This window comes from Megasphaera hominis, assembly GCF_014269395.1.
Classification (GTDB): domain Bacteria; phylum Bacillota; class Negativicutes; order Veillonellales; family Megasphaeraceae; genus Megasphaera; species Megasphaera hominis.
Window position 1 is genome coordinate 1 of the sequence record NZ_JACOGK010000028.1, and the last position, 40,613, is coordinate 40,613.

General features: G+C 49.5%; 35 protein-coding genes, 1 tRNA gene and 2 other annotated features. Of the genes, 6 read left to right on the forward strand and 30 right to left on the reverse strand.

What is annotated here, in order from left to right; all coding sequences use genetic code 11:
• Window positions 1-149: 149 nt before the first annotated feature.
• The 5 genes from H8J70_RS09335 to thrS form a co-directional block, all read right to left on the reverse strand.
• On the reverse strand, window positions 150-1,052 hold the full coding sequence (locus H8J70_RS09335) for an NAD(P)-binding domain-containing protein (RefSeq protein ID WP_186503851.1): 903 nt from the start codon (window positions 1,050-1,052) through the stop codon (window positions 150-152).
• A gap of 5 nt (window positions 1,053-1,057) precedes the next feature.
• Window positions 1,058-1,852, reverse strand: coding sequence for a ribonuclease HII (locus H8J70_RS09340; protein ID WP_186503853.1), 795 nt, complete (start codon window positions 1,850-1,852; stop codon window positions 1,058-1,060).
• Window positions 1,853-2,719, reverse strand: coding sequence for a ribosome biogenesis GTPase YlqF (gene ylqF / locus H8J70_RS09345; protein WP_186503855.1), 867 nt, complete (start codon window positions 2,717-2,719; stop codon window positions 1,853-1,855).
• Between the two features lie 147 nt (window positions 2,720-2,866).
• Entirely contained in the window at window positions 2,867-4,309 is a 1,443-nt protein-coding gene (locus H8J70_RS09350) for a sodium:solute symporter family protein (protein WP_186503857.1), read from the reverse strand.
• Between the two features lie 120 nt (window positions 4,310-4,429).
• Window positions 4,430-4,644 (reverse strand) — a binding site (T-box leader).
• Between the two features lie 193 nt (window positions 4,645-4,837).
• A complete protein-coding gene (thrS, locus tag H8J70_RS09355; protein WP_186503858.1) occupies window positions 4,838-6,745 on the reverse strand; it encodes a threonine--tRNA ligase in 1,908 nt (635 codons plus the stop codon).
• A gap of 36 nt (window positions 6,746-6,781) precedes the next feature.
• Window positions 6,782-7,001 (reverse strand) — a binding site (T-box leader).
• Between the two features lie 392 nt (window positions 7,002-7,393).
• Here thrS and H8J70_RS09360 point away from each other — a divergent pair.
• Window positions 7,394-7,642, forward strand: a complete 249-nt coding sequence (locus tag H8J70_RS09360) for a helix-turn-helix domain-containing protein (RefSeq protein WP_186503859.1) — start codon at window positions 7,394-7,396, stop codon at window positions 7,640-7,642.
• 83 nt (window positions 7,643-7,725) lie between these two features.
• Here H8J70_RS09360 and H8J70_RS09365 read toward each other — a convergent pair whose 3' ends face one another.
• The 6 genes from H8J70_RS09365 to H8J70_RS09390 form a co-directional block, all read right to left on the reverse strand.
• Entirely contained in the window at window positions 7,726-8,733 is a 1,008-nt protein-coding gene (locus H8J70_RS09365) for an electron transfer flavoprotein subunit alpha/FixB family protein (protein WP_186503860.1), read from the reverse strand.
• 21 nt (window positions 8,734-8,754) lie between these two features.
• Complete coding sequence (locus H8J70_RS09370) at window positions 8,755-9,564, reverse strand: electron transfer flavoprotein subunit beta/FixA family protein (RefSeq protein ID WP_186503861.1); 810 nt, start codon at window positions 9,562-9,564, stop codon at window positions 8,755-8,757.
• Between the two features lie 70 nt (window positions 9,565-9,634).
• The gene (locus tag H8J70_RS09375; RefSeq protein ID WP_186503862.1) at window positions 9,635-10,780 is read right to left on the reverse strand and encodes an acyl-CoA dehydrogenase; all 1,146 of its coding nucleotides are present in this window, start codon (window positions 10,778-10,780) and stop codon (window positions 9,635-9,637) included.
• A gap of 377 nt (window positions 10,781-11,157) precedes the next feature.
• Window positions 11,158-11,766, reverse strand: coding sequence for an NUDIX hydrolase (locus tag H8J70_RS09380; RefSeq protein WP_186503863.1), 609 nt, complete (start codon window positions 11,764-11,766; stop codon window positions 11,158-11,160).
• Window positions 11,767-11,826: 60 nt separating this feature from the next.
• Window positions 11,827-14,313, reverse strand: a complete 2,487-nt coding sequence (leuS, locus tag H8J70_RS09385) for a leucine--tRNA ligase (protein WP_186503865.1) — start codon at window positions 14,311-14,313, stop codon at window positions 11,827-11,829.
• A gap of 74 nt (window positions 14,314-14,387) precedes the next feature.
• Window positions 14,388-15,956 (reverse strand): glycosyl hydrolase family 18 protein, encoded by a 1,569-nt coding sequence (locus H8J70_RS09390; RefSeq protein ID WP_186503868.1) that lies wholly within the window; start codon window positions 15,954-15,956, stop codon window positions 14,388-14,390.
• 135 nt (window positions 15,957-16,091) lie between these two features.
• Between H8J70_RS09390 and lgt the strand changes: the two genes are divergently transcribed.
• Entirely contained in the window at window positions 16,092-16,910 is an 819-nt protein-coding gene (lgt, locus tag H8J70_RS09395; protein WP_186503870.1) for a prolipoprotein diacylglyceryl transferase, read from the forward strand.
• Between the two features lie 74 nt (window positions 16,911-16,984).
• On the opposite strand, the gene sufU is transcribed toward lgt, so the two are convergent.
• The 13 genes from sufU to H8J70_RS09465 form a co-directional block, all read right to left on the reverse strand.
• Window positions 16,985-17,422 (reverse strand): Fe-S cluster assembly sulfur transfer protein SufU, encoded by a 438-nt coding sequence (sufU, locus tag H8J70_RS09400; protein WP_186503872.1) that lies wholly within the window; start codon window positions 17,420-17,422, stop codon window positions 16,985-16,987.
• 12 nt (window positions 17,423-17,434) lie between these two features.
• Complete coding sequence (locus tag H8J70_RS09405) at window positions 17,435-18,655, reverse strand: aminotransferase class V-fold PLP-dependent enzyme (protein ID WP_222433661.1); 1,221 nt, start codon at window positions 18,653-18,655, stop codon at window positions 17,435-17,437.
• Window positions 18,618-19,754: a SufB/SufD family protein gene (locus H8J70_RS09410; protein ID WP_186503874.1), complete on the reverse strand. Its 1,137-nt coding sequence runs from the start codon at window positions 19,752-19,754 to the stop codon at window positions 18,618-18,620. The genes H8J70_RS09405 and H8J70_RS09410 overlap by 38 nt, the downstream gene beginning before the upstream one ends.
• A gap of 15 nt (window positions 19,755-19,769) precedes the next feature.
• A complete protein-coding gene (gene sufB / locus H8J70_RS09415) occupies window positions 19,770-21,227 on the reverse strand; it encodes a Fe-S cluster assembly protein SufB (RefSeq protein WP_222433662.1) in 1,458 nt (485 codons plus the stop codon).
• 14 nt (window positions 21,228-21,241) lie between these two features.
• On the reverse strand, window positions 21,242-21,985 hold the full coding sequence (sufC, locus tag H8J70_RS09420; protein WP_186503875.1) for a Fe-S cluster assembly ATPase SufC: 744 nt from the start codon (window positions 21,983-21,985) through the stop codon (window positions 21,242-21,244).
• 337 nt (window positions 21,986-22,322) lie between these two features.
• Window positions 22,323-23,720: a thioether cross-link-forming SCIFF peptide maturase gene (scfB, locus tag H8J70_RS09430; protein WP_186503877.1), complete on the reverse strand. Its 1,398-nt coding sequence runs from the start codon at window positions 23,718-23,720 to the stop codon at window positions 22,323-22,325.
• A gap of 68 nt (window positions 23,721-23,788) precedes the next feature.
• Window positions 23,789-23,929, reverse strand: coding sequence for a six-cysteine ranthipeptide SCIFF (gene scfA / locus H8J70_RS09435; RefSeq protein ID WP_186503878.1), 141 nt, complete (start codon window positions 23,927-23,929; stop codon window positions 23,789-23,791).
• A gap of 62 nt (window positions 23,930-23,991) precedes the next feature.
• Window positions 23,992-24,387 carry a hypothetical protein gene (locus H8J70_RS09440; RefSeq protein ID WP_186503879.1) on the reverse strand — a complete coding sequence of 132 codons (396 nt, stop codon included), beginning with the start codon at window positions 24,385-24,387 and terminating at the stop codon, window positions 23,992-23,994.
• Between the two features lie 137 nt (window positions 24,388-24,524).
• Window positions 24,525-25,160 (reverse strand): endonuclease III, encoded by a 636-nt coding sequence (gene nth / locus H8J70_RS09445; protein WP_186503880.1) that lies wholly within the window; start codon window positions 25,158-25,160, stop codon window positions 24,525-24,527.
• The gene (larE, locus tag H8J70_RS09450) at window positions 25,161-25,991 is read right to left on the reverse strand and encodes an ATP-dependent sacrificial sulfur transferase LarE (protein WP_186503882.1); all 831 of its coding nucleotides are present in this window, start codon (window positions 25,989-25,991) and stop codon (window positions 25,161-25,163) included. It lies immediately after the preceding gene.
• A gap of 15 nt (window positions 25,992-26,006) precedes the next feature.
• Window positions 26,007-26,849, reverse strand: a complete 843-nt coding sequence (locus H8J70_RS09455; protein WP_186503884.1) for an ADP-ribosylglycohydrolase family protein — start codon at window positions 26,847-26,849, stop codon at window positions 26,007-26,009.
• Between the two features lie 105 nt (window positions 26,850-26,954).
• Window positions 26,955-28,166, reverse strand: a complete 1,212-nt coding sequence (locus tag H8J70_RS09460; protein ID WP_186503886.1) for a DUF819 family protein — start codon at window positions 28,164-28,166, stop codon at window positions 26,955-26,957.
• A 124-nt stretch (window positions 28,167-28,290) separates the two neighbouring features.
• The gene (locus H8J70_RS09465; RefSeq protein WP_186503888.1) at window positions 28,291-29,745 is read right to left on the reverse strand and encodes a nicotinate phosphoribosyltransferase; all 1,455 of its coding nucleotides are present in this window, start codon (window positions 29,743-29,745) and stop codon (window positions 28,291-28,293) included.
• Between the two features lie 228 nt (window positions 29,746-29,973).
• On the opposite strand from H8J70_RS09465, the gene H8J70_RS09470 reads away from it, so the two are divergent.
• From H8J70_RS09470 to H8J70_RS09480, 3 genes are all read left to right on the forward strand, one after another.
• Window positions 29,974-30,882 (forward strand): DMT family transporter, encoded by a 909-nt coding sequence (locus H8J70_RS09470; protein WP_186503890.1) that lies wholly within the window; start codon window positions 29,974-29,976, stop codon window positions 30,880-30,882.
• 66 nt (window positions 30,883-30,948) lie between these two features.
• Window positions 30,949-31,025 (forward strand) — tRNA-Val (locus H8J70_RS09475).
• A gap of 57 nt (window positions 31,026-31,082) precedes the next feature.
• Window positions 31,083-31,745: a YigZ family protein gene (locus H8J70_RS09480; protein WP_288201233.1), complete on the forward strand. Its 663-nt coding sequence runs from the start codon at window positions 31,083-31,085 to the stop codon at window positions 31,743-31,745.
• A gap of 70 nt (window positions 31,746-31,815) precedes the next feature.
• On the opposite strand, the gene H8J70_RS09485 is transcribed toward H8J70_RS09480, so the two are convergent.
• The 5 genes from H8J70_RS09485 to H8J70_RS09505 all read right to left on the reverse strand — a co-directional run bounded on the left by H8J70_RS09485 (window position 31,816) and on the right by H8J70_RS09505 (window position 38,198).
• The gene (locus H8J70_RS09485) at window positions 31,816-32,202 is read right to left on the reverse strand and encodes a RidA family protein (RefSeq protein ID WP_186503892.1); all 387 of its coding nucleotides are present in this window, start codon (window positions 32,200-32,202) and stop codon (window positions 31,816-31,818) included.
• A gap of 129 nt (window positions 32,203-32,331) precedes the next feature.
• Window positions 32,332-33,765, reverse strand: coding sequence for an amino acid permease (locus H8J70_RS09490; RefSeq protein ID WP_186503894.1), 1,434 nt, complete (start codon window positions 33,763-33,765; stop codon window positions 32,332-32,334).
• Window positions 33,766-33,820: 55 nt separating this feature from the next.
• A complete protein-coding gene (gene ilvA, locus H8J70_RS09495; protein WP_186503896.1) occupies window positions 33,821-35,035 on the reverse strand; it encodes a threonine ammonia-lyase in 1,215 nt (404 codons plus the stop codon).
• A gap of 535 nt (window positions 35,036-35,570) precedes the next feature.
• Entirely contained in the window at window positions 35,571-36,989 is a 1,419-nt protein-coding gene (locus H8J70_RS09500) for an alanine/glycine:cation symporter family protein (RefSeq protein WP_186503898.1), read from the reverse strand.
• Between the two features lie 258 nt (window positions 36,990-37,247).
• The gene (locus H8J70_RS09505; protein ID WP_186503900.1) at window positions 37,248-38,198 is read right to left on the reverse strand and encodes a bile acid:sodium symporter family protein; all 951 of its coding nucleotides are present in this window, start codon (window positions 38,196-38,198) and stop codon (window positions 37,248-37,250) included.
• 740 nt (window positions 38,199-38,938) lie between these two features.
• Here H8J70_RS09505 and H8J70_RS09510 point away from each other — a divergent pair.
• Entirely contained in the window at window positions 38,939-40,402 is a 1,464-nt protein-coding gene (locus H8J70_RS09510) for an amino acid permease (RefSeq protein ID WP_186503902.1), read from the forward strand.
• Between the two features lie 108 nt (window positions 40,403-40,510).
• Here H8J70_RS09510 and H8J70_RS09515 read toward each other — a convergent pair.
• Window positions 40,511-40,613, reverse strand: a 103-nt coding sequence (locus H8J70_RS09515) for an IS3 family transposase (protein ID WP_186503584.1), incomplete at its 5' end; no start/stop codon positions are given.

The following is a 40,613-nucleotide window of genomic DNA, read 5'->3' on the forward strand; positions in this document are numbered from 1 at the left end:
CTAGCACCGTATGTAGTTTTTCTTCTGCACAAACCTTAGTTCTATGCATATTAAATGCTCCCTTCCAAGTAGAGTGAGATTTTATTATTTCTCATGTCTACCTAGAAGGGAGCATATCACCTGCGGAACGGGCTCTTTTTTTGCGTGTGTTATAACGACGTTTTGACTTCCACACCGGAGATGGCTTCATAAAATTTCACGAAGCAGGCATTGTCTTCCCGGCCGTGACCGGCCTGCATGAGGCTGGCCGTCATCTGTTGTACCAAACCGGCCTGGGGCAATGACACATCCAGATTTTTCGCCGTTTCCATGGCATTATTAATGTCCTTCATCTGATTTTCCAAGAAGCCGCCAGGCGCGAAATCACGCGCATAGATACGCGGTGCCTTTTGTTCCAAAATGGCACTGCCAGCCAGGCCGCTGCGTACGGCTTCATAGACCTTCTTCGGGTCGGCGCCGGCCTTTTGTCCCAAAACCAAGGCTTCCGATACGGCGGCAATGTTTATAAAACAAATGATCTGATTGCAAAGCTTGGTCACCGAGCCGGCACCGTTCGGGCCCGTGACGACAGCCGTAGAACCCATAGCCTGAAAGACCGGGTCTGCCTGCCTGGCAACATCTTCATTACCGCCGATCATGAAGGCCAGCGTGCCCGCTATGGCACCAGGTTCACCACCACTTACGGGGGCATCGAGGAAGGAACAGCCCTTCGCTTTTGCTAAGGCGGCAAAGTGCTGCGATTCAGCCGGCGAGACGGAGCTGGAATCGATGAGGATCGTGCCCGGCGAGATATCGGCCAAGACGCCATCCGGACCGGTCAGTACCTGTTCCACAACGGAGCCATTGGGCAGCATCGTAATGACTACATCCTGATTGGCAGCCGTTTCCCTGGCTGTGGCCATGACCTTGACGCCCTGGCCTTTTAATTCGGCAATGGCTGCGTGATTGCCGTGCCCATTGTCAATGATCGTTACGTCCATGTGTGCTCGCACCAAATTGCGGACCATAGGCACCCCCATGATCCCTAAGCCGATAAAACCAATTTTCGTCATTTCTTTCACCCTTTCGTGTATGTCTGGACCATGCTTTTAATCGGCTCAAAGCTGCGCCGGTGAATAGGACACGGTCCGTATTGCTGTAAGGCATCCATGTGGGCCTGCGTCAAATAGCCCTTGTGGACGGCAAAGCCGTACTCCGGGTATTCTTTATCATACGCTACCATCAGCCGGTCCCGCGTCACCTTGGCAATGATAGATGCAGCGGCAATGGACGCGCTGAGGGCATCACCGTGCACGAGAGAACGATGGGGTATGGCCAGGTCCGGCAAGGGCATAGCATCGACTAATACCTCTTCTGGCCGGACCTTCAAAGCGGCGACAGCGTCATACATGCCCTGCTGTGTAGCATGATAGATATCGAGGGCATCGATTTCCTTTTCCGACTTGGCAATACAGGAAACGGCTACGGCTTCCTCCATGATCTTATCGTAAAGGAGTTCCCGTTTGGCCGGCGAAACCTTTTTGCTGTCGTTCAGGCCGGGACATTCCCAGTACGGCGGCAGGATGACCGCAGCGACCATGACCGGACCGGCTGCCGGTCCGCGGCCGGCTTCATCGATACCGGCAACATGGTAGATGTTTTCATTGTAATACTGCGTTTCATACGCGTACATCTGGAGCAGCCGTTCCCGCTCCTCTTCTTCCCTTACTTTACGACGCATGAAGGCAGCTGCCTCCTTCTGGACGGATACGCGCTTATCATGCTCCATGGCTTCCAAAATCTGAGGCACATCCGTTTCGGCTGCCATGAGGAGCGCCTTGATTTGAGCTACCTTTAATTGGCTAATATCCATCTAAATCGCCCCTTCTGTCATTTCAGCGACCCGGTCCAGAGAGATAGGACCGATTTTTCCTTCGCGGAATTCCTTTAAGATAAGCTTGTACGTCTTTTCCAAGTCGACTACGCCACCGGCGACGATACAGCCCCGTTTGTGGCCAATCATGTCAATTGTAACCAATGGATCGTCTGAGAGCTCTGTCAATTTGTAGCGTGTCATGAGGGCCTGAGGATACCAGCGGCTAAGCTCTGTAATGAGCTGGGTCATGACCGTTTCCATATCGAAGACTGTATCGGAAATGGCACCTGTAGCGGCCAGACGGTAGGCACTGACCTGGTCTTCCAGCTTGGGCCAGAGAACGCCTGGCGTATCGAGGAGGTCCAGCTGATTGCCAATGCGCACCCACTGCTTGCCTTTCGTTTCGCCTGGCTTATCAGCCGTCTTGGCTACATTACGGTGCGATAATTTATTGATCAGCGTCGATTTGCCTACGTTCGGTATACCTAAGATCATGGTCCGTACAGAGCGCGTTTTCAGTCCCCGGGCTTTCCAGTGATCGAGCTTTGGCTTAGCCAGCTGCTGGGCCAATGCCGTCAGCTGTTTGACACCCTTGCCGCCCTTGCTGTCCATGGCGATGACCAGACGGCCTTGCTGCTTATACCAGGCCATCCATTCCTTGAGGCATTCCGGATCGGCCAGGTCAGACTTGTTGAGGACGACGATAGACGGCTTCTGGCCAATGAGCTTGGCAATCATGGGATTGGTACTGCTCAAAGGAATGCGCGCGTCGACGAGCTCAATAACCACATCGATGACCTTCAGGTTATCTTCTATTAAACGACGGGCCTTGGCCATATGGCCGGGGAACCAGTTGATAATCATATATTTCTTCCACCTTTCTGTGACTCTTGCAGAGGCCCTGCGTTGGCCTTATTTTTAAGTATACCATATTTATTCAGCAAGACAAAAGAGCCGGCCTGTCTCACCCCAAAGAGGGAAACAGGCCGGTCAGGAAACGACACGACGTACTTAGTGCTGTACAGGAGCTGTCATGGGTTTTGCTTTTTCTGCTGCTTCTTCCGTTACGATAACGTTGCGGGACAAGAGGCTCGTGCCGCCGAAGACGAGGGCACAGACGATCCATTCTGCATAGATGACGTGCGGCAGTACGCGTACTTCCGGAACGAGCATCCAAAGGACGAGAACGATAATGGAAGCCATGAGCGTGTAGAAGGCTGCCTTCTTGGCACAATATTTCGGTGCATACATAGTCATGAGGATGATTACGGCGAAGGCCGTCATCAGGGAAAGGCCAGCCATGAGGGTCGAAATGATGCCGCTAATGGTAAGGGCGAAGCCTAATGTCAGGAGTCCCAAGAGGAGGACAGATACGCGGGTCACCTTCATATATTTGGCATCGGACATATCCGGGCTGATGAACTGTTTGTGAATATCGTGGGAATAGAGCGTCGCTGCCGAAAGGAGCAGGTTGCAGGCAGTGCTTACATCGGCGGCCCAGAGGGAAGCCAACGTAATACCGGCGATCCAGGGATTGAGGCCCATGATCAGCTGCGGCAACGCCGATGTCGGGGAAATCTGAGGATACATTTCTGCGGCAATGACGCCGAGGAGGGCGGCGATGAAGCCGACGGGAAGCATGATCAAACCACCGATGATGAAGCCCCGGCGTGCGGTCTGTACGTTCTTGGCGCCCAGGGAAATCTGAATGATGGCCTGCAGCGAAATGTTAACCGTAACCAAGACGACAATCCACGTAACAATGGTCATGGGACCGACACCGGAAATGAAATCAAGGGACGTGACTGACGGTGCCTGAATGGCAACCGTGTCGATGCCGCCGGCCATGGTCAGAATGAGGAAGGCAGCGACGGTAATGCCGATATATTGGAGGGTTACGTTGAGGACATTAGACTGGCTTGCCGACCACATACCGCCGATGAGCGTAATGCCGATGAATACGACAGCGCTCGTGAGCATACCCGTAAGCGGTGTGAAGATGTCCGGCATGAGAGCCGCTAAGATAGCACCGCCGGCGACGTACTGCAGGCTCATAATGACGAGCTGCACGAGAATCTGACAGGCAATGCCGGCGATCATCGCCGGACGGTCGTAGTAGCGTTCGAGTAATTCCGGAATGGTCGTAATGTTGAGCTGACGGTATTTCTTAGCTACTGTCAGGCCCATGACGACGGCGCCAATGCCCCAGGCGGCTGTATACCAGCCGGCCGACAGACCAACCTTATACGCTTGTTCGGCTACGCCAATCGTAGACGCGCCGCCGACGGCCAGGCCGACGATTGAAACGGTAATCAGCGGTGTCGTCAGTTTACGGCCTGCCAGGACGTATTCTTCCGTCGATCCGGCAGCGCGCCGTTTTACATACCAGCTAATACCAAAGAGGACGCCAATATAAGCCAAAATAATAAGTACTTGAATCCATGTCGTCTCCATGTGTAAAACCCCTTTCTGTACATCAAAATGAATAAATAAAAAAATCGTCCCTCCTAGAGGGACGATTGTCTCGCGGTACCACCCTGCTTATCCGGTTTGAGTATAAAAAAAGAGCAGTACCTCAGGAACGGAATCATATCCGCGGTACCACCCTGCTTATCTCGAATCAGATCAACTCATGGCCGTGTAACGGCAGCTACTCCGGTGCAACCTACTCGTATTTCAATCGCACAGTTCAGGAACGAACTTCACACTACGGCACCCACCGGTTCGCACCGACCACCGGCTCTCTGAGAGATATACGCAGTATTACTTTTTTCCATCACAACTTTTAACTTATCTTGTTGTTGAGTATTATTATACAGGAAACTACCCTAAAGTCAAGGCTATTTTCTGATTTTATTTTAAGGTAAACGTTAAACTAAAAAATAATTTTCCTTTCTATTCTTTATTTGTTATCTTATATGACAAAAGGCGTACAGCCTGTGTGAGCCGTACGCCTTCTCTCTTTCCTATATTACGTTATACTTAGCCTTTACGGGATTCTGTGAGATCCTGAATGTGGGCAATGAATTCATCGATCGGTTTGGCGCCGATATCCCCTTTAGAGCGATCGCGGATGGAGAGAGTCTGGCTTTCCATTTCCTTATCGCCAATGATAGCCATGTACGGAACCTTTTCCATCTGGGCTTTGCGGATCTTGTAGCCGATCTTTTCGTTGCTTTCGTCTACTTCTACGCGGATGCCGAGTTTCTTGAATTTCTTACGCAATTCTTTGGCATATTCCAGGTGTTTGTCCGAAATGGGCAGGAATTTGACCTGTACCGGAGCGAGCCATACCGGGAAAGCACCGCCATAGTTTTCAATGAGGATGCCCAGGAACCGTTCAACCGAACCGAAGCAGGTACGATGTACCATGACCGGACGATGTTTCTGGCCATCTTCGCCGATGTAGGTCATGTCGAAGCGTTCCGGCATGAGCATATCGAGCTGGATGGTACCGCACTGCCACGTACGGCCAATGGAGTCCTTAACGTGGAAGTCCAGTTTCGGGCCGTAGAATGCACCGTCGCCTTCATTGATCTGATAAGGAATTCCCCGTTCTTCAATGACTTCACGCAGGGTATTCGTAGCGAGGTCCCAAATTTCATCGGAGCCCATGGAGTCTTCCGGACGGGTGGACAGTTCTACGTGATAGTCCAAGCCGAATACCTTGTAGGCTTTATCGAAAAGGTCCATAACGCCGCGGATTTCCGATTTCATCTGGCTCGGCAGCATGAAGATGTGCGCATCATCCTGGGTGAAGCAACGGACGCGGAAGAGACCGTGCAGGGCACCGTGTAATTCATGACGATGAACAAGGCCCAGTTCTGCCATACGCATAGGGAAATCACGGTAGCTGTGGACGTTGCTCTTATATACGAGGATACCGCCCGGGCAGTTCATCGGTTTGATTGCATACGGTTCATCATCAATGGTGGTGAAATACATGTTGTCACGATAGTGATCCCAGTGACCAGACTGTTCCCACAGATGACGGCTGAGAATCGTCGGTGTGCTGATTTCATCGTATTCGGCTTCCGAATGAAGTTCATACCAGAATTTCAGCAGTGTCTTACGGAGTACCATGCCTTTAGCATGGAAGAACGGGAAGCCCGGGCCTTCTTCGTGGAAGCTGAAGAGATCCATCTGCTTGCCCAGTTTGCGATGATCACGTTTTTCTGCTTCTTCCAGCATGTGGAGATAGTCTTCCAATTCCGATTTCTTTTCGAAAGCTGTCCCATAAATACGCTGGAGCATCTTGTTGTGTTCATCACCGCGCCAGTACGCGCCTGCTACAGTCTGCAGCTTAAAGGCCTTGACAGCGCCTGTAGAAGCTGCATGAGGCCCTCTACAGAGGTCAACGAAGTCGCCTTGGCGATAGAGGGAAATCTGCACGTCTGCGGGCAGATCCTGAATCAATTCTACTTTGTAATCCTGACCGGCTTTCTTGAACATGTCGAGAGCAGCGTCACGGCTGATTACTTCTTTTTCGAGGGGCAGATTTTCCTTGACGATTCTTCCCATTTCCGCTTCGATAGCCGCAAAATCTTCCTGTGTAAAGCGATGTTCTGTATCCATATCGTAGTAGAAGCCATTTTCAATGGACGGGCCAATAGCAAATTTGACGCCCGGGAAGAGGTGCTGAATGGCCTGCGCCATAATATGGGCAGCCGTATGACGTAAGGTGTCCTTGCCTTCCTGTGTATCAGCGCCCAGGAATTCAACGGTCGAACCATCTATAATTGTTTCGCGCAAATCTGTTATTTCTCCATTGACCTTTGCGACGAGTACTTTTTTTGCCAAGCTGTTGCTCAGCTGTTTCACAGCTTCCTGCAACGAAATGCCATCGGCAAATGATTTCTTTGTGCCATCTTTCAAAATTAATTCTGCCATAAAAAATCCTCCTTTGTAAACAAAAAGCTCCCGTCCGCAAGGGACGAGAGCATACTCACGTGGTTCCACCCTAGTTCATGGAAGGCCCGGCCTTTCATGTACTCAAGCGCTGTAACGGTACGACCGTATCATTGTACTTCGTTCCAATGATCAGCTCCAAGGTGGTAATACATCGTTTCTTTATAGGATACTCACAGCAGCTGTATCCCTCTCTGCATAAAGTGACCGATGATCTTGTCCTTATCAAAGCCTTTATCAACTTCAATTTACCTGTTCAGTATACGGCTCTTTTTCATAAAAGTCAAGATTGAATACACGAATATTATTTTGTTATATATCGGTTATTTTTTTAGATATGTCGTCTCTTCTATTATTGCAGAGAACGATTACAGACCAAGAAGCAAGAACTTTAATTTTTAAAACAATATGTATTATTTCATAATTACTTTTAGAGATTTTATACTAGTAATTTATATTAATTAGTAATTATTACTAACTTTTTCTCAAGAAACATTATAATTTGGCATATAACGTGGTATAATGATAGTAGAAAAAATATTTAATATTGATATAAAACGCGGAAGCTTCTACCTCTGCAGTTTATATACGATATCTCAGGTTTTGCACCACCGACAGGAGAGATGACCTATGCAAGAATACGGCAGACTGAGAGAATTACGGTATGAAGCCAGACGTTCCCAGCAGGAAATTGCAGACATGCTGCATTGCACACAGGTTGCATACAGCCTGTATGAATCAGGAAAGAGAAAAATTTCTATTGCCCGCCTGGCCATTTTGGCTCGTTTCTATGAAACGTCCATTGATTATTTAGTAGGCCTTGTTGATGAAAGAAAGCCGGCCGGTCCTTATGTAAAGGATTGGAAGGAACTTCGTTAACAGGAAGGGCTAGCCTATACAAAGAGCCCAAAAAAAGACCTGTCTCTGACGAGACAGGTCTTTTAAGCGTCTTGACGAATCAATTAGCCTTTGATTTTTTTGATAGCTTCTGTGAGCATCGGAACGACTTTGAATGCGTCGCCAACGATACCATAGTCGCATACTTTGAAGATCGGAGCATCTTCGTCTTTGTTGATAGCGATTACGCAATCAGCACCACTCATGCCAGCGAGATGCTGGATAGCGCCGGAGATACCGCATGCAATGTAGATCTTAGGACCAACAGTTTTACCTGTCTGGCCTACCTGATGGAGAGCGTCGATCCAGCCAGCATCAACAGCTGCACGGGAAGCACCAACAGCACCGCCGAGGAGATCAGCCAGGTCTTTCAGCATGCCTGTGAACGGTTCAGGACCATTCATGCCACGGCCGCCGGAAACGATAACGTCAGCTTCTTCAATTTTAACGCCTTCGCCGCCCATTTTGATGAGTTCAACGAATTTCGTCATGAAGTCAGCATCTGTGAGGTTAGCTGTCTTTTCGATAACTTCGCCAGTTGCGCTCGGATCAGCTTCCGGTTTTTTGAATACGTTCGGGCGAACAGTACCCATCTGCGGACGGTTATCCGGGCAAATGATTTCAGCCATGATGTTGCCGCCGAGAGCCGGACGAGTCCAAACGATCGTCTTGTTGTCGTCGTCAACAGCGAGGCCTGTGCAGTCAGCCGTAAGGCCTGTCTGCAGGGAGTTGGCAACACGCGGGCCGAGGTCACGGCCGATGTTCGTAGCGCCAACGAGGAATACGTTCGGTTTTACTTCGTTGAAGAAGTCGCAAATAACTTTTGCATATGCCGTCGTATTGTAGTTTTCGAGTTTTTCGTCATCATATACGTATACTTTGTGAGCGCCGTGAGTAATCAGTTCCTGTGCCAACGGTTTTACGTTATGACCAATGAGGATCGCACCTACTTCATCACCGATGGTGTCAGCTAAAACGCGAGCCTGGCCCAACAGTTCGAAAGATACGTTACGTAATTTGCCTTCGAATTGTTCAGCAATTACATATATGCCTTTGTATTCTGCTAAATCCATTTTCACTTTTCCTCCTTAGAATTAAATGATCTTCTGTTCAGTCAGTTTTTCCATCAATGTGTCAACTGCTGCCTGGTAATTGTCATCTTCGACAGGAATTACGAGACCCTGAGTTCTCTGAGGCGGTGTGAAAATCTTACGAACTTTTGTCGGCGAACCGCTCAAACCGATCTTAGATTCATCAGCCTTTACGTCGTCAGCAGACAGTTCAGGAATTTCGCGGCGTTTTGCTTTCATCGTACCACGGATGGTCGGGAAGCGTGGTTCGTTCAATTCTTTTACAGCCGTGATCAAAACAGGGAATTTAGCTTCTGTTACGATATAGCCTTCTTCGTTCTGCTGTTTAACAGTAACGGTGTCGCCTTCGACTTTCAGATCAGCAGCGTATGTGATCTGCGGAATGCCGAGTTCGCAAGCGATCTGCGGGCCAACCTGAGCTGTATCGCCATCGATAGCCTGTTTACCGCAAAGAATGATATCGAATTTTTCAATGCCTTTGAGTTCAGTTACTTTCTTGATGGCCTGTGCAATGCAGTAGCCTGTAGCGAGAGTATCGGAACCACCGACTTTGCGGTCGGTCAGGAGATATGCTTCATCAGCGCCCATAGCTAAACCTTCGCGAAGAACGTCTTTTGCCTGCGGGGGCCCCATGGAAAGCAAGGTAACCTTTGCGCCCTGATTATCTTTTAACTGAAGAGCAGCTTCCAAAGCGTTCTGGTCGAACGGATTGAAGATGTTCGGTACACCGGCACGAATGACGGTATGTTTTACGGGATCAATCTTAACTTCTGCTGTGTCTGGAACCTGTTTGACACATACCAATATTTCCATATTTCTGTTGCCTCCTAAATATAATTTTATATCAGCAGAACTAATGTCTGCGTCAATAGCATACCATAAATTAGCGGAGAAGTGCACTTGATGTAACCATGAGCTGTACTTCGTTGGTGCCTTCGTAGATCTGCGTGATCTTAGCATCGCGGAGATGACGAGCTACCGGGTATTCTTCGCTGTAGCCATAGCCACCGAAGATCTGAACGGCTTCCGTAGCGATTTCCATAGCTACGTCAGAAGCAACTCTCTTGGCAATAGCAGCATCTACTGAGAACGGCTGGTCTTCCTGTTTCTTGCAGGCAGCCTTGTAAACGAGGAGACGTGCAGCTTCGACTTTCATCTTCATGTCAGCCAATTTGAAGGAAATGGACTGGAATTTGCAAAGCGGTTTGCCGAACTGTACACGCTGTTTGGAATATTCAACGGCATCCTGGAGGGCTGCTTCAGCAATACCGAGAGCCTGGGCAGCAACGCCAATACGGCCGCCGTCCAAGGTCTTCATAGCGATCTTGAAGCCTTGGCCTTCCTGGCCGAGGAGGTTTTCAGCAGGAACCTTTACGTCCTGGAAAACGAGTTCCATCGTCTGGGACGTGTGAATACCAAGTTTGTCTTCTTTTTTGCCGAAAGTGAAGCCAGGCATGTCCTTTTCAAGGATGAAAGCACTGATACCGTTGTGACTGCCCTGGGATTTGTCAGTCATAGCGAAGACGATATAAATATCGGCTGCGCCACCGTTTGTGATGAAGATTTTGGAGCCGTTCAGCGTATACGAGCCGTCTTCGTTTTTAACAGCTACCGTCTGCTGACCGGAAGCATCCGTGCCGGCATTCGGTTCTGTCAGGCCGAATGCGCCGAGTTTTTTACCTTCAACCAACGGGGTGAGGTATTTTTCTTTCTGAGCTTCTGTACCAAACTGCCAAATCGGGTTTGCGCAGAGGGAAACAGTAGCCGACAGGGTAATGGACATACCTGCGTCATATTTAGCCAATTCTTCTACAGCGAGGATATAGCTCAATACGTCGCATTCTGCACCGCCGTATTTTTCTTCAAAATAAGCGCCGCAGAGGCCGAGGCCGAGCATTTCGCTGACGAGATCTTCGTCAAAAATACCCTGGTGGTCACGTTCTGTGATCGTCGGAGCTAATTTCTTTTTGCCAAAACCAGCTGCGAGATTGATAAATTCCTGATGTACGTCTGTCAAGTTAAAATCCATTTGGTTTACACTCTCCTTAACACATGGTATGCAAAAACTTCATACATCCGGGCTGAAATAGCGGTACAACATAGGCGAGCTGTACGGCCTTTTACCCACACGCGGGTACCGGATATATCATCCGTACTGCTACAGGACAAACGGATAGAGCCTGCAAGTTCTTACATTTGCATTGTACAACTTTTCACGTATTTAATCAATAGAAAAAACAGCACTTTATACAATATATCCATTCCGTTTACTCATAGCAAATAGTTCCCACAAATAATAAAATAAATCTAAAAACGCAGTTATGCCCTAACAAATAATGACTATCAGGTTTTATTATTTTGCATGTTTATGCCTTATTTATTTTATCATAGCGCATCTGCCAGGACTTAGTATAAGCTCAGGAAATGGCGCAAAATATGGGCTGTAATGCCCCATATCACGTGATTTTCATAGCGGTAGATGTAGACCGAATAGGTCTTGCGGCGCCGCCATTCGCTCGTCGTATCCGGTGCAGCACTACGCAATAAATCAGACGGGAAATCCGGGCCCGGCCGGGTGGCAATTTCCATGCGCTTTTCTTCCGGCTGATACTGGCGCAGCCAGGCCAAGGGCACGGTAAAGACTTCATCGAGTTCATCCTTGCTAATTGAAAAATCAAGGCTGTGCAAGCGTGCTGCAAAGGGCCAGACCGTAACACCTACCATAGATTCCAAATAATCCAGAGGCCCCAGGATTTCTATGGCACTTCTCGCTATGCCCAGTTCCTCTTCCGTTTCTCTGATAGCCGCGGCCTGGGCGTTGGCATCAGCTGCTTCTATTTTACCGCCGGGAAAGCAAATATCCCGGGGCTGCCAAGACAGTTTGCTGCTGCGTACTTCAAAGAGCACATGTTCTTCTCCGTCTACTGTGACGACGGGCAGCAGGACGGCACAAGGTATATTATTTAAACAATGGAGGGCCTTGACGTGGCGCGTCGGGCTCAACCGTTCTTCCATGGTCATCTCCTCCTTATGGGAAAAAGGAGATGCACGATGGCATCCCCTTTTAGCATGTATTTATTTAACGACAATGTTGATAATCTTCTTTGGTACGACAATGAATTTAACGACCTGTTTGCCTTCGACAAAGGCTTTGACGTGCGGCCGTTCCAGAGCCAGCTCACGCAGCTTGTCCTGGTCCATTTCGACAGGTACCGTAATGCGGTCGCGGACCTTGCCGTTGACCTGGATTGGCAGTTCGATTTCATCGACCTGAAGGGCTGTTTCATCGACGTGCGGCCATTCCTGCTGGTGTACATCACCGTCGAAGCCCGCTTGCTGCCACAGTTCGGCTGCAATATGCGGCGTAAACGGAGCCAGTACCTTGAGCAGGTTTTGCATGGCTTCTTCAGCTACATCGCGACGGATGGTCTGGTTCTTGTCGACGTAGTTGTACATGGCGTTGACAAATTCCATGATGGAGCTGACAGCCGTGTTGAGGGCATAATGACCATCACTGCCACGGACGTCGTCTGTTACCTTGCGAATAGACGTATATTCGACGAAACGCAGGTCTTTTTCGGCCGCCGTATACGGACGGTCTGCTGCTTCGCCGTTTTTCGCCAGATCCAGGTACTGTTCGACAATACGCCATACGCGGTTGAGGAAGCGGTACGAGCCTTCTACACCCGTTTCGGACCAAGGCAGATCACGTTCCGGCGGGGCCGCGAAGAGAATGAAGAGACGGGCCGTATCAGCACCGTATTTGGCAACAATTTCTTCCGGAGATACGACGTTCCCCTTGGATTTACTCATCTTGCTGCCATCGAGGAGTACCATGCCCTGTGTGAGCAGGCGTTCGTACGGTTCTACCTTATCGACATACCCCGCATCATGGAGGACCTTCATGAAGAAACGGGCATAAATAAGATGCAAAATAGCGTGTTCGATGCCGCCAATGTACTGGTCGACGTTCATCCAATAATTAGCTTTCTTCGGATCGAAGGGCTGTTTTGTATTGCGCGGATCCGTATAGCGCAGGTGGTACCACGACGAGCACAGGAACGTATCCATCGTATCAGTTTCGCGGATAGCCGGACCACCGCATTTCGGGCACGTCGTGTGCAGGAACTTTTCACTCGTTTCGAGAGGCGACGTAGCACCAGCGGTAAACTGGACGTCTTCCGGCAGTTCAACCGGCAGCTGCTCTTCCGGTACGAGCTGTTCGCCACATTTTTCGCAGTAGACGACAGGAATGGGCGCACCCCAGTAACGCTGGCGGGAAATGAGCCAGTCGCGCAGACGGAAGTTAACCGTTGCTTTGCCGCAGTTGTGATCGACGAGCCACTGGGTAATAGCTTTCTTCCCTTCTTCAATAGAAAGGCCGTTGAATTCGCCGGAATTGATCAGATAGCCTTCGCCTTTATAGGCTTCTGTAATTTCGTCGTGTTCGTAATCGATCTTGCCTTCCGTATCCTGAATGACGTAATGGATAGGAATATTGTATTTTTTGCAGAATTCGAAGTCACGCTGATCGTGGCCGGCAACGCCCATGACGGCGCCTGTACCATAATCGACGAGGACGTAGTTGGCAATCCAGATTGGTACCTGTTCGTTATTGAGCGGATTTACGGCGTAGGCACCGGTAAACATACCGACTTTTTCTACGTCTTCCGACGTCCGTTCCATATCGCTCTGGTTGCGCATCTTTTCAATGAAGGCGCGCAGTTCAGCTTCGTTCGGTTTGCCTTTGATGATGCGTTCGACAAAGCGGTGTTCCGGCGCGAGGACGACAAAGCTGGCACCAAAAATCGTATCGACACGGGTCGAGAAGAGTTCTACCCGTTCGCCGATTTCCGGAATTTCAAAGAAGAAGTTGGCCCCTTCGCTGCGGCCAATCCAGTTGCGCTGCATGGTCTTAACGCGTTCCGGCCAGCCCGGCAGTTTATCCAGGTCGTCGAGGAGCCGGTCAGCGTAGTCTGTAATCTTGAAGAACCACTGTTTCAGGTCCTTTTTGACGACCGGGTTGTCGCAGCGCCAGCAAATACCGCCTTCAGCCTGTTCGTTAGCCAAAACCGTGTGGCAATGTTCGCACCAGTTAACCTTGGCTTCCTTACGATAGGCCAGACCCCGTTTGTACATCAGTTCAAACATCCACTGCGTCCATTTATAGTATTCTTTATGGCACGTAGCAACTTCACGATCCCAGTCATACGAGAGGCCTAAGGATTTCTGCTGCCGTTCCATGTTGGCAATATTGTCATAGGTCCATTTTGCCGGCGGGATGTTGTGCTGAATCGCCGCATTTTCGGCAGGCATGCCGAAGGCATCAAAGCCCATGGGATGAATGACATTATAACCGAGCATTCTTCTGTAGCGGGCAATGACGTCGCCAATAGCATAGTTACGCACATGGCCCATGTGCAGGTTGCCCGACGGATACGGGAACATTTCCAATACGTAATACTTCGGTTTATCACTTTCGTCCGGACATTTATCCACTTTTTCGTCCAGCCATTTTTGCTGCCATTTCTTTTCTATTTCCTGTGGAATGTATTTTTCCATAGCACGACCCCCGTATCTTAAAAATGTATTGCAGGTAAAGTTGTTGACTTTTTTATTATAATTGTCGTAACACGTCAAGTCAATTCATGTTTGGCAAATCCCTGCCAAAAATTAGCTGGTTCAAAGCCTTTGCGCCAGAATGAGGCACCGCCCAAATGGTACTGAGGAATCAGTTTTACTTTTTCTTTAAGAGATTTATCATCTTCAAACCAGATTTTGAGGCGTCCTTCCGGCAGCTGTACGTCGAGCTTATAAAGACCCAGGGCATTGTCCCAGACGACAGACGACTTATATTTGTTGCGTACAGCCTGGCTGTCAGCAAGGGTCAGTGTGCGCACGAAGAGCTTGGGCTTCTTGGCAGCTGCCTTAGCTGCAGCCGCCTGTTTCGTACCATTGCCAGCTTCTACAGCGGTCTCCGTTACGGCTGCCGGCCAGTCAGCCAGGTCCTTGGGCAGATCCTTGCCGTTAGCCGCTTCATACCACACGCGCATGTAGAGCGGCATGCCGAGGATGACCTTTTCAGCCGGCACGGACTGGAGTGTATTTTTGATGGACGTTTCTACCCAGGGCAGCGTCGCTGTAGGCCCGGCGACAGGGCTCGTGCGGCCTACTTGGTCGTAGGCCATGAGCATGACATAATCGAGGCTTTTACCGAGGGCCTGGCGATTATATACCATAGACCAATTAGGACTATCCGACGGAGCCGTTACATCCATGGAAACTTTCAGGCCGTAGGCATGGGCTACGTCGGAAAATTCCCGGACGAACTGTGTCAGGAGGTCTCTATCACTATAGTTGACGTTTTCAAAATCGATATTGTAGCCGGCAAAGTCATAGAGGATGCTGTAGCCGATGAGCTCCTTAATAAGCTGTTTGCGCAGGTTCGGCTGGGACAAGACTTCATGGGTCAGCTTGGGACTAAAGTCATTATCGACAAGTGGCCATATTGCATAGCCCTTTTCCTGCCACGACGTAATGAGCGTATCCAGATCGGGATTGCGCAGGACAATGCCCTTACTGGAAAGGCGGAAGGCACACGGTGAAAGGACGGGCTGTTTGGTCTTTAATTCCGGAATAGGGCTTTTTTCATCCATAACCGGGTCCCAGAAAAGGACCATTCCCAAATTACCTTTTTTCGTGATTTCCGGAGCAGACGGGACAGACTGCTTCAGCTCTGCCGCCGTACGCTTAGCCTTGGCAGGCGGCAAGAGGGATTTCGTTTCACCGTCCAAAACATAGCTGATACCTAAAAAGCGGCGTATGCGGCCAATGCTGATGTTACGGCCTTCCTTACTCTTCGCGCCCGGCAGGGTCAGGCTCACGTTACGGTCCTGGCCGAGAACCTTTTCGGCCGTCGCGTTTTGCGGCAGGCGGAACCAATACTGCCCTTCTTTATCGGGATTGGCATAGACGCCATACTGCTCCAGGGCCTTGTCCGTGACAAGCCAGCGCTGGCCATCGTCGACAATCTGCAGATCTTTAATCGTGCCACTTTTTATGGGGTTTTGCACAACCGGCACGGAAAAAGCCGGATCTGCCTCCTTGCCGGCACTATCACTTTGGGCGGCCCAGACAGCATTGCCTGTCGTCATGACCAACACCGCCAGGAGTGCTAATTTCTTTGCAATACCTTTATATACCATGCATATCTCCTTACAAACGAGGGGGCTGCCGCCTTAGAGGCTCTGACTTCCCTAATTGACAGCCCCGTTGTATAATAAAACGACTGTAATTTTCTATACAGTGACTTTTATTATATCACAAAGGGGCGCTCTTTTATGCATCAATATCTATTTTTTATTGGTTCCTTCCCCATCCGTGCCTATGGCCTGCTCTTTATGCTGGGCATCGTCTCGGCCGGCATTACGGGCTACTATATTATGAAACGCGACGGCCGTGGCTGGCACACCCATATATTTGACTTCACCATGTATTGTGGTCTCGCCGGTATTGTCGGCGGCCGTCTCTGGGATGTGTTCTTCTTCGATTGGCCGTACTATCACAATCATCTCCTGGAAATCCCCTTCGTCTGGCAAGGCGGCATGGCTATCCAGGGAGGCCTTCTCTTCGGCGCCATTGCCGGCATTGCCTACACGAAATATCACCATATCGATACATGGGCCTTTGCCGACCTCCTGGCACCGGCCATCATCCTGGGCCAGTCCATTGGCCGTATGGCCAACCTCATGAACGGCGATGCCTTCGGCCATCCTACAGGCGGTAACTTCGGGATTCTCTACCCGGAAACGACGTTAGCCTACCATACGTATGGCAATCAGCCCCTCTGGCCGGCTGAAGTGTGGGAAGGCCAGCTCGATATTCTGGCTTTCGTAGCACTCCTCTTCTACAGCTCCTTTCCCCATAAGAAAGGACAGGTTTTCTGCCTCTACGTCATGCTCTACGCTGTAGAACGGTTCTTCCTGGAATTCCTGCGCGGTGACTACGTATCCCTTACGCTAGGCCTGAAATCAGCGCAAATGACCAGCGTCATCGCCTTTGTCATTGCGGCAGCCGTCTTTATCTACCTGCATTTCAAAGGCAGCGTAGACGAACCGCCCCAGCCCGGCACACCAGCCCCGGAAGATAAGAACGCCTAAGCGCCCAAACATACAAAACACCTCATCGACAGCCCTTGCGGACGTCTCGATGAGGTGTTTTTTGTACGTACGTTTTATTTCTGATCCCGTTCCAACGCTTCCTTCAGCGTATGCCAGGCGAGAACGGCGCATTTTACGCGGGCCGGCATATTGGAAATGTTTTTCAGGGCAATGGCATCTTCCAGTTCTTCCAGTTCATCATCGTCGGTTACTTCCCGTTTGATCATATCGAGGAAGAGATCGACCAGGCGCAGCGCTTCTTCTACGCTCTTGCCTTTAATGAGATCGATCATAATGTCTGCCGAAGCCTGGCTGATAGCACAGCCATGGCCCGTATAGGCAGCATCCTTAATGATGCCGTCCTGGATATCGGCCTGCAGCGTAATGTCATCGCCACAGCTCGGGTTATGACCGTGTTCCTGCAGATTAGCCTGATCCAGGGGGTGTTTGTTTTCCTGACACTGGTTATGTTCCAGAATGATGTCAGAGTACAATTCATTCATGTTTTCCATCGTCGACGCTCCTTAATCCTTAAAGCCCATCTGTTTCCGTACGAGGGGCAGTTTTTCCAGGAAATAGTCTACTTCATCCAGTGTATTGTAGATATAGAAGCTGGCCCGGTTCGACGCTTCGACGCCGAGGTGGCAGCCTAAAGGCTGGGCGCAGTGATGGCCGGAACGGATGGCGATACCAAAGCTGTCGAGAATGGTCGCCGCATCATGGGGATGTACGCCATCGATGGTGAAGGTAATGACGCCCGTCTTTTCTGCCGGATCCGTGCTGCCGATAATATGGATATGGGGGATTTTTTTCATCCCTTCCAGGCAGCGCGTGGTCAGTTCGTGTTCGTGTTCTTCAATGGCATCCATGCCCAGGTCTTCCAGGTAATCGATGGCTGCGTGCAGGGCTACAGCACCTTCGACGTTCTGGGAACCAGCTTCAAACTTGAAGGGCAGTTCGTTAAAGGTCGTCGACTGTTCCTGTACGTATTCGATCATATCGCCGCCCAAGAGGAACGGTTCCATATCTTCCAGAATGGCTTTTTTGCCATAGAGGACGCCTGTGCTGGCAGAACCGCACATCTTATGGCCTGAGAAGACGAAGAAATCACAATCTATATCCTGAACGTCCGTCTTCATATGCGGTACGGACTGGGCCCCATCGACAATGGCCACGGCACCGACTGCATGAGCACGGGCTACGATTTCTTTAACCGGCCGTTTCATGCCATAAACGTTGCTCACGGCGGCGAAGGAAACGATCTTCGTGCGGTCGTCGATCTTGGCCAGGTCTGCTTCTGTAATATGACCTTCTGCATCGAGATACATGTAGTCCAGTTCAGCACCGGTCTTCTGGCAGACACGCTGCCACGTAACGAGGTTGGAATGATGTTCCGAAATGGGAATGACAATCTTGTCGCCTTTATGGAGATGTGTTTCCCCATAGCTGCGGGAAATGAGGTTCAAGGCTTCCGTCGTATTGCGAACGAAGACGATTTCCTGCGTCGATTTGGCATTGATAAAGCGGCGTACTGCTTCGCGGGCTTCATCGTACAGTTCGCCTGCTTCAATGCTCAGGACATGGGCGCCACGATGGGGATTGCCATTGTGGTTTTCCAAGAGATCTACGATAGCGTGAATAACCTGGTACGGCTTCTGCGTTGTCGCTGCGTTGTCAAAATAAACGATCTGATGTCCGTTATGGACTTTAGTCAAGATGGGGAAATCTCTGCGTACATTTAGCATTGCAATCACCTTTCTTCTGACAAAATTGCATTTTTTCACGGAACGCCTGGAGGGCTTTATTTTCCAAATCTTTGTCGCCCAATGCATCGATGATGGGGCGGATATTCGATTCGACGATGATCAGCTGGGCACCGGCTTCGTTAAAGCCACGGCTCATGAGATAAAACAGTTTATCTTTGTCGATCTGGCCGGCACTGGAGGCATGGTTGCCGACAACGTCGTCTTCCTTGCACAAGAGCAGCGGCACAGAAATGGAATGTACCTGCGGGCTCAAGAGGATACACGTATCCGATTCGGAGCCTACGGCTTTTTTGCCGCCGCGGAGAAAATCAATCGTGCCGCGGAAATATTTTTTCGATGTATCGAGAAGGGCCCCGGAAGTGACGATGTCCGTATTGGTTTTGACGCCCTGCGTCGGTACCCAGTACGAAAAGTCTACGACCTGGTCCTTGTCGCCTAAATACATGGCTTTGCTGTTAAAGGTACTTTCGTCATGCATGAGGTCCGTCTTGTAGTAGGAAATGGCCGTTTTGCCGCCCAGTTCAGCGTTCACATAATCGACGACGCTTTCCTTGCCGGCATCGGCATAGCGGTGTTCTACGTGGCGTACGTTTTCGCCATGGAGCTGGACCTTGCTGATTTTGACATGGGCTTTTTCCTCTGTCTTGACGTAGGTCAGGAAGTTGACAGCCCCCTGTTCGCTGCCGCCTTCAAAGAGAAGGTATACGTGCAGGTCACTGCCGGCACCGGCTTCAACAGTCAGCTGGCCTGTGAGCTGCGGCTGGGCCTCGCTCAGTGTATAAGTGAGCCAGACGGAACCGGTCTGGCCGGCTGCGGTCTTTACAGCACAGCCTGTTTCACTTTGTGTAAGGGCACGCTGCAGTTCTTCCGGGTTAGCCCCCTGGAAGTCTCCTAAATCGGGTACGCCATTGCCATCATAGAAGGACACGCTGACGTCCCCTTCGTGGCGTTCTGCCGGCGTATAGGCAGTTACAGCTCCGGCAGCCAGCGGATCGAGTTCCAGATGATTGACTTTCATCCAGCGAAAGGTTGGACGCGGGAGTTGGTTATATTCAATAACAGGCTTATCTTTTCTCATTCTGCTCCTCCTCCCTTATTTCAACGAACCTTTAAGTTCGAGATTGATAAGATTGTTCATTTCTACGGCATATTCCAGAGGCAGGGCCTTGGATACCGGTTCTACGAAGCCCCGTACGAGCATGGCCCGTGCTTCGTCTTCGGAAAGGCCGCGGCTCATGAGGTAGAAAATCGCTTCATCAGAAATACGGCCGATAGAGGCTTCATGACCAAGATCGATGTTGTCGTTCTTGACGACAATAGCCGGGATCGTATCGGACTGGGACTGTTCGTCCAGCATCAGGGATTCGCAGCTGACGTTGGCTTTGGCCCCTTCTGCTCTCGGGTTGATGACGACACAGCCACGGTAAATGCTGACGCCGCCGCCCTTGCTGATGGATTTGGAGTTAATGTTGCTCGATGTATGCGGTGCATTGTGTACGACCTTAGAGCCTGTATCGAGATACTGGCCGGCACCGGCAAAGGTAACACCCGTAAATTCGCAGTGTGCGCCTTCACCCTGAAGGATACTCATAGGATAGAGGCAGGACGTATGGGAACCGAAGGACCCGGTAACCCAGTTAATCGTACCGTTCTTGCCAACAATAGCCCGTTTCGTATTCAGGTTGTACATATTTTTAGACCAGTTTTCAATGGTCGAATAGGTCAGCGTAGCGTCGTCGCCGACGAACAATTCAACACAGCCGGCGTGCAGGTTGGCTACATTGTATTTCGGTGCGGAACAGCCTTCGATAAAGTGTACCTTTGCACCCTTTTCGACGATGATCATGGTATGTTCAAACTGGCCAGCCCCTGGTGCATTAAGACGGAAATAGCTCTGCAAGGGAATGGACACATCGACACCGGCCGGTACATAGACGAAGGAACCACCAGACCAGACAGCACCATGGAGGGCTGCAAACTTGTGGTCCGACGGCGGTACCAGCTTCATGAAGTGAGCTTTGACGACGTCTTCGTATTTTTCCAGAGCCGTATCAAAGTCCGTGTAGATAACGCCCTGCTCTACCAGTTCGTCCTGAATGCTGTGGTAAACAACTTCCGAGTCATACTGGGCGCCGACGCCGGCAAGGGATGTCTTTTCCGCTTCCGGAATACCCAGGCGGTCGAACGTGTCTTTAATATCTTCCGGCACATCTTCCCACTTGCCCTGCATCTGCGAGTTCGGGCGCACGTAGGTGACGATATTATCCATATCAAGTTCGCTAATATCAGGACCCCACGTAGGGAATTTCATGCGATAAAACAAATCCAGCGATTTCAGGCGGAAATCGAGCATCCACTGCGGTTCATGTTTCTTTTCCGAAATTTCACGGACAATTTCCGGCGTCAGGCCGGCATCTGTTTTATAGGAATAGGTAAAATCATTCTTAAAGTTATAGATATTGCCGAAGTCAGAAAAGGTTTCTATTTTCTGGCGTTCGTCATTTAATTTCTTTTCCCGTTCTTCAATGATGTTTTCTCTTTCATCAGCCATAGTCGTACCTCCTATCAGGCCTGTCCTCTGAATGCATCGTACCCGTTGGCTTCGATGACCTGGATCAGGGAGGCATCGCCGGTCTTAACGATCTTGCCGTCAATGAGTACATGAACGAAGTCAGGTTTCAGATTCTGCAGGATTTCACTGTGATGCGTAATTACGAGAATCGAATTGGTTTCGTTGTGATACCGTTCGACCGTTTCAGAAACAATACGGACAGCATCGACGTCGAGGCCCGAGTCGATTTCATCGAGCATGGTCAGTTTCGGTTCAAGCATACACATTTGGAGAATTTCTGTCTTTTTCCGTTCGCCGCCGGAGAAGCCGTCATTGACATAGCGTTCGGCATAGGAGCGGTCCATGCGCAGCTGTTCCATCTGTTTGTGAAGCTTTTTGCGGAACGGCATGATGCGCTGCTGTTCACCGGAAACGGTGCTCTTCGCGTTGCGAATGAAGTTTTCTACAGAAATCCCCTGTACAGCAATAGGCTGCTGGAAGGCCATGAAAATACCGGCTTTGGCACGTTCATTGACCGGTGCTTCCGTAATATCCTGGCCTTCAAAGAAGATTTTCCCGGCTGTGACTACATATTTAGGATTGCCCATAATGGCATTGAACAAGGTAGACTTGCCGGCGCCATTCGAGCCCATGATAACGTGTGTTTCCCCCGTATTGATCGTTATGTCGAGTCCTTTGAGGATTTCTTTGCCTTCTACAGCAACATGTAATCCTTCTACTCTTAATAATTCACTCATTTTTATCACTCCTATGAGACTACTCGTTTCCGAGCCTGGTATATTGTAAATGTATACTTTTTAACTACACATAAGGTTACTCCATTATGCAGTTAAAGTCAACTATTTTGGTGCTATTTGACTATTTTTTTCTAAAAAAACAAATTGGCGTAAAAAGGGACTGCGCATGCGCAGTCCCAGGCTTACCTTTTTCTTTTACTGTGGACCAGCTGACCTGCCGCAGCGATGACGGCTAAGAGCAATAACACGAGTAGCTTCGCCGTCGGTCCTTCCACAGCAATGGCATATATGAGATAGAAAAAAACAACACACCAGAGAAAAATATTGATCTTGCGTGTCATGCGTCTGCCTCTTGCGCCTGCTGTTTTTGCAGGGCCAGCGTGGCCTGAATGTACATGGCACATTCAATACGTTTTTTCTGGATCTGGCAGCTCAACGCATACGGCGTCCGGATGTCACCGCCGTACTTGATGTTGTTGGCATGACAGCCGCCGCTGCAGAAGAACTTCGCCCAGCACTTACAGCATTCCGGTTTATTGAGAACATGCATGTCCCTAAAGAGGGCCGGCAGCTGCGTATTGGTCACGCCGTCATAGACGTTGCCAATGACGTAGCCATCCTGGCCGACGAACTGATGGCACGGATAAATGTCACCGTTCGGTACGACGCACATGTATTCATGACCGGCGCCACAGCCGCGCAGGCGCTTAGCGATGCAGGGGCCGCGGTAGAGGTCCATGATGAAGTGATAATAAATGAACGGATGGCCTTCGAGCTGGCGTTTCAGGTAAAGGTCCGTCAGATTTTCATATTCTGCAAAAATGCGCGGCAGGTCTTCTTCCGTAATCGCATAAGACAAATCATCGCCGACAACCGGTTCCATCGAGAGGCCTTCAAAGCCCAGGTCAGCCATGTGTTCTACGTCCTTCGTAAAGTCCAGGTTGTATTTGGTGTACGTGCCACGTACGTAATATTCTTCGCCGTTGCGGTGCTTGGCAGCATAGACCTGGTTGCGGGCACACGTTTCATATGACCCCTGGCCGCCTGCATTGGGGCGCATGCGGTCGTGTACTTCCTTACGGCCATCGAGACTCAAGATGAGGCTGATGTGATTATCCGTCAAATATTTCACCTTTGCCGGATCGAGGAGCATACCGTTCGTCGTCAGAGACAGTTTAAATACCTTGTCGTGGATCTTTTCCTGTTCCCGGATGTATTCGATGGTCTGCTTGACTACGTCGAAGTTCATGAGCGGTTCGCCGCCGAAGAAATCGATTTCGCAGTGCTGGCGCTTGCCCTTGGTGCTTTCAATGAGCATATCGACAGCACGGCGGGCTACGTCAAAGCTCATGAGCTCCCGGCGGTGCGTATCGTAGTCGCCTTGGGAGGCAAAGCAGTACTGGCAGCGCAGATTACAGTCGTGGGCAATGTTGAGACAGAGCGATTTAATGACCGGTTCTTCTTCTGCGACGACCTTGAAGGTTTCACACATCGGTGCAAAGAGCATTTCTTTGGCAATGAGTTCATCCAGTTCTGCCAGGGATTCATCCAGGTCCTGCCGGCTGTACGTGCCGTCAAGGGCTGCGTAGACATCATCCTTGTTGTCCCCTTTATAGGTATCGAGGATGTCGTACGTAATTTTATCGATGACGTTAATAATACCGCTGTTGACGTCGAGCAGCATATATGTGCCATTCTGGCAATATTTATGAATCATTGGTTGTATCTTAGCCATAGTTCCTCCATACAAAAAGAATACCCTTTACCTTCCGGTAAAGGGCGTCCCCTTATGTCATTTCATTCTTACTTCGTGCAGATCTGATTGCCTACAGTACAGGATGTTTTGCAAGCGGACTGGCAGGACGTCTGGCATTCGCTGCAGCCTGCATGCTGTACAGTTTTCTGAATCGATTCTGTATTGATTGTAATGATGTGTTTTGCCATGGTATTCACCTCTTCATTAGAACTGATTTTATTGTACCATAGAAACGTACTTTCTACAACAATTACAAAAGGCTGAAGCCTTCAAAAACGAAATTTCTTCCTACGCGGACAACGATGGACCGTTCCTGAAAGAGCTCATTCGTATCGAAGAAAATATCGAAGCCGCCCTTATAGTTTACATATACGGAATTAATCTGATTTAAATAGCCTCTGATTTCATCAGCCGAGATTTCCCGTTCACCATCAGAGCGCCATTTCTTATTTTTAAAGTTTGCAATAAGCGGCGCATGAGCCAAGACGCGGGCATGATGCTGTAAAATCCAGTCCCAAATTTCTTTACTGTAACGGACAGCTTCATCATGGTCCTTCTCGTCCAGCCCTTCCAGCGTAAATAACACAGGTTTATCACCAAACATGATTTCATCCATGTAACTGCCTTTTACATATTGTAAGCTCATATGACTGAACCCTCCGCCCTTATAAAGTAACGTGCGCCCAGAAAATACTGCGCCCCTCTATACTACATAAATATAAGGTCTTTGTCAAATACGCATATAGCATACCGTTATCAGCGTTTGCACTCCCGGCATAGGCCCTAAGAACCTTCTTTACCAGGGCATAAATCGGCTAAAAAGCACTGGTCGCATAAAGGTTTTCTGGCCTTGCAGACACGGCGGCCATGCCAAATGAGCCAGTGATGGGCACGGCTCCACCATTCCTTGGGGATGGCCTTTTGCAGTCCCTTTTCTACTTCAAGGGGTGTCTTGCCCGTGGCCAGCTGCAGACGGTTCGCCACACGGAACACATGCGTGTCTACGGCAATGGCCGGCGTATCAAAGAGGATGCTCACGAGTACGTTCGCCGTCTTGCGGCCTACGCCGGGGAGCTTGACCAGTTCATCAAAGGTCTTTGGCACTTCGCCGCCATACTGCTCGCAGAGGATGGCGCAGTTAGCCAGGATATTCTTGGCCTTGCTGTGATAGAGACCGCAGGTCTTGATCTTTTCCTCCAGTCCTGTAAGACCCAGGGTAAGGATCTTTTCAGGGCTGTTGTATTCCGGGAAGAGCTGAGCCGTAACGATGTTAACCCGTTCGTCCGTACATTGGGCCGACAGGATAACGGCAATCATGAGCTCAAAGGGTGTGGAGTAATGGAGGGCCGGCTTCATAATGCCGTACTGGTCTTGAAAGCGCTGGAGCATTTCGTCCTTCACTTTTTTAGTCACTTTCATTTATTTCGCCTCGTTCGTATCAATGACCTCATTCAGGCTGCCCATTTCATAGCCGCCCAAATCAAGAGTAACGTAGACAAATCCGCATTGGCGCAATTTTTGTACAATTTCCTGGCGGTGTTCTAAGATTACAGGCAGTTCGTCTTCACCCACTTCAATGCGGGCAATATCGCCGTGATAGCGTACGCGCAGGGAGCCTTTGATGTACGGAGCTATCACGCTTTCTGCTTCATCTACCATGTGCAGCCGTTCCGGCGTCAGTTCGACACCATAAGGCACGCGGCTGGCGAGACAGGCGGCGCTTTGCTTATCCCACGTACGCAGGCCCAGCTCTTTCGACAGGGCGCGGATATCGGCCTTGGTGAGGCCCGCTTCAATCATGGGACTGCGCACAGCGTCAGACAGTTCTTCCAGGGCCTTCATGCCCGGACGGAAATCACCCAGGTCATCGACGTTACCGCCATCGATAACCCACTGGTAATGCTGCTGCTTTGCCAGCTCTACGAGAGCCGAAAAACGGATTTTCTTGCAAATATAGCAACGGTCCATAGGATTCTTGACAAATTCTTCATCATCAAACTCCGTCGAATGGACGACGAGGTGATGAATGCCGATTTGTTTGGCCATAGAAACGGCATCTTCTTCTTCGCTGTGCGGCAGCGTCGGTGAGACTGCCGTTACAGCCAAGGCTTTATCGTGCAGTACATCATGGGCTGTATAAGAAAGGAAGGTGCTGTCTACACCACCGGAAAAGCCGATGACCACACTGCCCATGTCTTTCAGTATTGTGCGTAGTTTATTGTAGCGTTCTTTCGTTTCCGCTGTTACCATGTGTATCCTCTTCTTTCATTTATTATTTTTTATGAAGCATTCAAACCGCTGCCGCTCCTGTGCTAACGGATCAGGCAAAAAGGAAGCAGCCTCGGTCTTAAGCGCCAGAGGCACACCGTAGTATGCCTCTGCAATGCTGCCGGCAATGGCAGCCTGCGTATCCGTGTCGCCACCGAGGGAAAGGGCATTGCGGATAGCGCCCTCAAAGCTGTGGCTTGCTAAAAAGGCTTCCAGCGCCTCTGGCACGCTGTCAGCAGTACAAGCCGAAAAATGATAGTCCCTTCTAATCGCTGCCAAGGGCGTTTGCAAGGGATAATAGTGCTGTAAGTACGTACGCAGATCACGCTGTGACGTACCCTTTCGGGCCAGATAAATGGCCGCAGCCACGGCCAGGGCACCGCGGATGGCCTCCGGATGATTATGCGTCACAACAGCCGTCAATTCTGCCAAGGCCAGCACCTCTCTGAGAGACTGGCCGGCCCAGGCCACCGGAGCGACGCGCATAGCAGCACCATTACCAAGACTGCCATAGGGTCCGGCCGTATCAGATTCGTACCAACGGATAAATAAGGGCCCATAGCCAATACCGGGATAGCGGCGGCACCAATAGCGCAGCTGCCGGGCAACGCACGTCGTCAGTCCGTCAGCTGTGGCTTTGCTTTCCCTGATTGCCGCAGCAACGGCCAGCGTCGTCACCGTGTCGTCTGTGATATGCGCGCCTGCCGGAAACAAGGGTGCTTCCGGTGGCGGCACAACCTTTGTGCCATTGGCGCACGCAGCTTCATAGAGAGAGCCTGCAAGATCACCAATAATCGTTCCCCAAAGCATAGCCTGGCCACCTTCCGTTTTAGACAGCAAATTAGAATCGTTCCTATTATAGCATACATAGATGCGATAAAAAAAGCGGAAAACACCGTTTAATATCTATCATATACATAATTGAATATTATTCTATAACATATATTATGCTCCTAAAAGACTGCCCACAATGATGCCCAAATACGTGCCGATCACGTAACCAAAGGTGCCGACGAGCATAGCCGGGCCGACGAGCTTCGTCCAGCCTTGAGAAATGGCCATACCTGCCGCCGTCGTCGGACCACCAATGTTGGCGTTAGAAGCAATGATAATATCCTCCAGGTCAAAATGAAAGAGCTTGCCGCCAATGAGGCAAAAAAGCATATTCACAATGACCATGAAAAGGCAGAACACGAAGAGGAGCGGCGCATTCATGATAATGCTCATGATCGACGCTGGTACGCCAATGACAAAGAAGAACATATAAATAAAAAAGGTACCGATTTCCTGGGCCCCATTCATAGCCGCTGCCTGTTTATCGAAATACGTAGCAAAGACCATGGAAATAAGGGTAATCCATACATACTGGCTGCCGAAGAAGGTATTGCACATTTTTAGGAAGCCATTGTCCAGGGGAATAACTGCCGTCAAGGCGTCGCCGATCAATTTCGATACGGTAACGACGACAACAGCGTACATCATGTTCATGGCAATATCCTTCAAAGAAATATTCTTGCGTCCCCAATAGGCCGCCGCCAAGGTTTTTCCTTCGTCGCTAATGCCGTTTTTTTCTACGTCGTCAATATGAGGATGCGTGTAAATGCGGCGGAAAAAGGCGTTGCCCGCAATACCTAAAAGAGCCAGAAAATATATGGCCATGTTCAGGTTATCGGCTACAGTCGCCGCTGACACAAGACTGCCGCTGGGTTTGAAAGCATCGGCCAGGGCTGTAAAATTGACGCCGCCACCAATATACGAGCCCGTCATCATGGCCGCGATTTTAGGCAACCCTTCTACGTAACCGCCCAAAAGGAGCGTACCGGCGACAGCGCCACAGACCGTGCCAGCTGCACCGATGAGAAAAATAAACAGGAGCCGCCCCGTTTCCCGCCAGATTTTGCTCATATTGGCCTGCAGGAGCAAGAGCGGAATGGCTATAGGCACGGCGTAGCCCCAGATGATATCGTCAAAAACAGGCGCATGGGAGGGAATGACGTTCGTATTGACCAATACCAGGGCAAAGAGCAGGGCAATGATGGCTCCGGAGAGCTTCGAAGCCCAGACGTACTTCTGTTCCAAATAAACAGATACGGCAACAGCAATGAGCATGATCGACAGGAGCATCCACGTGTTGTCAGGGCTGATGAGTGAATTCATAGAGGTCACTTCCTTCTTAAAATAAGAAAAAGCATAAAGGCAATTCCCTTATGCTTTTTCCTTTATACGTTCATTATATTTACTTGTTTTATAAACTGCAATGGTTTTTGCTTATTTTTGCGCCTTATTGGAAATGGGCCGCTTCGGCCGAGAGCACTTCATGACGCAGCTTCGACAAGGTTTCACTGCGCTGTACCCACATCATTTCCGGATTGACAAGGCGCTTGTATTCCGGCCAGAGCGTGTCGATTTCGTCGTTGGCATAGTCGATGATTTCCGCTAGTGTCGGCTGCTGGTAGACGAGTTCCCCTTGCAGGAAAATGGGCTGCAGCATAGTCCGTACCGTATAGGAGCCGGCCGGGATAATGCGGAAACGCCACGGCGTAATATCACTGGATAAACGTAAATCCTGGCTTTCATCGATCGTTTCGCCTTCGAGAACGATAATATCTGCCTTCATCTTGCCCGTCACTTTATCGTAAATACGCAAAACGTTCTTACGGCCAGGGTTAGAAATTTTTTCTGCGTTATCACTCATCTTGATCTTCGGTACGAACGTGCCATTTTCATACTGGCCGGCCATCTTAAAGACGCCGCCCATAGACGGGCTGTCCTTGGCCGTAATCAGATTCGTACCGACACCCCAGGAGCTGATCGTACTGCCCTGCAGCTTCAGCTGGGCAATAAGGTTTTCGTCGAGATCATTCGACGCGGCAATGACCGCATCAGGAAAGCCGGCAGCGGCAAACATCTTATGGGCTTCTTTAGAAAGGTAAGCCAGGTCACCGCTATCGAGACGGATACCATAAAAGGGCGGCAGCGTACCGGCATCTTTCATTTCCTGGAAAATCGTAATCGCGTCGGGGACGCCCTGCTTCAGCGTATTATACGTATCGGCCAAAAGGATCAGGCTGTTCGGATAATGCTTTGCGTAGCAGCGGAATGCTTCCAGCTCTGTAGGAAAGCTCATAATCCAGCTGTGGGCCATCGTACCCATGACAGGAATACCAAACCTGGCGCCGGCCAGCATATTACTTGTACCATTGAAACCGCCGATCATAGCCGAACGGGCGCCGTAGACACCGGCCGAAGCACCTTGTGCCCGGCGCAGGCCGAATTCCATAAGCGTATCCTGTGTACCAGCTACACAGCGTACACGGCGGGCCTTGGTCGCAATGAGGCTTTCGTGGTTCATAATCATAGACATGCAGGTTTCCAAAAGCAGTGATTCATTTTTCGTCGTTTCTACGCGCAGCAACACTTCCTGCGGAAAGGCAACGGTGCCTTCGGGCATGGCATAAATGCTGCCTGTAAAGTGAAAATTCTTCAAGTAATCCAGGAATTCATCGCGGAAGTTCCCAGTACTCTTTAAATAAGCCAGATCGTCGTCAGAAAAGTGAATATTTTTGACGTACTCAATCAGATGATCCAAACCGGCTACGACCGTATAGCCGCCGGAAAAAGGATTATGCCGGTAGTAGCGGTCAAACACACAGGCCTGGTTGTGTTTTCCTTCAAAATACAGGCCCTGCATCATTGTCAGCTGGTATAAATCAGTCAGCAAAGCATTCGTATACAATAGTCTCGCCTCCCACTCATATTGTACCTATTATAACATTAAAAAGTAGTATACGCCAACGAATATTCTCGTAATTCTTGACAAGGTACATTGACGTCTGTCATGACAGGAAAACAGTATATTTTTCTCCTAATGGCTTCTTTTTTTCTCCACCTGTGTTATAATGAAAAAACTTGTAATGCTTTTGTTTTTTTCTTATATACTATATATTAAGCGAGGACGATACAAATGATAAAAGATCGCTTATTTCTCCTGGCAGCTACCGTCTTTTGGGGCTGCGCCTTCGTGGCCCAGCGGGTCAGTACGGACACGATGGGTGCCTTTGCCTTCAACGGTCTCCGTTTTTGGCTCGGTGCGCTGGCCGTCTTGCCCGTCGCCTTATGGATCCGCAGACAGACCAAATCTGACGAAGCACCGGATCGGCCGGCCTGGCTTTCCCTGCCCCTGGCATGTGCTATTTTAGGCTTTGTCCTATTCGCCGGTTCCAGTCTGCAACAGCTGGGTCTTTTTTATACGACGGCCGGCAAGGCCGGCTTTATTACCGCACTCTATATCGTCGCCGTCCCCCTCGTGGGCATCCTCTTTCACAATCCCCTGCGCCTGACCCACATTACGGGCTGCCTGACGGCCCTCCTCGGAGTCTGGCTCCTGGCCTGGCACGGTAGCGGCGAGCTGCTTCGTACGGGCGATTTCATCATCCTCGTCAGCGTTGTCTTTTGGACGCTCCACATCCTAGTCATCGACCGCTTCGTCCGCTATTTTTCTGGCGTCTACCTGGCAGCAGGGCAATTCTTCTTCTGCGGCCTCTACAGCTTCCTCTCCGTGCCCGTAGCAGGAGAAACGCTGACCTGGTCTGCTATCGCCGCTTCGGCCATTCCCATCCTCTACTGCGGTATTTTTTCCAGCGGCGTCGGCTATACCTTTCAGATTCTCGGGCAGCGCAAGGTACCGCCTACGGAAGCATCCTTTCTCCTGAGCTTTGAAATGATATTTAGTGCCCTTGCAGGTTACGCCTTCTTGGGTGAAACCATGACGCCCCGGGAGCTCCTGGGCTGCGTCCTCATGACCATCGGTATCTTTTCAGCTCAGGTCCCAAGCCGCATCATTTTTACACTGCAGAAAAAACGCTCTGCCTGAACGGCATTATTTTTAATTATTCTGTTGACAAGTGCTCTATCTTATGATATATTTACATAGTCGCATGGGGGTATAGCTCAGTTGGTTAGAGCGTCACGTTGACATCGTGAAGGTCGTTGATTCGAATTCAACTATTCCCACCATTGAATGTATATCCGCCGATTACTCGGCGGATTTTTTTTATACCGGGAGGGATCGTCGTGACAGCACCGCATATCACCTCTGTCTATGGCAGTGCCGAGGCAGAATACGTCATCAAGAAATCGCGCTTTATCACCCATGTCAAAGAAGTCCGGCGTGAAGACGAAGCCGCCGCCTACGTAGAAGAGCTGAAGAAGAAATATTGGGATGCCAATCACACGTGCTATGCCTGGCAAATCGGCCTAGGCGGCAAGGTCCAAAAATCAAACGATGCCGGTGAACCAGCCGGTACGGCAGGCAAGCCAATATTGGAAACCCTGAAAAAACGGGGACTTACCAATACAGTCGCCGTTGTAACCCGCTATTTCGGCGGTGTCAAGCTCGGTGCCAGTGGTCTCATCCGTGCCTACGGCCACAGCGTGGTCGTTGCCTTGGACGCCGCTGATATTGCCGACTACCTCCCCTATACAGTCCTGATTTACGAATTTGGCTATCCCTACATCAGCACCATCGAACGGCTCATGGAAAGCTATGCTGGCACCATTACGGACCGCTCGTTTGGTGCCGACGTGACTTTTACCATGCAGGTACCGGAAGAAAAGGCTATAGCTTTTCAAGAGGCCCTGACGAACAGCACGAACGGCCGGGCCCGCTTACTCGACGAAGGCAGCAAAATCCTGCCCATCATCCGGCCCAAAGAAGCTGCTCCGGCAACGGACTAAGGCAAAATAAAAAAGGTAGTACCCTGACAACGCTGTTGCCACGGTACTACCTTTTTTCATATACGGACTTTTATTTGCCGAGGTACGCTGTTACTTCTACTTCAACCAACGCATCCTTCGGTAAGGAAGCTACTTCTACGCAGGAACGGGCCGGCAGCATTTTCTGGAAATACTTGCCATATACTTCGTTTACAGCGCCGAAGAAATTCATATTGGTAATGTACACCGTCGTCTTTACGACGTTGTCATAGGAAGCACCGGCAGCTGCCAGGATAGCGCCAACGTTTTTCATGCACTGTTCCGCCTGGTTGACGACGCCGCCACCAACAACTTTACCCTTTTCCGGGTCAATGGCGATCTGGCCGGAAGCAAAGAGGAAATCCCCTGCCTGAATAGCCTGTGAATATGGGCCTACTGCACCCGGTGCTTTTTCTGTACTGATTACATTTACTGCCATGATACACTACATCTCCTTCATCAAATAATTTTGGTATATGTCTATTATATGTCATAACGGCATAATTTTCCACCCTGCCGCCAGACAGGATCCCTGGCCGGCCATACAGGCCGGCTGAGGATGGATACCTTACTCTTTAATCACGTCTTGACGCATCACTTCTTGTTGTACCGGTTCCGTAATGAGATGGCCGTCACGATCGTACTTTTTCTTGTTACAGCCACTCAGGAAATAGGCTGCTGTAATGAAGGCGATATAAGCCCACGACGAGAAGAGGGACATACGCGTATCCGGATTAAAGAGCATGCCAATAGTGACGAGAACCAGGAAGGCAATGCAGAACCAGTTGGCGTACGGGAAGAGCGGCGATTTGAACGAATGGGCCGCCATGACGTCCTTGCCCCAGTATTTACGGAAATTCTTTTGTGAATAAGCCAGTACGAACCAGGCGATCATGCCCGGGAATACAGACGCGCTGTAAAGATAGAGGAATAACTTGGAATCGGGAATGAGATAATTGAGGATAACGCCTACAATGAGGCAGCCAATGGTGACGCCAATGCCGTTACGGGGTACACCGGAGTTAGAGAGCTTGGCAAAAATCTTCGGTGCCTGGCCATTCTGAGCCAGCGTGTAAAGCATACGGCCTGAACTGTACAAGCCGCTGTTGCAGCCCGAAAGTGCTGCTGTCAGAACGACGAAGTTGATGATGCCCGCTGCCGTCGTAATACCGACCTTGGCAAAGGTCATGACGAAAGGACTGCCAATAAGGCTGACCTGATTCCACGGATAAATACAAAGGATTACAAAGATAGAGCCGATATAGAAAATCAAAATACGCCAGACGATGTTCTTCGTTGCCTTACGGAGCGTATTTTTCGGATCCTGGGCTTCACCGGCCGTAATGCCGATAAGCTCGACGCCCTGGAAAGATGCGGCAACTACACACATAGCAGCCAGCATACCGCCCCAGCCGTTAGGCATAAAGCCGCCGTTGACCCAGAGATTTTCAAAGCCTACAGGTACGCCGCCGTTGCCAAAGCCGATGAGGATGACCGCTGCACTGACGACGAGCATGACGATAATCGTCGTAACTTTGATCAGGGCAAACCAGAATTCAAACTCACCATAATACTTGACCGCCGCCATGTTGGCAATAGCAACGATGAGCATGCCACCAAAAGCTGAAATCCACTGTGGCACAGCCGGGAACCAATAGTGTACGTAAATGCCGACAGCCGTTACTTCGGAAAGGCCGACGACGACCCACATAAACCAATAGCTCCAGGCTGTAAGATACCCTACAAAGGGACTAATATATTTATGACCATACGTTGCAAAGGAGCCCGTTACCGGTTCCTGATAGAGCATTTCCCCCATAATGCGCATGATGAAGAACATGACGACACCCGTCAATGCGTAGCACAAGAGGACTGACGGACCAGCCATCATAATCGTATTGGCCGAACCCATAAACAGGCCGACGCCAATGGTACCACCTAAGGCAATCATTTCTACGTGGCGCGGTTTTAAACCACGCTCCATTTTTCCATTCTCTTCCATAAGTCATGTCTCTCCTATCTGTTAGGGTAGTATAAAACTAGGTATAGCAGGTAGATTATTTAATAGTGACTTGATAGTGCTGGTCACGCAGGAGTTCCATCAGATGTTCTACATGTTTTTCATTGGCTGTTTCCAGTTCAAACGAAACGGCCGTATAGCCAATGCCGACACCGTGCTGGCTCCGTTCATGCGTAACAGAAAGAACGTTGGCGTTGGTTTCGGCAATGAGGGACAAGAGTTTGACCAGTTCGCCCGGCTGATCAGGGATGATCGTCGAGAAGAATACTTTCCGCCACGAACGCAGGAGCCCGCTGTTGATGATACGCGTCATATTATTGACGTCGATGTTACCGCCACTGATGAGGGCAGCTACCTTCTTGCCATGAAGGCCGGAAATCTTGCCGTTCATGAGGGCTGCCACCGGGACCGCACCGGCACCTTCGGAAACAGCCTTGCAGCGTTCGAGGAGCCAGAGAATAGCACCGGCAATTTCCGTTTCGTCGACGATGACAATATCATCGAGATAACGGCTGCAAATGTCATAGGTTAAATCGCCCGGTGTCTTAACGGCAATACCGTCCGCCAGGGTCGCCTTGCCATTACAGGTCAGGATTTTGCCGTGATCGATAGAATTCTTCATAGAAGGCATGTTAGCCGTCTGCACGCCGATAACCTTAATCTTCGGATTGACGCTCTTAGCTGCTACAGCCAAGCCGGAAATGAGGCCGCCGCCACCGATAGGCGCGACAATCGCATCTACGTCAGGCATTTGTTCGATGATTTCCAGGGCAATGGTTCCCTGACCGGCAATGACTTCCGGATCGTTGAAAGGATGTACAAAGGTATAGCCATGTTCTTTTGTCAGTTCTTCTGCCTTAGCAGCGGCTTCATCAAAGAAATCACCGTGGAGAACGACGTTGGCGCCGTAGCCCTTCGTCGCAGCTACCTTCATCAAAGGTGCGTGCTTCGGCATACAAATCGTGGACTGGCAGCCGTAGACACTGGCCGCTAAGGCAACGCCCTGAGCATGGTTGCCTGCCGACGCAGCAATAACACCTTTTTCCCGTTCTTCCGGCGTCAGGGAGGCCACCTTGTTGTAGGCACCGCGTAATTTAAAGGACCCTGTGCGCTGCAGGTTTTCCATCTTCAAATATACCTTGCAGTCAGAGAGCTTGCTCACAGAATTGGAGTACGATAAGCCTGTTTTCTGGGCTACACCTTTAAGCCGTTCCTGTGCTTCTTGTACCATTTTTAACGTAACTTGTTCCATCAACCATCACTCCTCTTTAAAAATTGACAAATTGAAATAACTAAGTGCGCAGCCGTTTACCGCTTCTGCTTTCTCCTATTCGTTTGTGCCACGCCCTACGGTACTTCTCTTGCCCTCAATATACAATCAAACATATCCACTGTCAAGAGATATAAAGACGATTTAATTTTCCTCTCTCATAGAGGGCCCCTCTTCTTTAATTTACACGTCAAAAATCACTTTATTAACGAAATAAAAAGAGGTTATAATGTTAAGTTTTATAGTCATAAAATTATAAAATAGCAACAAGTCTATTCACAGTATACAAATAACCATTTCCAGAAGATGTATATGAATTTGTACTAGACAATACCATGCATATGCGTTATACGTATTATTCGCATTTGTATTTTATAATATAAAATTTATTTTCACTATATGGTCGTGTAATTCATAACGTACTATAGGCTCCCCATAAAATAAACTGAACCGCAAGCACTGGGCATGCGGTTCAGAATGTATTACATCAGGTACAGCTAATATCAAGATAGTCAGGTTAGTCTTTATTCCACCAAACAACACCTTTAACATTAGAAAGGGCATTCTTGAAGAATACTGGTGTCTTAACACCAGCCTTGCGCTGTCTTTCATAATCGTCCAGAGCTTCCTTTGCTCTTGGGAAAAGAATGAGGATAGCCGTGACGTTGGTCAGTACCTGGAAAGCCATGAACAAGTCAGCCAGATTCCAAACCAAGGGCAGCTCAGCAACGGAGCCAAAGAAAATCATAACGGCAATGAAGAAACGGAAGACATGCATAGCCCATTTATTCTGAGTTAAATGGCCGATGTTGATTTCGCCATAGTAGTAGTTGCCAATGATGGAGCTGAAGGCAAAGAGGAAAATCAGGACTGATACAGCCGTCGGTGCAATGCTGCCGAAGTACTGGGACAGATCCCACTGGATCAATTCTACCCCTGTCAAACCCGAACTTTCATAGGAACCGCTGAGGAGCACGATAAAAGCACTAGCCGAACAGATAAAGAGCGTATCTACGTAAACGCCGAACGCCTGAATCAGGCCCTGTACTACAGGGTGATCGGCATCAGCCGTAGCCGCTGCGTTAGGAACGGAACCTTCACCGGCTTCATTGGAGAAAAGGCCCCGTTTGAAGCCAGTGAGAACAGCAGCACCCATGCCGCCGCCAAAGACAGCCTGGAAATCAAAGGCATCGCGGAAGATAATACCAAACGCCGTCGGCAAGAGATCGATATGATAAATCATGATCCCTAAGGCAACGATAATATAAAGGCCAGCCATGAGCGGTACCATCCATTCCGTTACACGGGCAATACGGCCCAAGCCGCCACAGATAACGGCAATAGAAAGAACCATGACGACAATACCGATAATCGTCTTATCAAAACCAAAGGCCGAATTCAGAGACAAAGCAATCGTATTAGCCTGTACGGAGTTGTAGATCAAACCGTAGGTAATGGAAATCAAGACGGCAAATACTGCAGCCCAGATACCATGACCCAGACCATTTTTCAAATAATATGCCGGGCCGCCGCGGAAGGTCGTTTCCCCTTGTTTGCCCTTGGCCGGCACCTTGTAAATCTGAGCCAGCGTACTTTCGACAAAACCCGTAGCCGAACCGATAATGGCAATAAACCACATCCAGAAAATGGCACCAGGGCCACCGGTCGTAATAGCGATGGCAATACCGGCAATGTTCCCTACACCAACACGGGATGCCGTACTAACGCAAAACGCCTGGAACGGAGAAATTTCATTGCCTCTGGTCTTTGTGTTCACAGAGGACACGATGAGGCTGAACATGTTGGTAAAATAGCGCAGCTGTACGAAACGCAAGCGGAACGTAAAATAAAAACCCGCTACAACCAACAGCGTAATAATAATGTACGTCCATAAGAATGAATTAATACTTGATACAATTGAATTCAATAGCTCCATAAGATCATCTCCCTTTCTAAGGAAAAAAAGGGCCCATTTTTGCGCGCAAAAAAGCGTACAACAAATGAGTCCTCATCGACACATAACTATTTTATTATATGTTATATTTTATAGAAAAATAACACATAAGTCAAGCGATACAGGAAAAAAAGAAACCACTTTTCATTATACGGCATAAGTAAATTTTCAAGGTATGTTCCAGTCACTTTACGGCAAGGGGAAGTTTTACGTTGGTATTTTACTTTTTCGTGCAGATTATTAATTTTTTAACGTTTCTGTAACCGTGTTTTGCGTCTTGCCAGCCCAGAAGGAAGCCACTAAGGTACCTAAGACACTAGCCCAAACGATCAATACACCGCCGGGCACAGCCGCCAAGGGATCGAAATAGGTAATCCCCAGTGATACGGCAAGAGCCGTATTTTGTATACCGATGAGAAAGGTCATGGCCTTTCTCCGGCTTAATTCCATATGAAAGATGCGAGCAGCCACATAGCCGATGATCATTCCACAAATAGTATAGAACGCACAGGCCAGGGCAATTTCAACGCCTACTAATTTTATTCGTTCCACATTGAGGGAGACGACGACGGCAATAACCACGACTACGGCAGCCACAGTCAATAAAGGCGCCAGCTTTAAAACCGTATCCATTTGTTTAGAGAATACCTTGCGGATGAGCAGGCCAAGGGCGATCGGAATAATGACGATTTTAATAATGCCTATGAACATAGCCAACGCATCGAGAGGCATGTAACGGCCGACATAAAACATGAGCAACGCCGGTGTAACAAACGGTGAAATAAGGGTACCCAGGCTTGATGTCGTAACGGAAAGAGCTTTATCGCCATTAGAAATCATCGTCATGACATTAGATGTCGCTCCGGAGGGCGTACAGCCTACCAGGATGAGGCCTACGATCAGCATCGGCGGCAGGCCCAAAAGAGTGCCGATTCCCAGGCCTACGAGGGGCATACAAACGGAGATAACGATGATTCCCAAGATGACATCACGAGGTCTCGTCAATACCAGTTTAAAATCACCGGGAGTCATAGAAAGTCCCATGCTCAGCATGACACAGCCGATGAGATACGGAATCCAGTCGCCGTGCATGAAGGGTGCCGGCATAAGAAAGGCGACGACAGCCGAAAGAATAATCCAAAGCGTAAGATAACGGGTCAAAAATTTCACAAGTTTAAATAGCGATTCCATAGGTCCCTCCCAATTCTTCTTCCAGTCCAGTCAGTGATAGGCGGCAAGAACAAGTCATACCGCATGGGAACATGAGTAGTGCTGCCATTCCAGATCATACGTCTGTCTTATGATTGATTGTATCACAAAAAGTGATAAGAGGCTATGCGTCTTATCTGCGTGAGGCTGGGAAACAGGAGCCATCATTTTCCGGGAAGCATCCCGTTTCTTCCCCACACATCTGATGAAAAACGATGCCTGCGGCTATGAGACTGACAAGGCTGCTCTATGTAGGGCACTTTTAGCCTATCTATCCCTAAAGCTTGCGTGAACTGGGAGGACGTAGTGTAGGCGTTTACTAATTAATATGACAAACTCGTACAGTATGAATTGTCAGTATGTTAAACATTCGGTATAATATATAAGTACATATTTATTTCCCTATATTTTACTTTATTGCAGAGCCGTCTGCGGCCCCGGCAAAAAAATACGGGTGCCGTCCATACCACACGAAAACAATGTCCGTAATCTGGACGCCAGTTTTCCGATACAGAAAGCATATGCAGTAAGAACGAAGGTGACAAGAAATACATTATTTATGCAGTGGCAAGGGCACTGATCCGGCGCTTGTCGTTGCCTGACTGCACGCGCAGCCGGTTTAACCGGATCCGCAAGGGCAATATCCCTTGTGACAGACACACGCCAACAGGGTGTACCTGTTGGCCTATGTAAACTATATTATCTAATAAGGTCGTGATTCAATGAGTAATGAAGAACAACAGAATAAGGGCCTGCGGCGAAGCTTAAAAGCACGTCATATGAATATGATTGCTATTGGCGGCGCCATTGGTACGGGCTTATTTGTCGCTGGCGGGGAAACTGTCAGTACGGCTGGTCCTGGCGGTGCATTATTGTCGTATTCGCTTATCGGTATCATGGTATATTTCCTCATGACCAGTCTCGGTGAAATGGCCGCCTATTTGCCGGTCAGCGGTTCCTTTGAAACCTACGCCAACCGCTACGTCGACAAGTCCCTGGGCTTTGCGCTTGGCTGGAATTACTGGTTTAACTGGGCCATTACAGTCGCAGCCGAGCTGGTTGCCGGCGCATTGATTATGAAATACTGGTTTCCCGATACTCCCGCAGCCGTATGGAGTGGCATATTCCTGGTCATCTTATTTGTCCTCAATTATCTGTCCACGCGCTCATATGGCGAAAGTGAATTTATTTTTGCCGGGATTAAGGTACTCACAGTCATCGTTTTCCTCTTTGCCGGTGCCCTCCTGATTCTGGGGCTGGGACCTGAACCGTCGCCGGGCTTTACTAACTGGACTATTGGCGATGCTCCCTTTGTTGGCGGCTTCACAGCCATGCTGAGTATCTTTATGGTCGCTGGTTTCTCCTTCCAGGGAACGGAAATGATTGGCATCGCTGCCGGTGAAAGTGAAGATCCGGAAAAGAACGTGCCGCGTGCAGTTAAATCGATTTTCTGGCGTATTCTCCTCTTTTACTTAGGTGCCTTCGTCGTCATCGGTTTCCTCATTCCCTATACGGATCCAAACCTGCTCAATACAGAAATCGAAAACATTTCCGTCAGCCCCTTTACACTCGTCTTTGAACGGTTTGGTCTCGTCGCCGCCGCTTCCGTCATGAATGCCGTCATTCTGACAGCAGTACTCTCGGCAGGCAACTCCGGGTTGTACGTTTCTACGCGTATGCTCTACGCAATGGCAGAAACAGGCCAAGCGCCAAAATGCTTCCTGAAATTAAACAAACGCGGTGTACCGAGCTATGCCCTCTTTGCCACTGTAGTCTTTGGCCTGGCAGCCTTCCTGACATCCCTCATTGGTGAAGGGAAAGCTTACGATTGGCTCGTCAACATCAGCGGCATGGCCGGTTTCATTACCTGGATTGGTATTGCCATTTGTCATTACCGGTTCCGTCGTGCCTATATGGCACAGCATAAGGATTTGAAGGATCTTCCCTACCGGGCAAAACTCTTTCCCTTTGGACCTATCCTGGCCCTCATCATGTGTATCATCGTTACGGCAGGTCAGAATTACTCAGCCTTTACCGGCGCTGAAATCGACTGGTACGGTGCCAGTGTTGCCTACATTGGCATCCCTGTATTCTTAGCCATCTTCATTTGGCACAAGGTAAAAAACCATACCAAGCTAATCCCCTTAGAAGAAGTAAATCTCTCGCGGGATGAAATGGAAAAATAATAAAGAATAACAAAAATACCTCCTCACAACAGGCATATGAGCCACTGTGAGGAGGTATTTTATATGACAAAGTTGCTATGGGGGTGCAGACGTTTTTTTGGACCGTCCTCACTTTGTAGGCAATAAGCCTAAACTTATTCTATACTGTATCGGGCTCATGCCACCCAAAGACATCTTAATCCGATCTTCGTTATACCAATGAAGATATCTA

Excerpts from the sequence above, each read along its gene's own strand:
- H8J70_RS09335 (WP_186503851.1), bottom strand. The coding sequence starts at position 1,052 with ATGACGAAAATTGGTTTTATCGGCTTAGGGATCATGGGGGTGCCTATG.
- H8J70_RS09340 (WP_186503853.1), bottom strand. The coding sequence starts at position 1,852 with ATGGATATTAGCCAATTAAAGGTAGCTCAAATCAAGGCGCTCCTCATG.
- ylqF (WP_186503855.1), bottom strand. The coding sequence starts at position 2,719 with ATGATTATCAACTGGTTCCCCGGCCATATGGCCAAGGCCCGTCGTTTA.
- H8J70_RS09350 (WP_186503857.1), bottom strand. The coding sequence starts at position 4,309 with ATGGAGACGACATGGATTCAAGTACTTATTATTTTGGCTTATATTGGC.
- thrS (WP_186503858.1), bottom strand. The coding sequence starts at position 6,745 with ATGGCAGAATTAATTTTGAAAGATGGCACAAAGAAATCATTTGCCGAT.
- H8J70_RS09360 (WP_186503859.1), top strand. The coding sequence starts at position 7,394 with ATGCAAGAATACGGCAGACTGAGAGAATTACGGTATGAAGCCAGACGT.
- H8J70_RS09365 (WP_186503860.1), bottom strand. The coding sequence starts at position 8,733 with ATGGATTTAGCAGAATACAAAGGCATATATGTAATTGCTGAACAATTC.
- H8J70_RS09370 (WP_186503861.1), bottom strand. The coding sequence starts at position 9,564 with ATGGAAATATTGGTATGTGTCAAACAGGTTCCAGACACAGCAGAAGTT.
- H8J70_RS09375 (WP_186503862.1), bottom strand. The coding sequence starts at position 10,780 with ATGGATTTTAACTTGACAGACGTACATCAGGAATTTATCAATCTCGCA.
- H8J70_RS09380 (WP_186503863.1), bottom strand. The coding sequence starts at position 11,766 with ATGGAAGAACGGTTGAGCCCGACGCGCCACGTCAAGGCCCTCCATTGT.
- leuS (WP_186503865.1), bottom strand. The coding sequence starts at position 14,313 with ATGGAAAAATACATTCCACAGGAAATAGAAAAGAAATGGCAGCAAAAA.
- H8J70_RS09390 (WP_186503868.1), bottom strand. The coding sequence starts at position 15,956 with ATGGTATATAAAGGTATTGCAAAGAAATTAGCACTCCTGGCGGTGTTG.
- lgt (WP_186503870.1), top strand. The coding sequence starts at position 16,092 with ATGCATCAATATCTATTTTTTATTGGTTCCTTCCCCATCCGTGCCTAT.
- sufU (WP_186503872.1), bottom strand. The coding sequence starts at position 17,422 with ATGGAAAACATGAATGAATTGTACTCTGACATCATTCTGGAACATAAC.
- H8J70_RS09405 (WP_222433661.1), bottom strand. The coding sequence starts at position 18,655 with ATGCTAAATGTACGCAGAGATTTCCCCATCTTGACTAAAGTCCATAAC.
- H8J70_RS09410 (WP_186503874.1), bottom strand. The coding sequence starts at position 19,754 with ATGAGAAAAGATAAGCCTGTTATTGAATATAACCAACTCCCGCGTCCA.
- sufB (WP_222433662.1), bottom strand. The coding sequence starts at position 21,227 with ATGGCTGATGAAAGAGAAAACATCATTGAAGAACGGGAAAAGAAATTA.
- sufC (WP_186503875.1), bottom strand. The coding sequence starts at position 21,985 with ATGAGTGAATTATTAAGAGTAGAAGGATTACATGTTGCTGTAGAAGGC.
- scfB (WP_186503877.1), bottom strand. The coding sequence starts at position 23,720 with ATGGCTAAGATACAACCAATGATTCATAAATATTGCCAGAATGGCACA.
- scfA (WP_186503878.1), bottom strand. The coding sequence starts at position 23,929 with ATGGCAAAACACATCATTACAATCAATACAGAATCGATTCAGAAAACT.
- H8J70_RS09440 (WP_186503879.1), bottom strand. The coding sequence starts at position 24,387 with ATGAGCTTACAATATGTAAAAGGCAGTTACATGGATGAAATCATGTTT.
- nth (WP_186503880.1), bottom strand. The coding sequence starts at position 25,160 with ATGAAAGTGACTAAAAAAGTGAAGGACGAAATGCTCCAGCGCTTTCAA.
- larE (WP_186503882.1), bottom strand. The coding sequence starts at position 25,991 with ATGGTAACAGCGGAAACGAAAGAACGCTACAATAAACTACGCACAATA.
- H8J70_RS09460 (WP_186503886.1), bottom strand. The coding sequence starts at position 28,166 with ATGAATTCACTCATCAGCCCTGACAACACGTGGATGCTCCTGTCGATC.
- H8J70_RS09470 (WP_186503890.1), top strand. The coding sequence starts at position 29,974 with ATGATAAAAGATCGCTTATTTCTCCTGGCAGCTACCGTCTTTTGGGGC.
- H8J70_RS09485 (WP_186503892.1), bottom strand. The coding sequence starts at position 32,202 with ATGGCAGTAAATGTAATCAGTACAGAAAAAGCACCGGGTGCAGTAGGC.
- H8J70_RS09490 (WP_186503894.1), bottom strand. The coding sequence starts at position 33,765 with ATGGAAGAGAATGGAAAAATGGAGCGTGGTTTAAAACCGCGCCACGTA.
- ilvA (WP_186503896.1), bottom strand. The coding sequence starts at position 35,035 with ATGGAACAAGTTACGTTAAAAATGGTACAAGAAGCACAGGAACGGCTT.
- H8J70_RS09500 (WP_186503898.1), bottom strand. The coding sequence starts at position 36,989 with ATGGAGCTATTGAATTCAATTGTATCAAGTATTAATTCATTCTTATGG.
- H8J70_RS09505 (WP_186503900.1), bottom strand. The coding sequence starts at position 38,198 with ATGGAATCGCTATTTAAACTTGTGAAATTTTTGACCCGTTATCTTACG.
- H8J70_RS09510 (WP_186503902.1), top strand. The coding sequence starts at position 38,939 with ATGAGTAATGAAGAACAACAGAATAAGGGCCTGCGGCGAAGCTTAAAA.